The sequence below is a fragment of the Streptomyces sp. DvalAA-43 genome (genome assembly GCF_900091725.1).
GTDB lineage: Bacteria > Actinomycetota > Actinomycetes > Streptomycetales > Streptomycetaceae > Streptomyces > Streptomyces pulveraceus.
Genome location: NZ_FMBW01000044.1, coordinates 1 through 57,671, shown reverse-complemented (window position 1 = coordinate 57,671; position 57,671 = coordinate 1). Strand labels below are relative to the sequence as shown.

Sequence of the window (57,671 nt, the reverse complement as noted above, 5' to 3'; positions counted from 1 at the left end):
CGGGCGGTACGGGCGGTGCCCGCGTGGCGCCGCTCGCTGCGGCCGTATCTGCTGATCGTGCCCGCGCTGCTGCTGACCGGCGGCATCCTCTACCCGTTCGGGCTCGGCCTCTACTACACGGTGTTCGACTTCGCGGCGAGCAAGCCGCAGCCGGACCTGGTGGGCCTCGGGAACTACCGGCGGATCCTCACCCAGCCCGCGTTCTGGGACTCGGCGCGGGTGACGGTGGCGTACGCGGTCGGCGCGGCGGCGGTCGAGACGGTGCTCGGGGTGGCCGTGGCGCTGCTGCTGCACCGGTCGAGCCTGGTCGGGCGGGTGCTGGAGAAGATCCTGATCCTTCCGCTGATGATCGCGCCGGTGATCGCCGCGATCATGTGGAAGCTGATGCTCCAGCCGTCGGTCGGGGTCATCAACCACCTCCTGGAGCCGTTCGGCCTCGGCGGTGTGCAGTGGACGGACACCCCGACGGGCGCGCTGCTCTCGTCGATCACCGTGGACATGTGGGTCTACACCCCGTTCGTCGCGATCCTGGCGCTGGCCGGTCTGCGCTCGCTGCCCGCCTCGCCGTTCGAGGCGGCGGCCGTCGACGGGGCGGGCTGGTGGTTCACCTTCCGGCGCCTGACCCTGCCGATGCTCTGGCCGTACGTCCTGGTGGCCGTGATCTTCCGGTTCATGGACTCGCTGAAGGTCTTCGACATCATCTACGCGCTGACCGAGGGCGGGCCCGGCGACTCGACGATGGTGCTCCAGATCCGGGCCTATCTGGAGGCGATCCGCTTCCAGCGCTACTCGTTCGGGATCAGCTACATGATCGTGCTGTGGGCCGTGGTCTACCTGGTCACGATGGTGCTGGTGCGCTATCTGGGCCGGATCCAGAACCGGGCGGCGGAGGTGCCCCGATGAAGCGCAAACTGCTCTCCGCCGCCGCCGACCTGGCGCTGATCGCCTATTTCGTCTTCGCGCTGTTCCCGGTCGTCTGGATGGTGATCCTGTCGCTGAAGCCGACGAACGAGCTGTTCAGCACGTACTTCTCGTTCACCCCGACCCTCGACTCGTACCGCACGGTGCTGGGTGCCGGGGACGACCAGGGGGTGCCGTTCGTCCGGTTCTTCGTGAACAGCCTCGTCGTGTCGCTGGGGGCCGTCGCGCTGTCGCTGGTGATCGGGCTGCCCGCCGCGTACGCCGCCGCGCGGTGGCGGTTCTGCGGCTCGGAGAACCTGATGTTCACCCTGCTCTCGTTCCGCTTCGCCCCCGAACTCACCGTGATCATCCCGCTGTTCGTGCTCTACCAGAAGCTCGGGCTCTTCGACACCTACGTCGGCGTGGTGTGGGTGCTGCAACTGGTGACGCTCCCGCTGATCGTCTGGATCATGCGGTCGTACTTCTCCGATCTCTCCCCCGAGCTGGAGCAGGCGGCGCTGCTGGACGGCTACACCCGTAAACAGGCCTTCTTCAGGGTCGCGCTGCCGCTGGTGAAGCCGGGGATCGCGGCCGTCTCGCTGCTGGCGTTCATCTTCGCGTGGAACAACTTCGTCTTCCCGCTGATCCTCACCTCGTCGAACGCGCAGACGGTGACGGTCGGCGCGCTGTCCTTCCTCGGTGGCGACCGGCCCAAGTACAACCTGACGGCCGCGGCGGCCCTGGTCTCGGTGGTCCCGCCGCTGCTGCTGGCGCTCACCATCCAGCGGTATCTGGTGCGCGGCCTGTCGTTCGGGGCGGTGAAGTCATGACCGCCCAGGCGGCCATCGCGCTGCGCGGGGTCAGCAAGCGGTACGGGAGGAACACCGCGCTCGACGGCCTGGACCTGGAGGTGGCGGAGGGCGAGTTCTTCTGTCTGCTCGGCCCGTCCGGCGCCGGGAAGACGACCACGCTCAAGACGATCGCGGGCCTGGAGCAGCCGCAGGCCGGGACGGTCGAGCTGGGCGGGGCGGACATGGCGGGCGTGGAGCCCTACGACCGGGGCGTGGCCATGTGTTTCGAGTCGTACGCGCTCTACCCGCACCGCACCGCGTACGACAATCTCGCCTCCCCGCTCCGCTCGCCGCGCCACCGCCTCCCCGCGGACCAGGCGCGCGAGCGGATCGGGGAGATCGCCGAGCTCCTCGGTATCGGCGCCCTGCTGGACCGTCCGGTGGGCCGGCTCTCCAACGGCCAGCGGCAGCGGGTGGCGCTCGGCCGGGTGCTGGTGCGGCCGGCCAGGGCGTTCCTGCTGGACGAGCCGCTGTCGCACCTGGACGCGAAGCTGCGGCAGGCGATGCGCGCGGAGCTGCGGGCGATCGGTGCGGTGCGGCGCACGACCACGCTGTACGTCACCCATGACTCGGTGGAGGCGCTGGCGCTCGGCGACCGGATCGGGGTGATCAGGGACGGCCGGATGGTGCAGACCGGGACCCGCGAGGAGCTGTGGCACCGCCCGTACGACACCTTCGTCGCCCGGTCGTTCGGCCGGCCGCGGATCAATCTGCTGCCGGGCACGGTGACGCCCGAGGGGCACTTCCGGTCGCCGGACGGGGCGTACGAGCTGCCGCTGGCGGTGCCCGCGGCGCCCGGCACCGCCGTCCAACTGGGCGTACGGCCCCGGGACATCGGGATCGGTGGGCCGGGTCGTACCGGCGGCGGGCCCCCGGCCCCGGAGCGGACCGGCGGCGGACCCGGCCCGGAGCGGACCGGTGGTGGGGCCCCCGGCCTGGAGCTGACGGGCGCCGTCCATGTCACCGAGCTGCTGGGCCGGGCCACCGAGGTCACCGTCCGGATCGGCGGGCAGCAGCTGTCCCTCGTCGCCCCGCGCGCCGAGGCGGCCGGTCTCGGGCCCGACCATCCGGTACGGCTCTCGTTGCGGCCTGAGAGTCTGCTGCTGTTCGAGGCCGACCGGCCGGCACGTCCAGGACGAAGGATCAGCACGTGAGCAACGTTCCGCAGCGGGGCCCCGCCCCGCGCCAGGCATCCATATCCGAGTACGTCCTCGCCCAGGGCGAGGTGAGCGCCGCCGAACTGGCGGAGCGCTTCGATGTCAGCCTGATGACCATCCACCGCGATCTGGACGAGCTGGAACGGCAGGGCATCGTCCGCAAGTTCCGCGGCGGCGTCACCGCCCAGCCGTCCGGCGTCTTCGAGTCGAACGTCTCCTACCGGCTGAAGTCGATGCGGGCCGAGAAGGCGGCCGTCGCCGAACGGGCCCTGAAGCTCATAGAGCCGGGGATGGCGGTGATGCTCGACGACTCGACGTCCACGCTGGAGATAGCGCGCCGGCTGCGCTCCATCACCCCGCTGACCGTCGTCACCAACTTCCTGGAGGCGATCAATCTGCTGTCCCAGGAACGCGGCATCCATCTGATGGGCCTGGGCGGGGACTTCGACCCGCTGCACTCCTCCTTCCTCGGCGTCTCGTGCGTGGAGGCGGTGCAGTCGCTCCAGGTCGACATCTGCTTCACCTCCACCTCCGCCGTGTCCGGCGGCTTCGCCTACCACCAGGAGCAGCACATCATCTCCGTGAAGCGGGCGATGCTCGACTCGGCGAGCCGCAATGTGCTGCTCCTGGACCACTCGAAGCTGGGCCGGGTCGCCCTGCACCGGCTCGCCCCGCTCTCCCGCTTCGATCTGCTGCTGGTCGACGACGGGGCATCCCCGCAGGCGCTGCGCGAGCTCGACGAACACAAGGTGCCCTACGAGGTGTGCGGCACCGGCCGGGACTCCGGAGCGGAGGACCGCGATGACGGGTGACTGCGATGACGGGTGAGCGCGATGCGGCGGTGGCGGGTGAGTCCGATGACGGGTGAGCGCGAGGCGGCGATCACGGATGACTGAACTGGCCCTGCGCGCTCTGCGCAAGACCTACGCCGGGCGGGGCCGGGCCGCCGTCGAGGCCGTCCGGTCCCTCGACGTCGAGCTGCGCTCCGGCGAGCTGCTGGGGCTGCTCGGCCCGTCCGGCTGCGGCAAGTCCACGACCCTGCGGATGATCGCCGGGCTGGAGACGGTCACCGGCGGCGACATCCTGATCGGCGGCTCGTCGGTGGTCGCGCTCCCGGCCCGGCGGCGCAACATCGGGGTGGCGTTCGAGAACTACGCGCTGTATCCGCCGCTGACGGTCGCGGAGAACCTCGGCTTCGGACTCGCCGCCCGGGGCGGGTGCGGCCGGGCCGAGATCCGCCGCCGGGTCGCCCGGATGGCCGAACGCATCGGGATCACCGGCCTCCTGGACGCCCGCCCGGCCGGGCTCTCCAGCGGCCAGAAGCAGCGCGTCGCCCTGGCCCGCGCCCTGATCCGCTCCCCCGACGTCCTCCTCCTCGACGAGCCGCTCTCCCATCTCGACGCCGCCCAGCGGGACACCACCCGGCGCGAGTTGAAACGCATCCAGCGCGACAGCGGACACACCGCCATCCTCGTCACGCACGACCAGGAGGAGGCGCTGTCGCTCGCCGACCGGATCGCGGTGATGCGGGACGGCGGGATCCAGCAGCTCGGCACGCCCGAGGAGATCTACGACGCCCCGGCGAACCTGTTCGTCGCCGACTTCGTCGGGGAGCCGGCCATCAACCTGCTGCCGGGCACGGCCGACGGACCTGGCGTGGTGCGCCTCTCGGACTCCGTACGCATCCCCGTACCGCACCGGATCGCGGCGGGACGCGCGGTGGTGCTCGGGATCCGCCCGGAGGACCTCCGCCTGGACGACACTGGTGCACGGGCCCGGGTCGCCGCCCACGAACCCCTGCTGGAATCCGGCATCGCCACGCTGTCGCTCGACGGGGTGGCGGAGCCGCTGGTCGTCGTGACCGGTCCGGAGGTACGGCTCGACCGGGGCGACACCGTACGCATCACCGCCGGTCCCCGGCACATCCATGTCTTCGACGCCCAGACAGGAGACGCTCTGCGATGACCCGCCCCGAGACGGTCCGCCCCGAGAGCAACCGCCCCGCGACGAGGATTCTGCTCGCCGGTGACCACTTCGTCCGCAACTCCCTGCTCGCCGACGCCCTGCACCGGGCGCTGGACCCGCTCGGCACGGAGCCGCAGCTCGGCGAACTCACCCTGCCCTGGCCCCTGGAACCCTTCGGCAAGGTCGCCGAGGTCGACGAGGCGAGCGATGTCGAGGACGCGCTGATCGCCGCCCTGGACGGGGTGGAGGTGTGCGTGACGCAGATGGGCCCGTTCACGGAGCGGGTGCTGGCCGCCGCCCCCGATCTGCGGCTGATCGTGGTCTGCCGGGGCGGCCCGGTCAATGTGAACGCCGCCGCGGCACGCGCCCGGGGCGTACGGGTGTGCTTCGCGCCGGGGCGCAACGCGGCGGCCACCGCCGAGTTCACCGTCGGGCTGATCCTCTCCGCGCTGCGCCGCATCCCCGAGGCACACCGCTCCCTCGCCGTGGACGGCCGCTGGGACGCCTCCCACTACACCTACGAGAACTGCGGCCTGGAGCTGGAGGACACCCCGGTCGGGCTGATCGGCTACGGCGCGGTGGGCAGCCGGGTGGCGCGGGTGCTCTCCGCGTTCGGCGCCGAGGTCGAGGTGTACGACCCGTATGTGCGCGGCGACGTCCACGGCATGCGGGCCGGCTCGCTGGAGGCGCTGCTGGCCCGCTCGCGCGTCCTCACCCTGCACGCCAGGCTCACCCCGGAGTCCCGGCATCTCATCGGCGCCCGTGAACTGGCGCTGCTGCCGCGCGGTGCGGTGCTGGTGAACGCGGCCCGGGGCGGGCTGCTGGACACGGAGGCGCTCTGCGACGCGCTGGACTCGGGGCAGCTGCGGGCCGCGGCGCTCGACACGTACGAGCAGGAGCCGCCCCCGCCCGGCTCGCGGCTCTTCCGTACCCCGCACCTTCTGATGACCCCGCATGTGGCGGGGGCCAGCCGGGCCGTCGCGCAGAAGGCGGCCCGGATCGCGGCCGCCGAGGTGGCGCGCTATGTGCGGGGCGAACCGCTCGCCCACGCCCTCTGAGAGGAGCCGTGACGATGACCGGAAGCGGAAGCGAGCCGCGCTACATCGGCGTCGACGTCGGCACGTCCGTGGTGAAGGCGGCGGCCTTCGACCCGCTGGGCCGCACGCTGGCGGTCGAGTCCCGCCCGGTGGGGCTGGCGATCCACGGCGGCTGCGTGGAGCAGGACATGGACGAGGTGTACGGGGCGGTCGGCGAGGTGCTGGCCGCGCTCGGCTCCGACGGGGTGGCGTTCGTCGGCCTCACCGGCCAGGGCGACGGCGTCTGGCTGGTCGACGCGGCGGGCCGGCCGGTCCGCAAGGCGATCTCCTGGATGGACGGCCGGGCCCATGAGCTGGTCGACGCCTGGCTGGCGTCCGGGGTCTTCGAGTCCGTCTACCGGCGCACCGGCAGCGCGATGTTCCCGGGCTGTCCGGGCCCGGTACTGGCCTGGCTCGACCGGCACGAACCTGCCTCGCTCGACGCCGCGACGACCGCCCTGTACTGCAAGGACATGGTGTTCCAGCGACTGACGGGGGTCCGGGCCACGGATGTCTCCGACGCGTCGACGCCGTTCCTGGACCCGATGACCCGCGCGTACGCCCCGGACATCGTGGCCGCGCTCGGCCTCACCCACCGGTCCTCGCTCCTCGCCCCGGTCAGCGACCCGGTCGCCACCGCCGAGCTCCCCTCCGGATTACCGATCTCCAACGGCCCGTACGACCTGCCGGCCTGCGCGCTCGGCGCGGGCGTCACCCGCCCCGGCGACGGACTCCTGATCGTCGGCACCTGCCTGGCCGCGCTGGTGGCCACGGAACGGCTCGCCCTGGACGGCGAACCGGCGGGGCTGCACATCTCCACCGACCGCCCCGGCCACTGGCTGCGCGCCATGCCCGCGATGGTCGGCACCGCCGCCCTGGACTGGGTCCTGACCACCACCGGCGTACGCCACACGGAGGTCGACGCGCTGCTCGCCACCACCCCGCCCGGCGCGAACGGGGTCCGGGTGCTCCCCTACTTCGCCCCGTCCGGCGAACGCGCCCCGTTCGTCGAACCCCGGCTGCGCGCCGAGTTCACCGGCGTGTCCCTGGAGACGACCCCCGCCGATCTGATCCGCGCCGTCTGCGAGGGCATCGGCTTCGCCGCCCGGCACTGCCTGGAGGCCGCGGGCCTCACCGGCACCCTCGCCCTGTGCGGCGGCGGCACCCGTTCCCCCGCCTGGATGCGGCTGTTCGCCGATGTGCTGGGCCGCCCGGTCCGGATCATGGAGGGCGAGGTCGGCGCACGCGGCGCGGTGCTGGCGGCGGCCCAACGCTTCGGCACGGAGCTGGACACGGCGGTGTGGACGGCCCCGACCTCGATCGTCGAACCGGACCCGGCGCGCGCGGCGCACTACACGAAGACGTACGAGGACCACCTGAACCGACTCGCCGACGCCCGCACACGCGCCCGCGCCTGACCTCCCGTTCCAGGCAGGGCTCCGGTCCTACGTCGAAGGGCTGATCACCATCGCCCCCTCCTGCTGTTAGCCTGCTCTTGCATAGAGGTTGCAATAACAACAGGACAGCAGCTGGAGGGTTCGACCACATGGCCACGTACACGCTCCCGGAACTCCCGTACGACTACGCGGCGCTCGAACCGGTCATCAATCCGCAGATCATCGAGCTCCACCACGACAAGCACCACGCCGCCTACGTGAAGGGCGCGAACGACACCCTGGAACAGCTGGCGGAGGCGCGCGACAAGGAGGCCTGGGGAGCGATCAACGGGCTTCAGAAGAGCCTCGCGTTCCACCTCTCCGGTCACATCCTGCACTCGATCTACTGGCACAACATGACCGGTGACGGCGGCGGCGAGCCGCTCGCGGCGGACGGTGTCGGCGATCTGGCGGACGCGATCACCGAGTCGTTCGGCTCCTTCGCCGGTTTCAAGGCCCAGCTGACGAAGGCCGCGGCCACCACGCAGGGCTCCGGCTGGGGCGTCCTGGCGTACGAGCCGGTCAGCGGCAAGCTGATCGTCGAGCAGGTCTACGACCACCAGGGCAATGTCGGCCAGGGCTCCGTCCCGGTCCTGGTCTTCGACGCCTGGGAGCACGCCTTCTACCTCCAGTACAAGAACCAGAAGGTCGACTTCATCGAGGCGATGTGGGCCGTCGTCAACTGGCAGGACGTGGCGAAGCGTTACGCGGCCGCCAAGGAGCGCGCCGACGTGCTGCTGCTCGCCCCCTGACCGGGAGGCGCAGATACGTCCTGCCTCGTGATCGTCTTCTCAACCTTCACCCGGCAGGCGGATGAAGGGAGGGCCCCCGCCTGGACGTGCAGGCGGGGGCCCTTCTGTGCCGCCGAACGGCTCAGCGTTTCAGCAGCTCAACGGCCCGCGACACGCCCCAGCAACGTGCTCAGCACCTGCTCGGAGTGTGTCCAGAGCACCGCCCCGCCGACCCCCGGCACCAGGTGCCGCACCGCGTCCGGGATGCGCGAGGTGAGCCGAACCCCCTGGTCGGGCGAGTGGCCGGTGTCCTTCTCCCCGTACCAGAGGTCGACGGGTACGGCGATGCCGGACAGCCCGATCCCCCAGCGCCCCATGGCCAGGGCGGTGTCCCGGGCGTATCCGGCCGCCCCCTGCGCGAAGGCCTCGTCGAGGGCCCGGCGGTAGGCGGCGGCGAACGCGGGCTGTTGGTACACGGCGAGGTCGCACTCCGGGCTGCCGGACATGACCATGTCCCACATCCCCTGCGAGTTGAACCCGGCGAAGACCTGCTCGGCGGCGGCCGGGTCGGCCACGGCCAGGTCGACGAGGCGCCGCAGCTCCTCCGGCAGCGCGTCGGCGAAGCCGGGCTCGGCGACCTCGTCCGCACCGGAGACCACCGCGAGCGCCCGGACCGCCCCGGCGGCGGCGCACGCCAGCGCGAACGGCGCCCCCTGCGAGTTGCCGACCATGAGGGGCCGCCCCAGCCCGCGCCGCCCGGCGAACGCGCGGACATCGTCGACGAAGTCACCGAACGTACGCCCCGGCAGCGGTGAGGAGGCCCCCAGCCCCGGGCGGTCGACGGAGATCAGCCGCACCCCGAACCCGTCCAGCACATCGGCACCGAACCCGAGATGCCTGCTGGTGGCCGCACCGGGCGACAGCAGCACCGGCACCCCGTTCCCCGGCCCCCACTCGGCCCAGCCCAGCAGCCGCCCTCCGGGGAGCCGCTCCGTACCGATACGAACCGGGTCGATCACATGCAAATCCATGCACCCGATCATGGCCGGATCCCTCGCATCCGTCGAACACATTTCCCGTCGGCGGTCGGCGGTCGGCGGTCGGCGGTCGGCGGTCGGCGGTCGAACGCCGTCCAGTCCGCGGCACGCACGTCCGGAGCGCCTCGTCCGACCCTCGGTCACTCGAAGATCGCGTCCAGCCCCTTCACCGCTTCGGCGCTCACGATGTCCGCACGGCTGGGCGGCTTCACCCGCACCGGCTCGTCGTAGTCGCCGAGTTCGAGCAGTACCGGGGCATCACCGAGACTGAAATCGATGCCCCGGGGCACGGACCCGCCCTTCTCCGGTACGTGCACCGACACCTCATCGCCGCCGGAACCATGCGTGAGCTGAACGGTTCGCTCACCACTCTTGGTGCGCGGATTGCCCTTCTTCTCCGCACTGCTCACCGTTCCGGGCACCTTCGCGAACGCCCGGCCGGGATCGCACAGGATCAGACCCGGGTACCGCAACATCTCACGGGCCGGGTACTCGACGTACTTTCCACGAGCCTTCTCGACCGCTTCCTCGACGACGGCGAGCTTGTCCGGCACGTAGGTCTTCGCGAAGGAGCGCGTGTTCTCCAGCATCTTGTCGCCGTACCGCAGCCAGCCGCGGTCGCCGATGACGACCACGTCGGTGGTCGTGTCCAACTCCACGTACGTACCGACGCAGTTGCCGTGCCGGTCGGCGTGCAGGTCGACCGTCCTCAAGGACTCGCCCCTGAATTCGCCCTTCAGCCCGAGGGAGCGGTAGCCCTTGAGCAGGGTGAGCGATTCGCTCATCCTGCGGGCATCACTCACGGGGGCCGAGGCGGACGGTCCGCCGTCCGCCTCGGCCCCGCTGTCGTTCCCCGCACACCCCGTCAGCCCGCCGATCACCGCGACGGCGAACAGCGCCGCCAACTTCCTTCTCCCGATCCCCACCCTGGGCACTCCCCACCCCTTTGACTGCTCGTCATGATCGCTACAAGCATCTCAGAGGAGCCACAGCGGGCCACGGCCAGTGACCAGCGCAATCATCAGCACGGCTCAGGGAGTGGCAGCGCCCGGCCAGGGGATGTCGGTCTCGACCGGCGCGGCATAGTCGACGCCGGGCACGGCGAATCCGTACAGGTGCTGCACTTCGGCGTGGAACCAGTCGAGGTCGGCGAGTTCGGTGATGTTCTCGGTGGTGGCGGTGTTCCACCGCTCGGTGACGGCCGCCTGGACGGCAGGGGCGAGTTCCCAGGTGTCCAGGCGCACCCGTCCCTCCTCGTCGAGGTCGAGCGGACGGATGCCGGTGAGCTGGTCCCACAGGTCGGTGAGCTGCCCGATCGGCGGGACCATGGTGTGGCCGAGAACGCCTCGGAGCAGCCCGACGTACAGGGCGATGCCGGGGATCGCGGTCGAGGACTGGGTGACGGCGGCCGCGTTGACCGAGGTGACCGCGCGCCCGCCGACCAGCTTGCCGAGCCGCTCGTCGAGGGTGCGGGCGGTCTGTTCGAGGTGGGATTTGGCGGCGCCGATGGTGCCCTGCCGGTAGATCGCGGCCGTCAGGGCGGAGCCGATGTAGGAGAGGGCGGCGGTGGTGAATCCATCGGCGAGCAGTCCGCGATCGGCGAGGTGGTCGATCCACCGCTCCCAGTCGGTACCGCCCATGACGGCGACGGTCTGCTCGATGTCGTCGCCTTCGGCCGGCTGCGTCCCGACCTCCCGCACCTCGCCGGTGCCCCCGTCGTCGAAGACGAGGGTCTTGGTGCTGTACGCCTCGCCGATGGGCTTGAGGACGGACGCGTAGGTGGTCCCGGTGTCGGGGTCGGTGCGGCGCGGGGCGGCCACCGAGTAGATCAGGTAGTCCAGACGGCCCCCGAACCGCTCCTCCAGCACCTGCGCGACCTGGTTCTTCATCTCGTCGGAGAACGCGTCCCCGTTGAGGAACACCATGTCGTGACCGTGCCGACGGGCGAGTTCGGCGGTCGCGGCCGTGCGGTACCAGCCGGCTGTACCCGTGCGCCGTCCGGGGGCCTTCTCGAAGCAGACCCCGATGCCACGGATCCCGGCACGGGCGAGACCGGCGATCGTCGCGGCCAGCCCGTACCCGGCGGAGGAGCCGATGACCAGCGCCACGGGTGCCCGGCCGGGCGCGCGGGACGGGGCGGGGACGGCCTGCCACATGTCCTCCACCAGCCGCTCGCAGCCCGCCGGGTGGGAGTCGAGGAAGAGGAAGCCGCGGTTCTTGGGGGCGATGACGCGTTCGCTCACGTACTCGGGTCCTTACGGTTCGTCACGGACGGGGAAGCGGCGACCGCGAGGGCATGCACCGCGCCCTGCAAGTCTGCGACCGTACGGAGACGGGTGGTCACCCCGTCGGTGACAGTAATGCTCGGCAGCTCTTGGAGGCTTTCCACTGCCGGCTCTTCGCTGGAGGCCTTCCACTGGCGGCCCTCCACTGGCGGCGTTCCGCTGGACGCTCTTCGCTGGAGGCCTTCCACCACGTCGGCCGGGACCGGGACGCCGACGCAGCTAGTCCGGAGTGCCGAGAACGTCCCTGGCTGCCGAGCGGAAGCTCTTCACCGCCTGGTAGAGGGCGTGCTCCCGCTCGGTGGCAAGGGCGGTGTCCGCCGCCTTGTGGGAGCCGTCTCCCGCGTGAGCGTTCTTCACCATCCGCCGCATCACGTCGGAGAGCTCGCCGGATGCTCGGGCTATGCGGTCCGCTGCCGTCACCATGGCAAGTGGCCCTTCGATGATGACGACTTCGGCCACGCGGTGCACCTCGCGCGCCAGGGCGACGAAGCGTTGCGCCTCCTCGTCGGTCTTCCGCAGGTCAGGACGGTCCGGCCGGAGTGCGTCGAAGACGGCGTCCATGGCCAGGTCGCGGCCGTGCAGAGCGCTGAGGTAGTCCGCGTAGGCATCCCTGCGGTGCTGCCTGCGCCACTGGGCGTACTGCGAGCGCGCCACGGCACGCCCGTTCACGATCGCCGCGCCAAGGGTGGCGAGCGAGCCGACGGCGGCACCGAGCAGCGCGGCGAGTCCAGCGTCCATGAACGCATTCCGCCTTCGCTCCACCGCAGTCCGGCGCCCCACCCGTCGCCTCGGCGCGCAGGCCGCCCCGCTCGGCCCCGCGCACCACCCCGGCCGATATCGGCGGACGTGTCAGCCGACGTGTCAGCCGGTGACGAGCGCCATCATCAGCCCGTCGTACCCCTTGCTGCCCACCGTTTGCAGCGCGGTCGCGGTCAACGTCGGCTCGGCCGCGACGAGTTCGGTGAACCGGCGTACGCCCTGCACCTTCGGGTCGTCGCTGGTGCCGTCGACCACCTCGCCGTCGCGTACGACGTTGTCGGCGATGATCAGGCTGCCGGGCCGGGTCAGCTTCAGGGACCAGGCCAGGTAGTCCGGGTTGCTCGGCTTGTCGGCGTCGATGAACACGACGTCGAACGGGCCGTGCCCCTCCGCCGCGAGCTCCGGCAGCGTGTCCAGGGCGCGGCCGACCCGGATCTCGACGACGTCCGCGAACCCCGCCCGCTCGATGTTGGCCCGCGCGACCTCCGCGTACGCCGGATCGGCCTCCAGCGTGACGACCCTGCCGCCCTCGGGCAGCGCACGGGCCAGCCAGATGGTGCTGTAGCCGCCCAGGGTGCCGATCTCCAGCACGGTGCGCGCCCCCTGGAGCCTGGCCAGCAGGTTCAGCAGCTTGCCCTGGTTGGCGGCGACCTGGATCGCCGGGAGCCCTGCCGCGTCACTGTTCTCCACGGCCGCGTCCAGTGCCTCGTCCGGGCCCACCAGCAGCCCGTTGAAGTAGTCGTCGACCTCGGTCCATCGCGCCAGCGTCACGGCATGTTCCTCTCGATCCGGAGTGAGTTCCTAAAAGGAACTTACCTCATGCGGTCGAATGCGATGATGAACAGCATGACTCCAGTCCCCGCCGACCCCACCGTTCTGCACCCGATGCCGGGCCAGCCCCGGGTCGTCCTGCTGAAGCCCCTGGTGAAGTCCGAACTGATCGAGGTCGGGGACTTCTCGTACTACGACGACCCGGACGACGCGACCGCGTTCGAGACCCGCAACGTGCTGTACCACTACGGCCCGGAGAAGCTCGTCATCGGGAAGTTCTGCGCGCTCGGGACCGGGGTGCGGTTCATCATGAACGGCGCCAACCACCGGATGGACGGCCCGTCCACGTTCCCGTTCCCCTCCATGGGCGGCTCCTGGTCCGAGCACTTCGACCTGCTGACCGGGCTGCCGGGCCGGGGCGACACGGTCGTCGGCAACGACGTCTGGTTCGGCTACGGCGCGATGGTGATGCCGGGCGTACGGATCGGGCACGGCGCGATCATCGGCGCCGGCTCCGTCGTCACCTCCGACGTGCCCGACTACGGCATCGTCGGCGGCAACCCGGCCCGGCTGATCCGTACCCGGTACGACGAGGAGACCGTGGCCCGGCTCCTCGCCGTCGCCTGGTGGGACTGGCCCGTGGAGCACCTCACCCGACACATCCGCACCATCATGTCCGGCAGCGTCGACGCCCTCGAAGCGGCCGCCCCGGAGGGGACACCATGACGATCACCGTCCGTGAGCTGGCCTACTACCCGGTCAAGGGCTGCGCCGGGACCACGGTCGACTCCGCGCAGGTCCTCGGCACCGGCCTCGAACACGACCGCACGTTCATGGTGGTGGACGCGGCGGACGGCGCCTTCCGCAGCCAGCGCACGCACCCCGCGATGGCCGCGATCAGCGTCGAGGTCCTGGACGGCGGCGCGAGCCTGGCCCTGACCACCCCGGGGATCGAGCCGCTGCGCCTCGACGCCGACCGGGACGGCCCACGCCTCGACGTCAGCATGTTCGACCGCCCGCTCGGCGCGGCCGTCGACCAGGGCGACGCGGTCGCGGAGTGGTTCTCCGACGCGCTCGGGGTGAAGTCCCGCCTGGTACGGGTGGCCCCCGGCTTCGACCGGGACGGCTGGGGCGAGACCCCCGGCAAGGTCAACTTCGCCGACGCGCACGCGGTGCTGGTCGCCTCGACGGCCTCCCTGGACGACCTCAACGCCCGCATCACCGCCCGGGGCGACGCCAAGCCCGTCCCCATGAACCGCTTCCGCCCCAACATCGTCCTGACCGGCCACGACGAGCCCCACTTCGAGGACCGGGTACGCCGGATGACCATCGGCTCCGTCGAACTCGCCCACTCGGTACGGGCGACGCGGTGCGCCGTCCCCATGGTCGACCAGGCCACCGGCCACCGCGTGGGCCCGGAACCGATCCGCACCCTGTCGACGTACCGGCGCGAGCCGGAGTACGGGAACAGGGTCAGCTTCGGCGCGAAGAACGCGGTGGTCTGCGAGGGCGTGCTGAACGTCGGGGACGTGGTCGAGGTCGCGGAGTGGCTCGGCGCGTGACGGCCCCGCCGAGGCCCGCCAACCCGCGCCCTGGGGTGAGTTGTTCCGTCCGGATCATCCGGCGGACCGGGGTCCGGGCGCCGCGCTCGTTCCCCGGGCGCGTCAGCCCCCGAAGGCCCCGCCCTTCACCCCGTCGAGGAACGCGGACCACCCCTCGGGGGCGTAGAACTGAAGCCCGCCGTCCCGGTTCTTGCTGTCCCGGACAGCCCGGCCACCGTCGGCGGTGTGGGCGACCTCGACGCACTCGTTGGCCGACCCGCCACCGGAGAACGACGACTTCACGAATGGGCTGACGACTTCCTGGCTACTCACGATTCCTCGTTCTCCGCGATGATGCCGTTCATGGTCTTCCGGATGAAAGTGAGACTCCGATCCGGAGTGAGAGCTGCGGACCGGAGCGTGTCGAAGGCGTGGACGTAGCCCGCCATGTCTTCATGATCTTCCAGAATGACGCTGTTGACCAGCGTGTCCTGGACGATTGCCTCCGGCGAGGCTTCGTGTGCGTAGGAAAGTGCGACGAAGGCCGGTGCGACGCGTGCTGCCGCCCACTCGGCGTGGGGCAGCACTTGGAGTGTCACATTCGGCTGTTTGGCCATCTTGATGAGGTGCGCCAGCTGATCGCGATGAACGTTCGCCGAGGGCATCGGGCCGGATATGGCCGGCTCCCAGATGACTGCGGCAAACCGCGCGCCCGACTCCTCGAATACCCGGCGTCGCTCCTGCCGCACCTTCACGATCTCGTCGGCCGCTGCGCTGCTGAGGACTTCGGGGTTGGCCTCGGTCAATGCCCGGGTGTAGTCCGGCGTCTGGAGCAGGCCAGGGATGAAGACCGGCTGCCAGGCGCGAATGTATGTGGCGTCCGTCTCCAGCGAGAGGAAGTCGCCCAGCCTGTCGAGCGCGGGCGACTGAAACGGAAAGTTCAGCCACCAGCCACGCTTGTTGCTGTCCCGAGCCAGCTTCTCCAGCCTCTTGCGCTCCGCCGCATCGTCGACCTCGTACAGATCGAGCAGCACACGGACATCACCCACTCGTGCGCTGACCGTCCCGGACTCGATCCGGCTGATCTTGGCCGTTGAGCATGCCACCGCCTCGGCGGCATGCTCCTGGTCCAGGAGCGCGTTCAAGCGCAGGCGCTTCAGCGCCGCCCCCAACCGACGACTGCGCACCGTGGGCTTTCCGCCTGCGGGCATACGTCCCCCCTCACCTCTCCAAGCCAGTGTGCCCACTAACTGTTCGCAGGCGCTAGCGACTTGACCCTCGCGAGTGAATGCAAGCTTGCACCTGCGACTCGCTTGCCTTTCGTCAGAACCTACCTCTAGCGTGGCTTGCGTCACACCGTGCTGCTGAAGCGGCGCACTCCGTGACCATGAATCCGCCTGCCCACCCACGACCTTGGGGGACCCATGTCCGGGCGCACGCACACCAAGAGATTCCGGGCACGCAGGGACTCCGTCCCCGCCGCCCGACGCCACGTCGAGAGCGTCCTGACCGAGTGGAAACTCGGCGGACTCATCGACGAAACCACCCTCCTCGCCAGCGAGTTGAGCACCAACGCCGTGATCCACGCCAAAGGGACCGGCGACTACTTCGAGCTCGCCTTACGCCGTCGCGGCGGCACACTCGCGCTGGAGGTCTCCGACTCGTACCAGTGGCGGATGCCCGAACTCCGCACCCCCACGCTGGACGACCTCTCCGGCCGGGGACTGGTCATCGTGGACGCGGTCGCGGCGAAGTGGGGCGTACGGCCGCGCGACCCCGGCAAGACCGTCTGGGTCCATCTGGCCATCGGTCAAGCGGAGTTGACGTGAGGCGGCCTCTCCGGACCGCCTGGCGGTGCGAGGTCACGGTCGACGGGCTGCTCGTACGGGCCGAGCCCGCCACCACTCCCACGCAGGCACTGATCTGGATGCGGGTCTCCGTACGGACCCTGCTCTACGGGTTCGACGCGGAGGACCGCGACCGTACCTTCCGCTGGCTCGACCACGGTCAGTGGGAGGCGGTCATACGGCTCAGGGCCGGCGAGCCGTACGCCTACACCGCACGCGCGGGCGGACGGGTCGTGGACTGGTACGCGCGGCCCGTGCGGGCCCTGCCCGTGGCCACCGTCACCGCGATTCCGTGTCGAGGGAATCCCCGATGTGGGACAGGACGGACCAGATGATCGCCTTCCGGCAGTTGCTCAGGCCCTTGCCCTCGATGTACAGGGTGTTGTCCCCGCCGACCCGGTAGTTCTTCCGGCGGCCGTCCGCCCTCAGATTGAGGCCCTCCATGCGGCGCCGCAGATGGGGAACGGTGATGGCGACCTGGTCGTCGTCCACGGTCAGTCGGGTCACCTCGTCCCACGGGATCTCGTCGGCCGCGCCCTTGACGTGCAGGTACGTACCGCCGATCTCGAAGGGGTCGTACCGGAGCCTGCCGCCCTCGGTGGCCAGTTCGCGCAGATCGTGCCGTACGCGCGCCTCGACGACGCGGTCGATGATGCCGCCGAACATCGGTGTCAGGCTGCCCGGGGAACGCAGGAACGTGCGCAGGAGGCCCGCGCCGGTGTCGGTCAGGAAGTAGTTGCCGGACAGTACGCGGGCGCCCTGGCCGGTCGCCGTCCAGAGCCGCGCGACGATCTTGTCCGAGACCGGCCGGGATGACCCGCCGACGTACGTGACCTCGCGGGAGAGGACGACGTCCTCGAAGTCCTGCCAGCGGTGCGCCCACCGCACCTTGCGTCGCCCCCGGTAGACGATTCCGTCCTCGTGCAGGACCAGCCAGGAGGCGAGCGAGTGGGTCAGCTCGTACACGCCCCAGACGAACAGCAGGAGGCATATGACGTCGAATATGAGGTGCCCGGTGCCCGGCACGGCGTCGGGTACGCCGCCGAAGAGCAGGAAGGCGACGACCGGGAGGACGGTCAGGCCGAGTTTGCCCATGGTCGGGCGTTCCCGGTAGCGCGCGAGGACGGACCCCAGCTCGGCCGGATCGACCGATCGCCGCCGTTCGTCGTTCCCGTTGCCCGGATCCGCCATGGCCCCCATCCCGTTCTCCCGTCGAATCCCACTGCTTCCAGGGCGAGTTCGGGTTCCCTTTGGCACACGCCCCTTCGGCGCCGTGCCGCAGCCTAGCCCCGCCCGGCCGAGGCTTCGGGATCAGGCCACGGCTAGGCGCCGCTCACCACGTCCCGGACCGCCGCGAGGAACTCCTCTGTCCGTGGATGCGTGGAGTGGGCGGGGCGGGCCAGGTAGACCGTGGAGGCAGGGGCGTCGGCGACCGGGACGAAGCGGACGCCCGGGTGGCCGTGGCTCTCCGCCGTGCCCGCCGCGCCCAGGCCGAACGCACCGCCTGCGGCGATGAGGTTCAGCCACTCGTCCACGTTGCCCACCTCGACCGTCCGGGCCGGGCGCTGGCCCGAGGGCCACAGGTCCGGCGAGGCGGTGCCGGTGTCCGGCCACAGGGCCAGCGGGAGATCCTGGTCGGCGGTGAGTTCGGCCAGCAGCACCCGGTCCCTGCCCGCGAGCGGGTGGTCGTCGGGCAGGGTCGCGACCCGGTCCTCCGTGTAGAGGGCCTCGGTACGGATGCGCGGGTCCGCGGGAACCGTACGAAGCACCGCCACATCGGTGTCCCCGGTGGCGAGGCCCGCGGTGCTGTTGTCCTGCCGGACCACCTCAAGTGCGGTGTGCGGATGCGTACGACGCCAGGTCCGGAGCAGCGGGACGGTCTGCTGCCCGAGCACCGCGCAGGTGTAGCCGAGTCGCAGAGGGCGGGAAACCGTCCGGGTGTCCGCGAGGGCCGCGTCCAGGTGGGCGAGGATCGCCCGCCCGTGGCCGAGCAAGGTCGTCCCGGCTGCCGTGAGGGCGAGGTGCCGGGTGGAACGATCGACGAGCCGGACACCGACGCGGGCTTCCAGCTGGACGAGCGTGCGGGAGAGTGCGGGCTGTGTCATGTGCAGCCGGGCCGCCGCGGCGGTGATGGTGCCCGCCTCGGCCACCGCGCTCAGCGCTCTGAGGTGGCGCAGTTCCACATCATCCATGCCTGTGGAGCATAGCCCCTGACCAAGTGGCATTTCCGGGCATGCGGGCATGGTCCGTAGCGTCGTGGGTGCCCGGGTGGTCCCCGGGAGTTCCCGATAGGTGATGGATGGTGTGTTGTGAGGATTCTTCTGGTCGGCGCGGGCGGAACGCTCGGCGGTGCGGTACGCCAGGCGCTCGCGGCCCGCGGGCACGAGGTGATCGGCGTGGGCCGTACGGGCGGAGACCTGGTGGCCGATGTCACCGACCCGGAGGCGGTGGCCCGGCTGTACACGGAATCCGGTCCGCTGGACGCGGTCGCGGTCGCGGCGGGCGACGCCGTGTTCAAGCCGCTGCGTGAGCTGACCACCGACGACTTCGCGGCGACGTTCCGCGGCAAGGCGCTGAGCCAGGTGGAGTTGGTCCGTCAGGGCGCCCGGCACGTAGCCACGACCGGCTCGTTCACTCTGGTCAGCGGGGTCCTCACCGAGGAGCCCATCGTGGCGGGAGCGGCCGCGTCCGCGGCGAACGGTGCGGTCGAGGCGTTCGTACGGGCCGCCGCGATCGAACTCCCGCCCCAGCGGATCAACGCGGTCAGCCCGACGGTGGCCGAGGAGTCCCTGCCCTCCTACGGGCCGTTCTTCTCCGGCATGGAGGCGGTCCCGGCGGCCCGTGTGGCAACGGCGTACGTCCGCTCGATCGAGGGCGCGCAGACGGGGCAGATCTACAGGGTCCGCTAGCCGGTCGAGGTCGTCGCCGTACGCCGACCGCCCGGGGCAGCGGGACGCGAGGATGGGTGCTCATCCGTTGAACGCACGAGCACAGGAGGAGTGGCCCATGCTTGCTGTCACGGTGGGAGTGATCGTTGCGGGCTTCGGGGTCTGCCTCTCGGCGAACCTGTGGAACCTCGCAGATCGACTCTTTCCCTACTATTCCTCTCGCGGTGCAATGAGAGGCGCTACAGCTGGGACGTTTCGTCTGGTAGGGGGCGGCGCCGTTCTGGTCGGGCTTTTCTGGATCGCGACGGCACCGTCCGAAGCGCTTTAGGCCGTCGCCTGCGTGGCGAGACGGCGAGGGCGGCCGAGAACGGTGGCAGAGCCGACCAGGGTACGGAAGTGTTCGGCTCTGCAAGCCCCTCAGCCGCCTCGCTCCGCCCCCACCAGCACATCCCCCGCCTCCGTGCGGAAGTACAGGACCGAGCGGCCTGATCGGCGGCGGTCCGCCAGGCCCGCGTCGAGGAGGATCTTGAGGTGGCGGCCGACCGAGCCGAGGGCCTGGCCGGTCAGGGCGACCAGTTGGGTGGTGCTCTTCGGGCCGGCGAGGAGGACCAGAACCGATGCCCGTCCCGGGCCGAGGAGGCGGGACAGACTGTCCGGGACCCGGGTCCGGTCCGCGTCGGCCAGGGTGCCGGAGCAGGGGTAGACGACCGCGTACCGCTGGGCCTCGTCGTCCCAGGAGACCCAGCCCGAGCGCTGGGTGACCGGGACGAACAGCAGCCGTACGCCGGAGAGTCGCTTCGGGGGGTAGTCGTGCGCGTTGATCTGGAGGCGGCTCCCGCCCAGCCACCGCATCCCCGGGCGCAGACCGCTCAGGGCGGCCGCCCAGCCGCCCTGGCTCAGCTGTCCGGTCCGCGCGACGATGTCCGCCTCGATGATCCGGCGGCGGCGCGGCCAGTCCGGCAGCACGGTGTGCCGCCAGACCCAGTCCAGGACGTCGGCGGCGTGCTGTGCCAGGTCGTCGCGGTCCAGGAGCGGGGGGAGGGGGCTGCCGCCGAGCGAGACCGCCAGGTCCGAGCGGGCACGCTCCGGGGTGGTCGACCGGATGGGGGCCAGCTCCTCCTCGAAGGCCGGGGTGCCCTCGCCCGTGGGCGTCGGGGTGATGAAGTCCGCGTTCCAGCTGCCGCCGAGCGCCGCCGGTACGAGAAGGGCCGCGACCGGGTCGGCGGTCTGCCGGGCGCGGTAGGCGGGCAGATGGGTGTCGAGCCAGGTCCGTTCGCCGGGGTGCTCGGGGCGGGCCCGCTCCAGGGCGTTCAGGGCGGAGATGGTCTCGGCGAGCGGCGAGACGACGAACCGGCTCCCGGCCAGCGTGTCCGCGTTGATCTGCCACGTACCCATGAGGTTTCGCCTCCGCGCGAAACTTTAACGGTTCTCCCGAACCGCCGCCGAGACTCCCCGCATGCGCACCTACCGAGAACTCTTCCGTACGCCGCAGTTCGGGCCGCTCTTCGCGACCAGTGCCGTTCAGGTGGCCGGATCGACGATGAGCGGGCTGGCCCTCGGCACCCTCGTCTACGCCGCGACCGACTCGCCGCTGCTCGCCGCCCTGTCCATGTTCGGCTCCTCGCTCGCCCAGGTGCTCGGGGCGACCGTGCTGATGTCGGCGGCGGACCGGCTGCCGCCGAGGGCCGCGACGACCGGTCTGGCGCTCGCCTTCGGACTGGCCACCGCCGCCCTCGCCGTTCCCGGGCTCCCGCTGCCGGTGGTCTTCGCGATCATCCTGGCCGAGGGGGTGGTCGCGGCCGTGGGCGGCGGTGTGCGGTACGGGCTGCTCAATGAGGTGCTGCCCAAGGACGGTTATCTGCTGGGGCGTTCCGTACTGAACATGTGCTCCGGCCTGATGCAGATCGGCGGGTTCGCGCTCGGCGGGCTCCTGGTGGCGACGCTGTCCGCGCGCGGCACGCTGCTGGTCGCCGCCGGGCTGTACCTGACGGGCGCGGTGGTCGCCCGGTTCGGGCTGGTGCGCCGGCCGCCACGCGCCGCCGGGCGGCCGTCGGCCGCCGAGACCTGGCGGATCAACGCCGTGCTGTGGTCGTCGGGTCCGCGCCGCCGGGTCTATCTGGCGCTCTGGGTGCCGAACGGGCTGATCGTCGGCTGCGAGTCGCTCTTCGTCCCGTACTCCCCCGAGCACGCCGGGCTTCTCTTCGGCTTCGCGGCGCTGGGGATGCTCATCGGGGACACGGTGGCGGGCCGGTTCGTCGCACGGCACCGGCGGGGGCGGCTGGCCACGCCGCTCCAGCTGCTCCTGGCCATCCCGTATCTGCTCTTCGCCGCGCGCCCGGCGCTGCCTCTGGCGTACGCCCTGGCGGTGCTCGCCTCGGTCGGGTTCTCGGCGAGCCTGCTGTACCAGGAGCGGCTGATGGCCCTGACCCCGGACGAGTACACCGGTCAGGCGCTCGGCCTGCACTCCTCGGGGATGCTCACCATGCAGGGCGTCGCGGCGACGCTGGCGGGCGCCATCGCCCAGCGGACCTCCCCGGCGGCGGCGATGACCGTGATGGCGGCGGCCTCGGTCGCGGTCACCCTGGCCCTGACAGCGGCCGGGCGCCGGGCAGCGGGGGCGGTGGAAGCCGCGGGGGCCACGGAAGCGGTGGATAGCCTTGCGCCGCATGGGACTTCGGAAGCGGTGGACAGCCTTGCGGTCCCGAGGGCTTCGGGCGCGGAGGACGGTGCGGGTCCCGTCGGCTGACGGGGCCCGCACCGCGGTCCCGCAGGTCAGTCGAAGATCGGGCCCTGGGTCCGGGTCCGCTTGATCTCGTAGAAGCCGGGGATCGACGCCACCAGCAGCGTGCCGTCCCACAGCTTCGCCGCCTCCTCGCCCTTCGGGGCGGGGGTGACGACCGGGCCGAAGAAGGCGATCTGCTCGCCGTCCGGGCCCGGCACGGCGATGACCGGGGTGCCGACGTCCTGGCCGACCTTGTCGATGCCCTCCTTGTGGGAGGCGCGCAGCTCGGTGTCGTACGCGTCCGAGTCCGCGAAGTCCGCCAGCTCGACGGGCAGGCCGACGTCCTGGAGCGCGCCCACGACCGCCTCGCGGGTGGCGCCCTCGCCCTTGTTGTGGAAGCGGGTGCCGAGCGCGGTGTAGAGGGGGCCGACGACGTCGTCGCCGTGCTTCTGCTGGGCGGCCACGACGACACGGACCGGGCCCCAGCCCTTCTCCAGCAGCTCGCGGTACTCCTCGGGGAGCTCGTCGAGTTTGTCCTCGTTGAGGACGGAAAGGCTCATCACGTGCCAGCGGACCTCGACGTCGCGGACCTTCTCCACCTCCAGCATCCAGCGGGAGGTCATCCAGGCCCAGGGACAGAGCGGGTCGAACCAGAAATCGACAGGGGTCTTGCCGGTCGCCGTGCTGTTGTCGGACATGTCTCTCCTCGTAAGAGCGCTCGCATCTGTGCGCAGAACGTTCCCGGGCGCCCCGGCCATTCCCGCATGCCGGGCCGAGTGGTGGCATGGGAGGATCAAACTATTCGAACGTGACACAAAGGAGTGTGCCCGTGCCCGGTGAGAACCTGTCGCGCGACGAGGCCCGCGCAAGGGCCGAGCTGCTGACCGTCGACGGTTACGAGGTCGAACTCGATCTTCGTTCCGCCGTCGGTGGGCCCGACGGGGACGGGGACGCCGCCGCCGGTCCACGGACCTTCCGCTCGGTGACGACGATCCGGTTCCGCAACGCGCGGGCGGGGGCGTCGACCTTCGCGGATCTGGTGGCACCGGCCGTGACCGCGGTGACGCTGAACGGCCGGCCGCTCGACCCCGCCGCCGTATTCGACGGCACGCGGGTGGCGCTGGACGCGCTGCCGGAGGGCGAGAACGTCCTGGTGGTCGACGCGCAGTGCGCGTACAGCCGGACCGGCGAGGGCATGCACCGCTTCGTCGACCCGGAGGACGGCGAGGTCTACCTCTACACGCAGTACGAGCCGGCCGACTCGCGGCGCGTCTTCACCAACTTCGAGCAGCCCGATCTGAAGGCCCCCTTCCGCTTCCAGGTGACGGCGCCCGAGGGCTGGACGGTCTGGAGCAACGGGGCGGAGGAGTCCCGGGACGGCGGGGTCTGGCGGTTCGCCGAGACGAAGCCGATCTCCACGTACATCACGGCGGTCGTCGCCGGTCCGTACCACTACGTGACGGACTCCTACAGCCGTACGTTCGAGGACGGCACGACGCTGGAGATCCCGCTCGGCGCGATGTGCCGCAAGGGGCTCGCCCGGCACTTCGACGCGGACGACCTCTTCCTGATCACCAAGCAGGGCCTGGACTTCTTCCACGACAACTTCGACTACCCGTACCCGTTCGGCAAGTACGACCAGGCGTTCGTGCCCGAGTACAACCTCGGCGCGATGGAGAACCCGGGCTGTGTCACGTTCCGCGAGGAGTACATCTTCCGCGGCAAGGTGACGCAGGCCGCCTACGAGAGCCGTGCCAACGTCATCCTGCACGAGATGGCGCACATGTGGTTCGGCGACCTCGTCACCATGCAGTGGTGGGACGACCTGTGGCTGAAGGAGTCCTTCGCCGACTTCATGGGTGTCTTCGCGATGGTCGAGTCGACCCGGTTCGAGGACGGCTGGATCACCTTCGCCAACAACCGCAAGGCCTGGGCGTACCGCGCCGACCAGCTGCCGTCCACACACCCGGTCACGGCCGACATCCGTGACCTGGAGGACGCCAAGCTCAACTTCGACGGCATCACCTACGCCAAGGGCGCCTCGGTCCTGAAGCAGCTGGTGGCGTACGCGGGACGGGAGGCGTTCCTGGAGGGCGCCCGGCGCTACTTCAAGAAGCACGCCTACGGCAATACGCAGCTGGGCGATCTGCTGTCCGTGCTGGCCGAGACGTCCGGGCGCGACATGACCGCCTGGTCGCGGTCGTGGCTGCAGACCGCGGGCGTCAACTCGCTGACGCCGGTCGTGACGTACGACGCGGCGGACCGGATCACGGAGCTGGCGGTCCTCCAGGAGGCGGCCGAGTCCTACCCGGAGCTGCGGCCGCACCGGGTCGCGGTCGGCCTGTACCGGCGCACCCCCGACGGAGACCTGGTGCGCTACGCGCGCGCCGAGGCGGACGTGGCGGGGCCGCGCACGGTGATCGAGGAGCTGGCGGGGGCCGAGCGGCCCGAGCTGATCCTGGTCAACGACGACGACCTCACGTACTGCAAGGTCCGCTTCGACGAGGTGTCGCTGGCCACGCTGCGGGCCCACCTCGGCGACATCACGGACCCGCTCGCCCGTGCGCTGTGCTGGTCGGCGCTGTGGAGCCTGACCCGGGACGGGCTGATGCCGGCCCGCGACTTCGTCTCCCTCTTCCTGGACTTCGCGGGCCGGGAGACCGAGATCGGCGTGCTGCAGATGCTGCACACCTGGGTCCAGATCGCGCTCGTGCAGTACGCGGCGCCCGAGTGGCGCAAGGAGGGCGGCCGGGCACTGTCCGAGGGCGCGCTGCGGGAGCTGCGGGTCGCCGAGCCGGGCGGCGAGCACCAGCTGGCGTGGGCGCGGTTCTTCGCGGCGGTGGCCGATGCGGACACGGACTTCCAGCTGCTGTCCGGGCTGCTGGACGGCACGGCCCGGATCGACGGGCTCGATGTCGACCAGGAGCTGCGGTGGGCGTTCCTGTCCCCGCTGGCCTCGCACGGCGTGGCCGACGAGTCGGTGATCGACGCCGAGCTGGCCCGCGACGACACGGCGTCCGGCAAGCGGCACCAGGTGCGGTGCCTGGCCTCGCGGCCCTCCGCCGCGGTGAAGGCGCAGGCCTGGGCGGGCGTCGTGGAGTCGGAGGCGCTGTCCAACGCCCTGGTGGAGGCGACGATCGCGGGCTTCGCCCAGTCGTCGCAGCGGGAGCTGCTGGCGCCGTACACGGACACGTACTTCGAGGCGATCGAGCGGGTCTGGGCCGAGCGGTCGATCCAGATCGGGATGGCCGTGGTGCGGGGCCTGTTCCCGGCCCTTCAGGACGACCCGTCGACGCTGGCCGCGACGGACGCGTGGCTGACCGCCCACGAGGACGCGGCGCCGGCGCTGCGCAGGCTGGTGCTGGAGGCCCGGGACGAACTGGCGCGGGCGCTGCGGGCGCAGACGTGCGACGCGGGCGCGGGCGCGGCGGAGGCCGCGGCCGGGATCTGACACGGGCGCGGGGCGGGGACAGGGACGGAGGAGGGAGCGGTGGCGGTGGCCGGGGCCGGTGGTCCCGGCGCCGCCTCCGCGTCGTCCCTGCACCGCCTCCGCGCTGTCCCCGCCTCGTCCCTGCGCTGCCCCCGCGCCGTTCCCGCCCCCACGCCGCCCCGGCTCGTTCGGCCTTGGCGGAAGGTGGCGGAGACGGGCCTTTTCGGTCGTCGAACGTGCGTACTTTAGGACGGCGTTGTCCTGAATTGTCGACGAGCGTGTAACAAGGGTTAGCTCCGCGACGGCATGCGGGATACCCCGGAACATGACCCAGAACACCCCGCTCTCCCCGCCCTCCCCCTGCCACCCCCGTCTCACCGGCGACATCCGTCAACGCGTGCTGTCCACCGCACAGTTGAGGGCGCGGGGCGTGTCCGCCGCGGCGGCCGCCGCGCACTGCCGGGCCGGGGGGCCGTGGCAGCAGCCGCTGCCCGGTGTGTACGTCCTGCACCCGGAGCCGCCGACCGGTGAGGAGCGGCTGCGCTCCGCCCTGCTGTACGCCGGCCGGGCACCGGCCTCCGGCCGCCGGGGCGTGCCGGCCCAGCCGGAACGGGAGACCGGCCCGGAGTCCGGGTACGGCGAGGCCATGATCACCGGGCTCTCCGCGCTCGCCCTGTACGGGTTCGCCGCCGCGCCGCCCACGTCGGCGGCCGGCATCGACGTACTGGTGCCGCGCACCCGGCGACTGCGCTCGGTCGGGTACGTCCGGCTGGTGCGCTCCCCCGGAACGCCCCGCGCCGAGCAGGTGGACGGCCTGCCGGTGGCCCCCGTGGAGCGGGCGCTCGCGGACGCGGTCGCCGGGCTCACGGACCCCCTGGCCGTACGCGGGCTGCTCATCGAGGCGGTGCGCGGCGGGTACTGCGAACCGGCCACCGTCGTACGCGAGTTGAGCCGCGCCAAGCTGCTGGGCCTGCCACAGGTGGTGCGGGCCGTCGATTCGTTCCTCGCCGAGGGGCGGGCGGTGGCGGAGGGCCGGCTGTACGACATGGTGCGGACGTACGGCCTGCCGGAGCCGCTGTGGAACGTGGATCTGAGGCTGCCCGGCGGTCCCTGCCTCGGCGGCGTGGACGCCTACTGGCCCGAGCAGGCGGTGGCCGTGGAGCTCGACGCCAGGGCGCCGCTGCACGGCGGGCCCGACGGCGGCGGGCGCCGGGAGGAGCACGAGGCCGGGCGGCCCGGGTACGCCGCGGAGCGGGAGCATCTGGAGCGGCTCGGTGTCACCGTCGTCCGCCTCGCGCCGAGGGGGCTCCGCGACGCGAGCGAGCAGCAGGCGGTCGTGGTGCGTACGGCGCTGATGGCGGCGGCCGACCGCGAACCGGCGGCGTATGTGACGGTCCTGCCCCGCTGAGAGCGACGGATCCGGCCACGGACGTCATGGACCTCACGGATGCCCGTGGGACTCACGGGCCTCACGGGCGCCATGAACGTCACGGACATCACGGATATCACGGGCGTCATGAACGTCACGGGCGTCACTTATCCTCCGCTTCATCCCCGGTGGCACATCGCCCCCGGTGGCGGAAGTCCGCCATGTCCACATCCAGTCCCCTTCAACTCTCCACAAACCCCTGTCATTTACGAAAGGGTGAGCGGTCATCCGGTACCGAATTCCGGACTCTCTCTTTCATATCCAGGGATGCTGATGACCACCGAGTCCTCCAGTTCCATACCCGGGGCGAGACGCGCGGCCCGGGTCGCGGCTGCCGCCGGCCTGGTGGCCGCGCTGGCCGCCACCGGCGCCGCCCCCGTCTTCGCCGACGACACTCCTGCCCCGGCTCCGGTCAAGTCCACCGCCAAGGACGCCACGGCCGACAAGCTCGGCACCAACGACGAGCAGCTTCTGGCCAAGGCCCAGGCCGAGGGCGAGAAGAACATCACGATGATGGTCGCCACCGCTCCCGGTGCGACCGCGCAGGTCACCAAGCAGCTGAGCGCCGTCAAGGGCTCGGTGCTGGGACGTGCGTACGACAAGCTCGGCTACGTACGGGCCACCGTGCCCACCGCGACCGCCGAGGCGACCATCAAGGCGGCCTCCAGGCTGTCGTCCGTCCACGGCATCGATCTCAAGCAGGAGATCAAGCTGGACGACCCGACGCCCGCCGCCGACCGGGCGGCCGGTGCCAAGACCAAGGCCAGGTCGACCGGCTCCTACCCGGCGCCCGGCAAGAAGACCCCGGCGAAGAACCCGTACAACCCGTCCTTCGAGACGGGCGCGGTCGACTTCGTCCAGCAGCACCCGAAGGCCGACGGCCGCGGGGTGACCATCGGCATCCTCGACTCGGGTGTCGACCTCGGCCACCCGGCGCTGCAGAAGACCTCCACCGGCGCCCGCAAGATCGTCGACTGGGTGACCGCGACCGACCCGGTCAGTGACGGCGACGGCACCTGGCTGCGGATGACGGACGCCGTGACCGGCCCGACGTTCACGTACAAGGGCCGAACGTACAAGGCGCCCAAGGGCGACTACCGGATCAAGCTGTTCGCCGAGGCCGCCACCAAGGGCGGCGACATGAAGGGCGACCTGAACCGGGACGGCGACACCACCGATGTGTGGGCCGTGCTCTACGACCCGGTCACCGGAGCCGTCCGCGTCGACCTGAACGACGACGCCGACTTCACCAACGACACCGCCCTGAAGCCGTACAAGGAGAAGCACCAGGTCTCCTACTTCGGCAAGGACGACCCGCGGACCGACGTCGCCGAGCGCATCCCGTTCACCGTCGAGTCGCGCAAGAACGTCGTCTACAACGCCGCCGGTGACACCTCCGACTACGTCAACATCGGCGTCATCGAGAGCGAGCACGGCACCCACGTCGCGGGCATCACCGCCGCGAACGGCCTGTTCGGCGGCAAGATGAACGGCGCCGCGCCCGGCGCCAAGATCGTCTCCTCGCGTGCCTGCACCTGGGACGGCGGCTGCACCAACATCGCGCTCACCGAGGGCATGATCGACCTCGTCGTGAACCGCGGCGTCGATGTCGTCAACATGTCGATCGGCGGCCTGCCGCCGCTGAACGACGGCAACAACGCCCGTTCCGAGCTCTACAAGCGGCTCATCGACATCTACGGCGTCCAGCTGGTCATCTCGGCCGGCAACGACGGCCCGGGTGTCAACACCATCGGTGACCCCGGCCTCGCCGACCACGTCATCTCCGTCGGCGCGTCGATCTCCAAGGAGACCTGGGCCGCCAACTACGGCTCGAACGTCACCAAGAAGTACGACATGCTGCCCTTCTCCTCGCGCGGTCCGCGTGAGGACGGCGGCTTCGCGCCGATCCTGACGGCCCCGGGTGCGGCCATCAACACCACCCAGACCTGGCTGCCGGGCGGCCCGGTCAAGGAGTCCGGCTACGACCTGCCGGCCGGCTACTCCATGCTCCAGGGCACCTCGATGGCCTCTCCGCAGGCCGCGGGCGCGACCGCGCTGCTGCTGTCGGCCGCGAAGCAGAAGCACATCGAGCTGCCGCCCGCCGATCTGCGCACCGCACTGACCAGCACCGCCACCCACATCAAGGACGTGCCCGCGCACGCCCAGGGCTCCGGTCTGATCGACATCGTCGGCGCCTGGAAGCAGATCGAGAAGCAGGGCGCCCCGGCGCACGAGTACTCGGTGAAGGCCCCGGTCGACACCGCGATCGACTTCGCGCTGAAGACCCCCGGCTTCGGCACCGGCCTGTACGACCGCGAGGGCGGTCTCAAGGCCGGCCAGACGAAGACGTACGACGTCACGGTCACCCGCACCACGGGCCCGGACAAGGCCGTCAAGCACAAGCTGTCGTGGAAGAACAACGACGGCACCTTCAAGCTGGTCGGCCCGGCCACCGTCGCCCTGCCGCTGGACAAGCCCGTGACCGTCAAGGTCCAGGCGAAGCCGGGCAGCGCGGGTGTGCACAGCGCGATCCTGAAGGTGGACGACAGCAAGACCTCCGGTGTGGACCAGCAGATCCTCACCACGGTCGTCGTCTCCACGAAGCTGGTGAAGCCCGCCTACGCGTTCAAGGCGTCCGACTCGGTGCAGCGCAACAGCAGCAAGTCGTACTTCCTGACCGTCCCGGAGGGCGCCAAGACCCTTGAGGTCGCGATGAGCGCGCTGCGCTCGGGCAGCCAGACCCGCTTCATCTCGATCCACCCGTACGGGGTGCAGATGGAGGACAGCTCCACGATCTTCTGCTACCCGAACTACGAGAACCCGACCAACACCTGCCGCCCCGACGTGCGCTCCTACAAGGACCCGCAGCCGGGCGTCTGGGAGATCGAGGTCGAGGCACGCCGTACGTCGCCGCTGCTGGACAACCCGTACAAGCTGGATGTCTCGCTGCTCGGCGCCACCTTCGACCCGGCGGTGCAGACCATCGCCGAGGCGAAGATCGGCACCCCCGCGTCGGTGACCTGGAAGGCCACCAACAACGCCGGTGACCTGGCCGGCTCGCTCAAGGGCGGCTCGCTGGGCTCGGCCAAGGTCGACAAGCCGTCGATCAAGACGGGCGACGAGCAGCAGTACACGGTCACCATCGGTGAGGGCGTCGAGAAGCTGGACGTCGCGATCGGCGGTACGTCGGACGCCAACGCCGACCTGGACCTGTACGTCTACCGGGGCGACGCCGAGGTGGGCAAGTCCACCACGGCCGGTTCCGAGGAGTCGGTCAGCCTGGCGAAGCCCGCCGCCGGTACGTACACCGTCGTGATCGACGGCTACGACGTCCCGGCCGGGACCACCACGTACGACTACCGCGACGTGTACTACGCACCGTCGCTCGGCACGATCAAGGTCGACGAGTCGAAGGCCGTGAACCTGGCCAACGGCGCCTCCGCCCAGATCACCGCCGCGGTCTCGGTCGCCGGGGCGGCCCCCGAGGGCCGGCAGTTCTTCGGCGAGGTGCACCTGGTGAACGGCCGCGGCACCGCCGCGGGCACCGGCAGCGTCGTGATCGAGAAGGTCACGCCGTAACGGCCACCATGTGATCCGTACGACAGGTACGGCGGTGGGGCGGGCGCTCGACGGAGCTCCCGCCCCACCGCCATGTGTCCGGCCGGGCGGGCACTGTCCGTACCGCGGACAATGGATTGGACAAGAAAGCCGTGGACATACGCATCATGGAGCGGCAACCGTCTCAGTTCGTACTGTTCGAAGGAGTCCCTGTGAAGGTCGGAATCGTCGGCGCCACCGGTCAGGTCGGCACAGTCATGCGCAGCATCCTGGCCGAGCGGAAGTTCCCGGCCGACGAGCTGCGGCTGTTCGCCTCCGCGCGCTCCGCGGGCTCGACGATCGAGTGGCAGGGCCGGGAGATCACCGTCGAGGACGCCTCGACGGCCGACTACACCGGGCTGGACATCGTGCTGTTCTCGGCCGGTGGCGCGACGTCGAAGGCGCTCGCCGAGAAGGTCGCCTCGCAGGGCGCCGTCGTGATCGACAACTCCTCCGCCTGGCGCAGGGACCCCGAGGTCCCGCTCGTCGTCTCCGAGGTCAACCCGCACGCGATCGCCGACCGGCCCAAGGGCATCATCGCCAACCCGAACTGCACCACGATGGCCGCCATGCCCGTGCTGCGCCCGCTGCACGACGAGGCCGGGCTCGAAGCCCTGGTCGTCGCCAGCTACCAGGCGGTGTCCGGCTCCGGACTGGCCGGTGTCGCCGAGCTGCACGGCCAGGCGTCCAAGGTCGTCGCCGACGCCGACAAGCTCACCCACGACGGCGGGGCCGTCGAGTTCCCCGAGCCGGGCGTCTACAAGCGTCCGATCGCCTTCAACGTGCTGCCGCTGGCCGGTTCGATCGTGGACGACGGCTCCTTCGAGACCGACGAGGAGCAGAAGCTCCGCAACGAGTCCCGCAAGATCCTGGAGATCCCGGAGCTGAAGGTGTCCGGCACCTGCGTCCGGGTGCCGGTCTTCACCGGTCACTCGCTCCAGATCAACGCCCGTTTCGCCCGCCCGCTCGGCGTCGAGCGCGCTTACGAGCTGCTGAAGGACGCGCCCGGCGTCGAGATCTCCGAGATCCCCACGCCGCTCCAGGCGGCGGGCGAGGACGTCTCGTTCGTCGGCCGGATCCGGGCCGACGAGACCGTGGAGAACGGCCTCGCGCTCTTCGTCTCCGGCGACAACCTGCGCAAGGGCGCGGCGCTGAACGCGGTGCAGATCGCGGAGCTGGTCGCGGCGGAGCTGAACGGCTGACGCCGGACGGACACGGAAACGGAAAGGGCGGCCACCGGGGTGCGGTGGCCGCCCTTTCGTACGCTTCCGGCCACCGCCGCCCGGGACCCCCGCCGGAGCGGATGACGTGGAAGGATGACCGGAAAACATCGCATACCAAGGAGATGACCGCGTGCCTGGCACGAATCTGACCCGCGAAGAGGCACAGGAGCGGGCGCGCCTGCTGACCGTGGACGCGTACGAGATCGATCTCGACCTCTCCGGAGCGCAGGAGGGCGGCACCTACCGGTCCGTGACCACCGTGCGCTTCGACTCCGCCGAAGCCGGTGCGGAGACCTTCATCGACCTGATCGCCCCCGCCGTGCACGAGGTCGAGCTGAACGGCAAGGCGCTGGACGTCGCGGCCGTCTTCCGCGACTCGCGCATCGCGCTCCCGCACCTGGTCGCGGGCTCCAACGAGCTGAAGGTCGTCGCCGACTGCGCGTACACCAACACGGGCGAGGGCCTGCACCGCTTCGTCGACCCGGTCGACCAGCAGGCGTACCTCTACACCCAGTTCGAGGTGCCGGACGCGCGCCGGGTCTTCGCCAGCTTCGAGCAGCCGGACCTGAAGGCGACGTTCCGGTTCACCGTGAAGGCGCCGGCGGGCTGGACGGTCATCTCGAACTCGCCGACGCCCGAGCCCCGGGACGACGTCTGGTCCTTCGAGCCGACGCCCCGCATCTCGTCGTACATCACGGCCCTGATCGTCGGCCCGTACCACTCGGTGCACAGCAGCTACGAGAAGGACGGCCAGTCCGTCCCGCTCGGCATCTACTGCCGTCCGTCGCTGGCCGAGTTCCTCGACGCGGACGCGATCTTCGACGTCACCCGGCAGGGCTTCGACTGGTTCCAGGAGAAGTTCGACTACGACTACCCGTTCGCCAAGTACGACCAGCTGTTCGTCCCGGAGTTCAACGCCGGTGCGATGGAGAACGCGGGCGCGGTCACCATCCGCGACCAGTACGTGTTCCGCTCGAAGGTGACGGACGCGGCGTACGAGCGGCGTGCGGAGACCATCCTGCACGAGCTGGCGCACATGTGGTTCGGCGACCTCGTCACCATGGAGTGGTGGAACGACCTGTGGCTGAACGAGTCGTTCGCCACGTACACCTCGGTCGCCTGCCAGGCGTACGCCGAGGGCTCGAAGTGGCCGAACTCCTGGACCACGTTCGCCAACGTCGAGAAGACCTGGGCCTACCGCCAGGACCAGCTGCCGTCCACGCACCCGATCATGGCGGACATCCGTGATCTGGACGACGTGCTGGTCAACTTCGACGGGATCACCTACGCCAAGGGCGCCTCGGTCCTGAAGCAGCTGGTGGCGTACGTCGGCATGGACGCGTTCTTCAAGGGCGTCCAGGCGTACTTCAAGGCGCACGCGTTCGGCAACACCCGGCTGTCCGACCTGCTGGGCGCCCTGGAGGAGACCTCCGGCCGCGATCTGAAGACCTGGTCGAAGGCGTGGCTGGAGACGGCCGGCATCAACATCCTGCGCCCGGAGATCGAGACGGACGGGAACGGCCACGTCACCTCGTTCACCGTGCTCCAGGAGGCCCCGGCCCTCCCCGCCGGTGCGAAGGGCGAACCGACGCTGCGGCCGCACCGCATCGCGATCGGCTGCTACGACCTCGACACGGCCGGCAAGCTGGTCCGTACGGACCGCATCGAGCTGGACGTCGACGGCACGCACACGACCGTGCCGTTCCCGGCCGGTACCGCCCGCCCCGCCGTGATCCTGCTCAACGACGACGACCTCTCGTACGCGAAGGTCCGGCTCGACGAGGAGTCGCTGCGCGTCGTCACCGAGCACCTCGGCGACTTCACGGAGTCCCTCCCCCGCGCCCTGTGCTGGGCCTCGGCCTGGGACATGACCCGCGACGGCGAGCTGGCGGCCCGCGACTACCTCGCCCTGGTGCTCGCCGGCATCGGCAAGGAGACGGACATCGGCGTCGTCCAGTCGCTGCACCACCAGGTGAAGCTGGCGCTCGACCTGTACGCGGCGCCGGAGTGGCGCGAGGCCGGGCTGACCCAGTGGACCGAGGCCACCCTCGCGCACCTGCGCGCGGCGGAGCCGGGCAGCGACCACCAGCTGGCCTGGGCCCGCGCCTTCGCGGCGACGGCCCGCACCCCGCAGCAGACGGACCTGCTCCAGTCGCTGCTCGACGGCAAGGAGACGGTCGAGGGCCTGGCCGTCGACACGGAGCTGCGCTGGGCGTTCGTCGAGCGGCTCGCCGCCGCCGGTCTCCTCGAGGAGGACGAGATCGCCGCCGAGTACGAGCGCGACAGGACGGCGGCGGGCGAGCGCCACGCGGCGACCGCGCGGGCGGCCCGCCCCACCGAGGAGGCGAAGGCGGAGGCGTGGGCCTCGGTCGTCGAGTCCGACACGCTGCCGAACTCCCTCCAGGAGGCGGTCATCTCCGGCTTCGTCCAGACCGACCAGCGCGAACTGCTGGCCCCGTACGCGGAGAAGTTCTTCGCCGCGGTCAGGGGTGTCTGGGACTCGCGCAGCCACGAGATGGCGCAGCAGGTCGCGATCGGCCTCTACCCGACCCTCCAGGTCTCGCAGGCCACGCTGGACGCCACGGACGCCTGGCTGTCGGCGGCGGAGCCGGGCGCGGCCCTGCGCCGGCTGGTGTCGGAGTCCCGTTCGGGTGTCGAGCGCGCCCTGAAGGCCCAGGCCGCGGACGCGGCGGCGGCCACGGTGTGACGCACTGACCGGTGCGACAGGAAGGGGCGCCTCCCCCGGGGGCGCCCCTTCCCGTATGCGTGTGCCGGACGGCCCGAGCGCTGGAGACCCGCCCGTCGGGCGGGCGCGGACGCGCAGCCGTCCGACGGGCGGGAGCGGGGAGGGCCCGGGGTCCGGTCAGGCGCCGGACTCCTCGTAGCGGCGGGCCAGCTCGGCGGCGCCGGTCTCGGTCAGGCTGCCGTGCAGGCGCATACGGGCGACGCCGCCGTCCGGGAAGGCGTCGAGGCGGACGTGGGTGACGATCGCCTGGGCGCGGAGCGGGAAGCGGTGCGGGGTGTCCGGCTGGAGCCTGGTGCGGGGGATGATCTCGAACCACTCGCCGGTCTCGCCGTTGCGGCCCTGGAGGGCGATCCAGCCGGCCGCGTTGCCCTTGAGGTAGGCGGTGTCGATCTCGACCGCGCGGACCGCGCCCTGGGCGGGGAGGCGGAAGCGGACCCAGTCGTTGGTGTCGCGGACCCGGCGGCGGCGGTTCTCCCAGCCGTCGTCCATCTTGCGGGAGGTGCCGGGCAGGATGATCTGGGTCGGCGAGGAGTAGAAGCGGTCCGAGGCGTCCTCGTAGCTGCCGCCGTTCAGCACCGAGATCAGGTCGAACGTGCCGAGCGTGGCGAGCCAGGACGGGTCGGGGAGGACCTCGCCGTGGACGCGGAGGCGGGCGATGCCGCCGTCGGGGTGCTGGCACAGGCGTACGTGGGTGTAGCGGCGGCCGCCGGTGATCTCGAAGCCGTTGGCGGCGTGGCCGCGTACGGGGGTCGGCGGGATGATCTCCTCCCACTTCACGTCGTCGGCGAGGAGGTCGGCGGGGCTGGGCGAGCCCTGGACGGCGGTGGCCTGGATCGAGACGCGCTGCGGGTAGTTGCCGCGGAAGTGGGCCGTGTCGACGACGATGCCGCGGATGATGCCGGGGGCGCCGAGCCGGATCAGGGCCCAGTCGTGCTCGTCGGGGGCCGGGAAGGGGTGTTCGGCGTCGGCGCCGCGCCGACGGCGGGTCTCCCAGCCGTCCATGATCTTGCCCTTGTGGCCGAAGTGCTCGGGGTCGAAGGCCGCGCGCTCCCGGACCAGGAGGTTCTCGCGCTGGGCGAAGAACTCGTCGTTGGCGGCGATCACGCCCGCGCCGAGGCGGCGGTCGGCGAGGTCGACGAGCTCGGTGAAGGGCAGGTCGGTGGTGCGGTAGTCGGCGTACGGGTCACCACCGCCGTACGGGGCCGCGTCGTTGGCGTGGGGGTCCTCGTGGTGGTTCTCATTCTGGTCGAAGGTCATGCACCCACTGTCACGGTCCATGACCCATCAGGTCCATCGAAAGTTTTCGCACGGTTTATTCAGTTGAAGTGAACGATTCGGCCGTCGCGGTGAGCGCCGCGAGGACCCTGGCCACCGCGGGGCCCCGCTCGGCGCCCTGCCGTACCGCCGCCACCACATGGCGGCGCGGCTGGTCGGCGTCGAGGACGCGCATCACCACGCCGCCCCGGCCGCTCCGTTCCGCCGACGCCATGCGCGGGATCAGCGCCACCCCCATGCCCGCCTCGACCATGGCCAGGATCGCCGTCCAGCCGGAGGCGCTGTGCGCCTGCTCGGGCACGAATCCGGCGGCCTCGCACGCCGCCGTGGTGATCTGCGACCAGGGACCGGAGCCGCCGAAGATCCACCGGTCGCCGGAGAGGTCGGCCAGGCGGAGGGCGGGCGCGGCGGCGAGGCGGTGGTCCGTGGGCAGGGCGACGTCCAGCGGGTCCGCGAGCAGGGGCAGCACCACGAACCGGGGGTCGCGGGCGGTCGGGGCGTGCGCGGCGAGGGAGAGGGCGAGGTCGACGTCACCGGTGACCAGGAGTTCGTACGCCTGCGCGGCCTCCGCCTCCCGCACCCGCACATCGGGTCCCGGGCGGTCCTCGGCGCGCAGCCGCTGGATCGCCGGTACGACGAGGGCGGGTACGGCCGTGGAGAACGCCGCGATCCGCACCTCGCCGGCCTCGCCGCGCAGATAGCCGGTCAGCTCGGCGTCGGCGCGCTCCAGTTGGGCGAAGACGGCCTCGGCGTGGCGCAGCACGAGGTGCGCGGCGTCGGTGAGCCGGACGCGCCGGCCCTGGGCCTCCAGGAGCGGCACCCCGAGCTGTCGGGAGAGGCTGGAGAGCTGCTGCGAGACCGCGGAGGGCGTCATCAGCAGGGCCTGCGCGGTCGCGGTGACCGTGCCCCGGTCGCGCAGGGTGCGCAGGATGCGGAGCTTCTTGACGTCCCACTCGATCATGGCCGCAACCTACCCGGCGCCGGGGGCGGGGCGCCCGGTCGCGGACATGCGTGTGCGCCGCGCGGTACTCGGGGAGTACCTGCGGCGCACCCGGGACGAGCGTGCGGGTCCTGGACCTGCTTCTCGGACCTGTCGGGTCCCAGAGGCCTGCTTCTCGGACCCGTTGGGGCCTAGGCCTGCTTCTTGGACTTGTCCAGGACCATGACCAGGCCCGCGATGACCAGGAACAGGACGATGGGTGCCACGACGTAGAGGCCGATGGTCTCCATCGCGCTCAGGCCGGGCCCCGGGTCGTCACCGTCGTCGCGGGTGAGCGCGAGCGCGGGGGACGACATGAGCAGCATCATCAGCGTCGTTCCGGCCGCGACGGCGCCGGCGCGCATAGCGTTCTTCTTGTCCACGGTGCAAACGTAGCGAACGCCCGCGAGGGGCGCGCGCCCGGGGGTGCCGTACGGGGTCGGGGCGGGATCACGGGTGGGCGTGCGGGTGGTCGTGCGGAGGGGTTCCGGGGTCTGGTTCCGGGTGGTCCCCGGGCGGCCGGAAGACCTCCATCAGCCGGTGCAGGCGGGGTGCGGCGGTCAGTTCCTCCAGGGTGACCGGGTGGCCCTCCGCGTCGGCGACGGGCAGGCGCCAGTTGGGGTACTGGTCCCAGGTGCCGGGGAGGTTCTGCGGGCGGCGGTCGCCCAGCGCGTCGGGCAGCCAGACGCCGGTCAGGCGGGCGGGGGTGCGCAGCAGGAAGCGGTGCGCGGCGCGGACGGCGCCCTCCTCGTCGCCCTCGCCCTCGGGGAGCAGCCCGAGCCTGGCGAGATACCCCAGCCACTCGGCGGTGTCGGCGGCGTCGGCCGTCAGCTCCTGGTCGAGGGGGCGGGTGAGCAGGCCGAGGCGGTGGCGGAGCGTCACATGATCGCCGGTCAGCCGGGCGGCGGTGGACGGCAGATCGTGTGTGGTGACGGTGGCGAGGCAGCCCTCGCGCCACTCCTCGGGGGCCAGGGGGCGGCCGGTGCCGGACCAGTCCCGCTCGAACCAGAGGACGGAGGTGCCGAGCACACCGCGCCGGGCCAGCGCCTCGCGGACCCCCGGCTCGACCGTGCCGAGGTCCTCCCCCATGACGACCGCGCCGGCCCGGTGCGCCTCCAGGACGAGGACGGCGAGCATCGCCTCGGCGTCGTGGGTGACATAGGTGCCCTCGGTGGGCGGGCGCCCCTCGGGCACCCACCAGAGCCGGAACAGGCCCATGACGTGGTCGATGCGCAGGGCGCCCGCGTGGGCGAGGAGCCCGCGCAGCAGTCCGCGGTACGGGGCGTAGCCGGAGGCGGCGAGGACGTCCGGGCGCCACGGGGGCAGGCCCCAGTCCTGGCCGCGGGCGTTGAAGGCGTCCGGGGGCGCCCCGACGGACATGCCGTGCGCGAAGGCGTCCTGCTGGGCCCAGGCGTCGGCGCCGCCGGGGTGCACGCCGACGGCGAGGTCGTGGACGATGCCGACGGCCATGCCCGCGTCGAGGGCGGCGCGCTGGGCGGCGGCGAGCTGGCCGTCGGTCAGCCAGGCGAGCCGGCAGTGGAGGTCGACCCGGTCCAGCAGCGCGCCGCGGGCGCGGGCGGTCTCCTCGGAGCGGGGGTCGCGCAGCCCGGCGGGCCAGGAGTGCCAGTCGGAGCCGTGCACCTCGGCGAGGGCGCACCACAGGGCGTGGTCCTCCAGGGCCTGCCCCTGCTCGGCCAGGAAGTCGCAGTAGGCGGCGCGGCGGCCGGGGGTGAGGGGGACCTGCCGGACCAGTTCGAGCGCCTGGCGCTTGAGGTCCCAGACGGCGTCGCGGTCGATCAGGGCGCCCTTGTTGAGAACGGTGTCGCTGAGCGTCGCGGCGTCCTGCCGCAGGTCGTCGAGGGTGCCCCGGTCCGGCACGTGCCCGTACTCGGGGATGGACTCGATGTGCAGATGCACGGGGTCGGGGAAGCGGCGCGACGAGGGGCGGTACGGGGACGGGTCGGTGGGGCGGCCGGGCACGGCGGCGTGCAGCGGGTTGACCTGGACGAATCCGGCGCCGAGGGTGCGCCCGGACCAGGCGGCGAGGTCGGCGAGGTCCCCGAGGTCGCCCATGCCCCAGGAGCGGGCGGAGAGCAGGGAGTAGAGCTGGACGAGGAAGCCGTGGGCGCGGGCGGGCGGCCGGGGTGCCCGGGGCGGGGCGACGACGAGCGTGCCGGTCGCGGTCCGGCCGCCGGGCGCCCGTACGGCCAGCCGGTGCACCCCGAGCGGCGGCTCGGCCCACCAGGCGGGGAGCGGGGGCGCTCCCGCCCCCTCCGCGTCCGCCGGGTCCGTCCGCCCGGCGGCGCCCCAGGGCGAAACGGCCGGATCCGGCCGGTCGACAGGAACGCGCATCCGTGGGGGCGGGGCCTGAGCGGGGTCTTCGAGGGCGATCTCCAGCGTGGTGCCGGGCGGCAGGGCGGTCAGGGGCGCGGGCAGCGGCTCACCGGTCCACACCACCAGCGTCGGCGGGAGCAGCCGGGAGCGGGCCGCGGACTCGGCGGCGGCGAGCGATTCCCGTACCGCTTCGGGCGTGGTGGCGTCCACCCCGAGCGCGCCGAGCACGGCGACGACCGTGTCGTCGGGGACGGTCACCGTCACCTCGGCGGACGGGGAGTAGGAGGTGGCGACGCCGTGCAGTGCGGCGAGCCGGGACAAGCCCATTCAGACTCCTGGGAACTCCATGCCCCATGTGCCGCCGGACGCGGCCGGCTCGCTGGTCAGCGGGGCGTGTACGGCGAGCGGGGGTTCGCTGGTCAGGGGGGTGGCGTCGGCGAGCGGCGGCTCGCTGGTGAGGGGTATCGCGTCGGCGAGCGGCTGCTCGCTCGTCAGCGGGCCGGGCACGAGGGCCGGGAGCGCGTCGAACGGCGGGGCGGCGGGACCGGACGTCTGCTCGGGGAGGACGGGGAGCAGAAGCTTCGCGGCAGCGTGCATGGCGGCCTCCTGGCCGTGGGGAATCAGGACACAGCACGCCTACCCGGCGGGCTCGGCCACAGACATCGGCGTCATCACAACGAATTGAACGTGCCGAGGGTCACATTCCGTTCCCTCTGGGCCCGTTCTCCGTAAGTTGTCCGCTGATTTCGGCCATCCGGCGTCATCCTTGCCGTCCACCGCCCGGCCCACCGGCCCCCGCCCCGCCCGCGCCCTCGGGCATTTCCGGCACACCACCCGCGTGCATTGACACCCTCGCGCCCGGGTGGTGGGCTCGGAGCCCATCGGCGGTGACGAGGGAGACGAACGGTGCGGCTCAGGCGCGGAAAGCAGGCAACGGCCCTCGCGGTCGCCGTGCTCGGCGGGCTGCTCTCCGCGGGAGCGCCGGCCGCCGTCGCGGCCCCTTCGGACCCCGGCTCTCCCGCCCTCAGCACCCCCGACCGCACGGACGAGGCCGCGCCGCCCGCCGTATGGCCCCGCCCGCAGTCCATCGAGGCCGCCGGGGCGTCCGTACCGCTCTCCGCCGACGCCACCCTCGTCGCCGGTCCCGACGCCGATCCGTACACGGTCGAGGCGCTCCGGCGGATCCTGCGGGACGCGGGCGTGCGCACCGTCCACGGCGCCCTGCCCGGCCGCGGCCCGGTCATCACGCTCGGCGGCGACGGCGCCCGGGACGCGCTGCGCGCGCTGCGCGCCCCCGGGCGCGGCGATCTGCCGTCGGGGGGCTACCGGATCGCGGTCGGCCGGGTCGCGGGCCGGGACACCGTCGCGGTGGACGGCGTCGGCGAGGACGGCCTCTTCCACGGCGTGCAGACACTGCGTCAGCTGATCCGGGACGGGGGCGTCGCGGGCGTCGCCGTCAGGGACTGGCCGGGCGCCGCCGTGCGCGGGATGACCGAGGGTTTCTACGGGCAGCCGTGGACCCGCCAGGAGCGGCTGGCCCAGATCGGCTTCATGGGGCGCACCAAGCAGAACAGGTATCTGTACGCGGCGGGCGACGATCCCTACCGCCAGGCCCGCTGGCGCGAGCCGTATCCGGCCGGACGGCGCGCCGATTTCCGGGCGCTGGCCGAGCGGGCCCGCGCCGAGCACGTGACCCTCGGCTGGGCCGTCGCCCCCGGCCAGGCCATGTGCATGTCCTCGGCCGACGACGTGAAGGCGCTGACGGAGAAGCTCGACGCGATGTGGGCACTGGGCGTGCGGGCCTTCCAGTTGCAGTTCCAGGACGTCAGCTACAGCGAATGGCACTGCGACGCCGACGCCGACACCTTCGGCAGCGGCCCGCGGGCGGCGGCCCGCGCTCAGGCGCGGGTGGCCGGTGCGGTGGCGCGGCATCTCGCGGACCGGTATCCGGGCGCCCGGCCGCTGTCGGTGATGCCGACGGAGTTCTACCAGGACGGGTCCACCGACTACCGCACGGCGCTCGCCGGGGAGCTGGACGACCGGGTCCAGATCGCCTGGAGCGGTGTCGGGGTCGTGCCGAGGACCATCACCGGCGGGGAGCTGGCCGGTGCCCGCGCCGCGTTCGGGCACCCGCTGGTCACGATGGACAACTACCCGGTCAACGACTACGCCCGGGACCGGATCTTCCTCGGCCCGTACACCGGCCGGGACCCCGCGGTGGCCACGGGTTCCGCGGCGCTGCTCGCCAATGCGATGGAGCAGCCGTCCGCGTCCCGCGTTCCGCTCTTCACCGCCGCCGACTTCGCCTGGAACCCGAAGGGGTACCGGCCGCAGGAGTCCTGGCGGGCGGCGACCGACGATCTGGCGGGTGGTGACGCGCGCACCCGGGACGCGCTGCGCGCGCTGGCCGGGAACAGCACGGCGTCCGTGCTGGGCGGTGCCGAGTCCGGCTATCTGCGGCCGCTGCTGGCGGCGTTCTGGAAGTCCCGCGCGGCGCACGACGTCTCCGCGCGGGACGACGCGGCGCGCAGGCTGCGGGCGGCGTTCACCGTGATGCGGGAGACCCCGCAGCGGCTGAAGGGCCCGGCGGGCGGGCGTCTGGACGACGAAGTGCGGCCGTGGACCGAGCAGTTGTCCCGGTACGGCCGGGCGGGCGAGCTGGCCGTCGATCTGCTCCAGGCGCAGTCGCGCGGGGACGGCGACGCCGCCTGGCGGGCGTCACTGGCCCTGGAGCCGGTGCGCGGGGCCGCGAAGGCGGACGGCGCGACGGTCGGCAAGGGGGTCCTCGGCCCGTTCCTGGACCGGGTGCGCAAGGAGGCGGACGCCTGGACGGGCGCGGACCGCGGCGCCGGTTCGGTGACGAAGGCCCCGGGCAGCTACACCGTCCGGCTGGACCGGGCCCGCCCGGTGGAGACCGTGACGGCGATGACCCTGCCCGGTGGTGGCACGGTGGCCGGTGCGGCGCTGGAGGCCCATGTGCCGGGCGAGGGCTGGCGCCGCCTGGGCGCGTTGTCGGGCACCGGCTGGACCCAGACGGCGGCGAAGGGGCTGCGGGCCGACGCGATCCGGATCAGCTGGCCCACCGGCGGCCCGTCGATGCCCCCGGTCGTCACGGGCCCGGTGGCGCCGATGGCCCCGGGCGGCAGCGCCGCCCCGCACGCCCCGGTCCCGGCGCCCCGGGTGCACGCGCTGGTGCCCTGGTTCGGCGACGAGCCCGCGGCCCGGCTCGATCTCGCCCGCGGCGAGACGGACGCCGAGATCGGCGGCGGCCCGCAGCGGGTCGAGGCGCGCCTCGCCGCCCGCCGCCCCGCCGAGGTGCGGGGCACGCTCACCGCGAAGGCGCCCAAGGGCATCGAGGTGGACGTCCCGAAGCGGACGAGGGTGGCGCGCGGTTCCCGTACCGACGTCCCCGTCGAGATCACGGTCCCGGCGGGCACCCCGGCCGGGGAGTACGAGGTGCCGTTCAGCTTCGGCGACGAGCGCAGCACGCTCACCGTCCGGGCGTTCCCGCGCACCGCGGGCCCCGATCTGCTGCGCACCGCCACCGCGTCCTCGTCCGGCGACGAGACCCCGGACTTCCCGGCGGCGGCCGCCTCCGACGGCGATCCGGGCACCCGCTGGTCCTCCCCGGTCGAGGACGGCGCCTGGTGGCAGGCGGAGCTGCCGCGCACCGCCCGGATCGGCCAGGTGGTGCTGCGCTGGCAGGACGCGTACGCCGCGCGCTACCGCGTCCAGGTCTCCTCGGACGGCCGCGCCTGGCGCACGGCGGCGACCGTGCGGGAGGGCCGGGGCGGGCGCGAGTCGGTCCGGATGGACGCGAAGGACGTCCGCTTCCTGAGGGTCCGGGGCGAGGCCCGGGGCACCGGGTTCGGCTACTCGCTCTGGTCGGTGGAGGCGTACGCCGTCGCCGGGACGGAGTAACGGTCCGGGCCTTTTCCGCCACCGGGACGACGAAGGCCCGGATCTCTCAGGCTGAGATGCCGTCGATCCGGGCCATGGCGTCGTCCGCGCCGAACGGTTGCAAGTACGGCAGCCAGCGCGGGTCTCGGTGTCCCGTGCCGATGATCCGCCAGGCCAGGCCCGTCGGCGGGGCGGGTTGCTGGTGCAGCCGCCAGCCGAGCTCCGGCAGGTGCCGGTCCGCCTTGACGTGGTTGCAGCGGCGGCAGGCCGCCACCACGTTGTCCCAGGCGTGCTGTCCGCCGCGGCTGCGCGGAATCACGTGGTCGACGCTGGTCGCGGCGGCGCCGCAGTACATGCAGCGGCCCCCGTCCCGGGCGAACAGCGCCCTGCGGGTCAGCGGTACGGGTCCCCGGTAGGGAACGCGCACGAACCGCTTCAGGCGGACGACGCTGGGGGCCGGGACGGCCCGGGTGGCACTGTGCATGAAGGCGCCGGACTCCTCTAGGCAGATGGCCTTGTTTTCGAGGACGAGGACGAGCGCGCGGCGGAGCGGTACGACGCCGAGTGGCTCGTACGACGCGTTGAGAACCAGGACATGCGGCACGGCGGATGCCTCCTTGTACGCCGGCGGCGCGTGGCTCGCGCCGGGACGATCCGCTCTCAGTCTCTCCTCCTGCCTGGTCGAAGCGCCACCACGTGCGGGTAACGGGCCGGGAGGATTTTCTTCCCGGCGGGCGCCTCCCGGCCTTCGCGGCGGCGGCCGGGACCGCTGTGCGATCGGCCACAGGCGGCCGCCGACGACGCCGTCGCTCCACGGGTTCCCGCCCCCGGTACCCCTCCGTGAGGCGTGTCTCTCCTCGCGGTCGGAGCAACGGGGCACTCCCGCTGCCCCGTTAGTGTGGTTGGGCTGTCGTCGCCCATCTGGAGGTCCCGCCGTGTCCCTGTCCGCCCTGTTGGCCGCAGCCCCGTCACCCGAGCCCGGCAGCTCGTTCGACGAAGCCGCCAAGCAGGCCGGCGACGCCGCGGGCTGGGTGGAGGAGAACTGGTCCACCTGGCTGAACACCGGTCTGCGCATCATCCTCATCGCCGCGATCGCGATCGTGTTGCGCATAGCGATCCGGCGTGCTCTCACCAAACTCATAGAACGGATGAACCGCAGCGCCCAGGCGGTGGAGGGCACCGCGCTCGGCGGGCTGCTGGTCAACGCGGAACGCCGCCGCCAGCGCTCGGAGGCGATCGGTTCGGTCCTCCGCTCGGTCGCGTCGTTCCTGATCCTCGGCACGGCCGCGCTGATGATCCTGGGCGCGTTCCAGATCAACCTGGCCCCGCTGCTGGCCTCCGCCGGGGTGGCCGGGGTGGCGCTCGGTTTCGGCGCGCGCAACCTGGTCACCGACTTCCTCTCCGGCGTCTTCATGATCCTGGAGGACCAGTACGGCGTGGGCGACACCGTGGACGCGGGCGTCGCCTCCGGCGAGGTCATCGAGGTCGGCCTGCGGGTCACGAAGCTGCGCGGCGACAACGGGGAGATCTGGTACGTCCGCAACGGCGAGGTGAAGCGGATCGGCAACCTCAGCCAGGGCTGGTCGACGGCGGGCGTCGATGTGACGGTGCGCCCCACGGAGGACCTCGAAACGGTCCGTACGGTGATCGCCGAGGCCGCCGCCGCGATGGCCAAGGAGGACCCCTGGAACGAGCGGCTGTGGGGCCCGGTGGAGGTCCTGGGCCTGGACGCCGTGCTGCTGGACTCGATGACGGTCCGGCTGAGCGCGAAGACGATGCCGGGCAAGGCGCTGGGCGTGGAACGCGAGCTGCGCTGGCGGATCAAGCAGGCCTTCGACGAGGCGGGCATCCGCATCGTCGGCGGTGTCCCGGCCCAGGCGGACGAGCCCTCCAAGGCCGACCCCGCGGCCGGCATGGCCGCCCCTTCCGCCTACGCCTCGGCCACCTCGCCCCAGTCCCTGGCCACCGCCCCGATCACCCCGCCGAACATAGCGAAGTAGCACCCGCCGTACGCGCGTCCGGCGGGCCGGCGCGGACCCAACTCGGTTCGCCGGTGAACCGGTTGGGCATGCGTCACCATGGACCCGGATATTCCGGAAGTGTGCCAGGTAACGCTTTGGTTGCCACCGCGGCGCTGCCCATTGACGGCCAGGTGACGCGCGCATACGGTCCTCTCACCGAATAGGAAACTTTCCTAACAGAGGGCAGGTGCAGCGCTCATGGCCGGAACCACACCGGGTACGCCCCGCGTCCTGCGCGCCATGAACGACCGGGCCGCCCTCGATCTGCTGCTGGAGCACGGCCCCCTCTCGCGGACCAGGATCGGAAAGCTGACCGGGCTCTCCAAGCCCACCGCCTCCCAGCTGCTGGCACGGCTGGAGGCGGCCGGGCTGGTCGTCGCGACCGGGACCGTGGCCGGCCGGCCGGGGCCCAACGCCCAGCTGTACGGGGTGAACGCGCGCGCCGCCCATGTCGCGGGACTCGATGTGAACGCCCGCCGGATCGTCGCCGCCGTCGCCGATGTGACCGGGGAGACGGTCGGGCACTTCGAGCTGCGCACCCCCGGACGGCGTGCCGACAGCGTGGTGCGGCAGGTGGCGGAGGCGCTGGACGGGGCGGTGAAGGACGCCGGGCTCACCCGTTCCGATGTGCACCGGGTCGTCATCGGCACCCCGGGCGCCTTCGACCCCGGCACCGGACGGCTGCGGTACGCCTCGCACCTGCCGGGCTGGCACTCCCCCACGCTGCTGGAGGAGCTGGCCGCCTTCCTGCCGATGCCGGTGGAGTACGAGAACGACGTGAACCTGGTCGCGGTGGCCGAGCAGCGGGCGGGCGCGGCGCGCGGGCACGAGGACTTCGTCCTGCTGTGGAACGAGGAGGGGCTCGGTGCCGCCCTCGTCATCAACGGACGGCTGCACCGCGGCTTCACCGGTGGCGCGGGCGAGGTCGGTTTCCTGCCGGTGCCGGGCGCCCCGCTGGTCCGTCAGGTCACCAAGGTGAACGCGGGCGGCTTCCAGGAGCTGGCGGGTGCGCAGGTGCTGTCCCGGCTGGGCCGGAAGCTCGGCATCGACGACGAGCTGATCCGTTCCCCCGGTACCCACCACGAGGTCGCCGCCCGGCTGCTCGCCCGCGCCGCCGAGGCCGCCCAGGCGGGCGAGGACGGCCCGTACCCCCGGCTCCTCGATCTCTTCGCCACCGGCCTCGCGACCGGTCTCGCCTCCATGATCGCCGTGCTCGACCCGGAAGTCGTCGTGCTGTCCGGCGAGGTGATCGCGGCCGGCGGGGAGCCGCTGCGCTGCCGGGTGGCGTCCGAGCTCACCGAACTGGCGGCCTCCCGGCCCCGGCTGATCGCCGGGGAAGTGAAGCACCGCCCCGTACTGCGCGGCGCGTTGGAGAGCGCCCTCGCCACCACCCGTGACGAGGTCTTCGACACGTCCCGCTGACCCTTCTCGGCCCGCCCTCTTCCCTCCGTACCCCCGCCCCCATCCTTCACCGGGAGACCGCCATGTCCGGAAACCGCCGGAAGACGGCCGCCGCGTTCGCCGCGACCGCCGCCCTATCTCTGCTCGCCTCGGCCTGTACCGGCCAGAGCGACTCCGGTTCCAGTGATGACCCGTCCAAGGAGACGACCATCACGTTCTGGCACGGCTGGAACTCCCCGACCGAGGTCGCGGGCATCCAGGCGTCGGTGGACGCCTTCCAGAAGGCGCACCCCAACATCCATGTGAAGGTCGTCGGCGACATGACCGACGACAAGGTCAACCAGGCGCTGCGGGCGGGCGGTTCGAACGCCCCGGACGTCGTCTCGTCGTTCACCACGAACAACGTCGGCAAGTTCTGTTCGTCGAAGGCGTTCACCGACCTCAACCCCTTCCTGAAGAAGGACGGGATCGACCCGGACAAGACCTTCCCGAAGGCGATGAACGAGTACACCCAGTTCAACGGGGTGCGCTGCACCGTGCCGCTGCTCGGTGACGCGTACGGCCTCTACTACAACAAGGACGCCTTCGAGAAGGCCGGGATCACGAGGCCGCCGAGGACCTGGTCGGAGCTGGCCGAGGACGCCAAGAAGCTGACGAAGACCAAGGGCGACTCGTACGAGCGGCTCGGTTTCATGCCGAACTACCACGGCTACGAGACGACGACCGAGCACTACCTCGGCGCCTGGGACCCGAAGTACTTCGACGCGGACGGCAAGTCGAACATCGCCAAGGACCCCTCGTTCGCCGCCATGCTCACGACCCAGAAGAAGCTGGTCGACGACCTGGGCGGCTACGAGAAGCTGGAGAAGTACCGCACGTCCTTCGGTGACGAGTGGGGTGCCAAGCACCCGTTCCACACCGGCCAGGTGGCGATGCAGCTGGACGGCGAGTGGCGGCTCGGGATGGCCGAGGCGACCAAGCCGAAGTTCGAGATCGGCGTCGCCCCGATGCCCGTCGCCGACGACGAGGCCGACACCTGGGGCAAGGGCTATCTGACCGGCACCATCGCCGGTATCGCCGCCACCTCGAAGAAGCAGAACGCGGCCTGGGAGCTGGTGAAGTTCATGACGACCGACACCGACGCCGTGGTGAACTTCGCCAACGCCATCCACAACGTGCCGTCCACCCTGGCGGCGCTGAAGTCGCCGAAGCTGAAGTACGACCCGCGGTTCAAGACCTTCCTGGACATCGCCGCGAACCCGAAGAGCACCACCACCCCGCCCTCGGTGAACGGCGGCGCCTACCTGACCTCCCTGCAGAACCTCGGATTCGACATCGAGAAGGGCAAGCAGAAGGACGTCAAGGCGGGCCTGGAGAACACCGCCAAGGAAATCGACGCGGCGATCGCACAGGCGAAGTAGAACCGCGATGACCACCTACACACTCCGTGCGAAGCGCCGCCGGTCGGCGCTGCGGACAGCGGCCTTCATGTCACCGTGGCTGATCGGGTTCTGCGTCTTCTTCGCCTACCCGCTGATCTCCACCGTCTACTTCTCCTTCACCTCGTACGACGGTTTCACGGCTCCCGAGTTCAGCGGGCTGAAGAACTGGGCGTTCGTCTTCAACGACTACCCGCTGTTCTGGCCGGCGCTGCGCAACACGCTCTGGCTGGTCGTGGTCATGGTCACCTGCCGGGTGGTGTTCGGCCTCGGTGTCGGGCTGCTGATCACCCGCATCAAGACGGGCGCCGGGGTCTTCCGCACCCTGTTCTACCTGCCGTACCTGGCCCCGCCGGTCGCGGCGACGCTCGGCTTCGTCTTCCTGCTCAACCCCGGGACCGGGCCGGTCAATTCGATCCTCGGCGAGCTGGGGCTCCCCACGCCCGGCTGGTTCACCGACGCCGCCTGGTCCAAGCCGGCCCTGACCGCGCTCGCGGTGTGGGGGGTGGGCGACCTGATGGTGATCTTCATGGCCGCCCTGCTGGACGTGCCGAAGGAACAGTACGAGGCGGCGGAACTGGACGGGGCGACCGCGTTCCAGCGGTTCCGCTTCGTCACCCTGCCGAACATCTCGCCGATCATCATGTTCGCGGTGGTCACCGGGATCATCCAGACGATGCAGTACTACACCCAGCCATTCGTGGCCGGGAAGGTCGCCTCGGGTGTGATGGGCGGCTCCGGGCAGCAGTTCGAACCGGGCTATCCCGACAAGTCGACACTGACGCTTCCGCAGGTCGTCTACAACCTCGGCTTCCAGCGCTTCGACTACGGCTCCGCCTGCGTGGTCGCGCTCGTTCTCTTCGTACTCGCCATGGCGTTCACCACACTGCTGATGCGACGCCGCAGCGGACTGATCCAGGCAGGTGAGTGACGTGGCGCAGGTACTCGACGCCGTCAAGGAAGCCGACCCCGCGACCGGCGCGGTCACCCCGGCCGAACGCACGGCGCGCCGCAAGTCGCTGCTGAACTGGATCGCCGTGCACTCACTCGGGGTCGCCGCCGCGCTCTTCTTCGTGCTGCCGTTCGTCTTCCTGGTGCTCACCTCGCTGATGAACGGCCAGCAGGCGCTGACCCGCGATCTGTGGCCGCACCCCTTCGAGTGGAGCAACTACCAGCGGGTCTTCGACACCGACGGCTTTCTGACCTGGTGGAAGAACACCCTGCTGTACGCGGGGCTCGGCACCGTCCTCACGGTCGTCTCCTCGCTGCCCGTGGCGTACGCGCTCGCCAAGTTCCGCTTCCGCGGCCGGCATCTGTCGCTGATGCTGGTTATCTCGATGATGATGCTGCCGCCGCAGGTCGTCGTCATCCCGATGTACCTGTTCTGGGCGAAGCAGCTGGACCTGTCCGGCACGCTCTGGCCGCTGATCATCCCGATGGCCTTCGGCGACGCGTTCTCCATCTTCCTGCTGCGGCAGTTCCTGCTGACCATCCCGAACGAGTACCTCGACGCGGCGAAGGTCGACGGCTGCGGCGAGCTGCGCACCCTGCTCAAGGTCGTCGTGCCGATGGCCAAGCCGGGCATCGCCGCCGTGGCCCTCTTCCAGTTCTTCTACGCCTGGAACGACTACTTCGGCCCGCAGATCTACGCCTCGGAGAACCCGGCCGCCTGGACGCTCAGCTACGGCCTGGAGTCCTTCAAGAGCGCACACCACACCGACTGGAACCTGACCATGGCCGCGACCGTACTGGTCATGGCCCCCGTGATCCTCGTCTTCTTCTTCGCCCAGAAGGCGTTCGTCGAGGGCGTCACACTGACCGGAGTAAAGGGCTGACCTATGAAGCTGGCAGTAGTTGGTGGCGGGTCCACCTACACACCTGAACTGATCGACGGCTTCGCCCGGCTGCGGGACACGCTGCCCATCGAGGAGCTGGTGCTCGTCGACCCGGCGGCCGACCGCCTGGAGCTCGTCGGCGGCCTCGCCCGGCGGATCTTCGCCAAGCAGGGCCACCCGGGGCGGATCGTCACCACCTCGGACCTCGACGCGGGCGTCGCCGACGCCGACGCCGTCCTGCTGCAGCTGCGCGTCGGCGGCCAGGCCGCCCGCAACCAGGACGAGACCTGGCCGCTGGAGTGCGGCTGCATCGGCCAGGAGACCACCGGCGCCGGCGGCCTCGCCAAGGCGATGCGCACCGTGCCGGTCGTCCTGGACATCGCCGAGCGGGTCCGCCGGACCAACCCGGACGCCTGGATCATCGACTTCACCAACCCGGTGGGCATCGTCACCCGGGCACTGCTCCAGGCCGGCCACAAGGCCGTCGGCCTGTGCAACGTGGCGATCGGCTTCCAGCGGAAGTTCGCCCGGCTGCTCGACGTCACCCCGGCCGAGGTCCACCTCGACCACGTCGGGCTCAACCACCTGACCTGGGAACTCGGGGTACGTCTCGGCGGCCCGGACGGCGAGAACGTCCTGCCGAAGCTGCTCGCCGAGCACGGCGACGCGATCGCGGACGACCTGCGCATGCCCCGGGCCATCACCGACCGCCTCGGCGTCGTCCCCTCGTACTACCTGCGTTACTTCTACGCGCACGACGCGGTCGTGCGGGAGCTCGGCACCAAGCCGTCCCGGGCGTCCGAGGTCGCCGCGATGGAGCGGGAACTCCTCGCCATGTACGGCGATCCGGCGCTGGACGAGAAGCCCGCGCTGCTCGCCAAGCGCGGCGGCGCCTTCTACTCGGAGGCGGCCGTGGACCTGGCGTCCTCGCTGCTCGGCTCGGGCGGCTCCGCGGTGCAGGTGGTCAACACGTACAACAAGGGCACGCTGCCGTTCCTGCCGGACGACGCGGTGATCGAGGTGCAGGCCCGGGTCGACGGCACGGGTGCGACGCCGCTCGCCGTTCCCGCGCTGGACCCGCTGTACGCCGGTCTGATCGCCAACGTGACGGCGTACGAGGACCTCGCCCTGGAGGCCGCGCTCCGCGGGGGGCGCGACCGGGTGTTCAAGGCGCTGCTCGCGCACCCGCTGATCGGCCAGTTCGAGTACGCCGAGGCGCTCACCGACAAGCTGATCGCGCACAACCGGGAGCACCTGGCGTGGGCGTGAACGCTTCGGTCCTCGCGATCGACGCGGGGAACAGCAAGACCGACGTGGCACTGATCGGTGCGGACGGGACGGTGCTCTCGACGGCCCGCGGCGGTGGCTTCCAGCCGCCGGCCGTGGGTGTCGAGACGGCCGTCGACGTCCTGGGCGCGGCCGTCGACCGGGCGCTGGAGCTCGCCGGCGGGGCGGCCGGTCCGGTCGCGCACGTGTCCGCCTGTCTCGCCAACGCCGACCTCCCGGTGGAGGAGGAGCAATTGGCCGCGGCGCTGCGCGCGCGGGGCTGGGGCGACACCGTCGAGGTGCGCAACGACACCTTCGCGATACTGCGCGCGGGGGTGGACGAGCCGCGTGGTGTGGCCGTGGTCTGCGGTGCGGGGATCAACTGTGTCGGCATGGTGCCGGACGGGCGGACCGCGCGGTTCCCCGCCATAGGCCGGATATCCGGTGACTGGGGCGGCGGCGCCGGGCTGGCCGAGGAGGCCATGTGGTTCGCCGCGCGGGCGGAGGACGGCCGCGGCGGTCCGACCGAGCTGGCCCGCACGCTGCCCGCGCACTTCGGGCTGGGCTCGATGTACGCGCTGATCGAGGCGCTGCACCTGGGCCGGATCGAGTTCGAGCGGCGCCACGAGCTGGCTCCGGTGCTCTTCGCGACCGCGGCGGCCGGGGACCCGGTGGCGGGCTCTCTGGTGGAGCGGCTGGCGGAGGAGGTCGTCGCGATGGCGTCGGTCGCGCTGGGCAGGCTGGACCTGCTGGACGAGGAGGCGCCGGTGGTGCTGGGCGGCAGTGTGCTGGCGGCCCGTCACCCGCAGCTGGACGCGGAACTCACCGGGCGCCTCGCGGCACGTGCCCCGAAGGCGGTGCTCCGGGTGGTGACCCAGCCGCCGGTGCTGGGGGCCGCGCTGCTCGGCCTGGACCGCACGGGCGCGCCCGCCGCGGTCCATGAGAGGCTGCGCGCGCAGTACAACTGACATGCCGTGATCCGCCGGGGCTGTCCGGCGGGATCGGGGCCGGACCGGTCCGAGGGGCGTTCCACGGCGATTTCGCGCCGTGGGACGCCCCTCGCGCACGGGAACCGTTCAGTTGTCCCGGACGTGTTCATGAGTGGGGAGATCGGCCCGCTCCGGGTACTGGTCCGCCGATCGGCTTGATCGGCGGCGCATGCCTTGATCGAATGCGTGTGAGGGCATCCGCGGGCCGGTGCAGGATCCGGACGTTCACGGTGTGGATGTCGGTCCCTGCGGCCATACTTCATGGCCGGGCACCAGTCCCCGATCGGCCGGGGGCCGGGCCACCGTCAGTGACCGAGGGGGAGGTCGAGTGACATACCCGCCGAATGTGCGCACGGCGCCGGAACACGAGCGGGCACAGCCGCCCGTGCCCACGGCCGTACCCGCTCCGCCGCAGCGCGGCGCGCTGTCCGTGACGGCCGACAAGGTGCGGGCCGCGGCCACCACCGAGCCGGGCCGCCTCCAGATCATCGGGGCCGTACTGGCCCTGCTCGTCGTGGCGTTCGGGGCCGTGACGGCGTTCGAGATCGCCGACCGGGCGTCCGCCGCCGACGACGTGGTGGGCCGCAGCCAGCCGCTGAGCGCCGACGCGGCGGCCGTCTACCGCTCGCTGGCGGACGCCGACACCGCGGCGGCGAGCGGCTTCCTGGCCGGGGCGCAGGAGCCGCGTGACATCCACGACCGGTACGAGAAGGACATCCGGGAGGCGTCCCGCCTCCTGGTGAAGGCCGCCGCCAACACGGACGCGTCGACGGAGTCCGGCCACGAGATCACCACGCTCAACGAGGAACTCCCCCGGTACACCGGCCTGATCGAGCGGGCCCGCGCCAACAACCGGCAGGGCCTGCCGCTGGGCGGCGCCTACATCCGGTACGCCAACCAGCGGATGAGCAAGGTGCTGCTGCCGGCCGCCGAGCGGCTGTACGCGGCGGAGACCGGCCGGCTCGGCGAGGACAGTGACGCGGCGCGGGCCCGGCCGTTCTTCTCGCTCGCGCTCGGAGTCGTGGCGCTGGCCGCGCTGTTCTGGGCGCAGCGGCGCAACTACCGCAGGACGAACCGGGTGTTCAACCACGGGCTGCTCGTAGCGACCGCGGCCTCCACCGTGGTGCTGCTGTGGCTGGCCGTGGGACACACGGTGGCCCGGTCCGAGCTGCATGGTGCCGATGTGAACGGGCAGCAGTCCCTCGATGTCCTCAACCACGCGCGGATCGACTCGCTGAAGGCGCGCGCCAATGAGAACCTCACCCTGGTCGCCCGCGGCGCCGTGCTCACCGCGGACGGCAGGAACGACAAGTACGAGACCGACTACAACGCGGACATGAAGGCCCTCGGCGAAGAGCTGAAGAAGGCCGGGCGGCTGGCCGACGACACCCCCGGGAGCGACCCGGTGGCGAAGGCCGTCGACGCCGTCTCCGAGTGGCAGGGCCGCCACCGGACCGCACGCACGGCCGACGACGGCGGCGACTACGAGGGTGCGCGGGCGCAGATCATCGGGCCGGAGGACTCGACGGGTGAGTCCTTCGAGCGGGTGGACGACGCGCTGGAGCGGGCGCTCGCCCATGAGCAGGACGAGTTCACCCGGGCCGCGAAGGACGGGCGCGGGGCGCTGGGCGGGCTGCCGATCGGGGCCGCCGCGCTGGCCGCGCTGGGCGCCGTGGCCGCGATCGTAGGAGTCAACCGCAGGCTCTCGGAGTACCGGTGAGAGGAGGAGCGATGATCAGGAAGCGCATGGGCGCGAGGGCCGGTGCGGGCCCCGGGTCCATTCGCCGCGGGCTGCGCGGCTGGGGCGGGGTGACGGGCATGGCCGTGGCCTGTGCGGTGACGGCGGCGGTCGCCCTGCTGCCGCTCTCCCACAACGGCACCGAGGTCCTCGGCCAGGGCGCCTCAAGGCCTGGTGCGGCCCAGGCGGTGCAGACCAGGGCCGACGGCTGCACGGACCCGGAGGCGAGTCTCCCGCCGTCGTCCGGCAGCGGGCCGAACATCGAGAAGATCAAGCGGCGCGGAAAGCTGATCGCGGGCGTCGACCAGAACAGCTTCAGCTGGGGATACCGCAATCCGGCGGCCGGCCGGGGCAAGGACGGGCTCGAAGGGTTCGACATCGATCTGGTGCGGGCCATCGCCGAGAACATCCTGGGCGACCGCGACGCGGTGATCTTCCGGGCCATCCCCACCAACCAGCGGATCGCCGCCCTGGAGAACGACAAGGTCGACGTCGTCGTCCGGACGATGACCATCAACTGCGCCCGGCTGAAGCAGGTCTCGTTCTCCACCGCCTACTTCCAGGCCGGGCAGCAGGTCCTCGCGCCGAAGGACTCGACGATCACCGGGTACGACAGGTCCCTGGCCGGCAAGCGGGTCTGCACCGCCGAGGGCTCCACCGCCTACGAGGCGCTGGAGAAGCGGTCGTACGGCGCGGTCTTCAAGGACCCGCACGACGGCACCGAGGCGGACGAGGACCAGCTCACCGTCCCCAACCAGCTGGACTGCCTGGTGCGGCTCCAGCTGGACGAGGTCGACGCGGTGGTCACGGACAACGCGCTGGCGGCCGGTCAGGCGGCCCAGGACCCGGCGGTCGAGCTCAAGGGCGACAAGCCGTTCACCACCGAGTACTACGGCGTGGCGGCGAAGCTCGGTGCCGACGACCTGGTGGCCCGGGTCAACCAGGTGCTGGCCGACTACCGCAGCGGTGGCGCGAACAGCCGCTGGATGCAGTCGTACAAGCACTGGCTGGAGGCCGGTCTGCCGGGGATCAAGGCACCGCCGGCCCCCAAGTACCGGAGCGACTGACAAGCCGGGCCGGCCAGGGGCGCGACGGAGCGGACCCGGCCGGAGAGAGACAGTGGTACTGATCCTGCCGGGGCCCGTCCCGGCAGGAAGAGCGGAGAGGTGATCGATGGGCGTCGCGGGCCCCTTCCCCGGCCAGGCGGCCGGGCCCCCCGTCCCGGTCATGGACCGGGACGAGGCGGACCGTGCGCTGGCCCGGCTCGGCGCGGAGCACGAGGCGATCGAGACCTCGCTCCTCGCCCTCCAGGACCACGCCGGCCGCCGACTCCTGGAGGGCGCCGGGCTGACCGGCCTCACCAGGGAGCGCTGGGCATCGACCGACCAGTCGATCACCCTGCTGTGGGGGTATTTCGACGCCTATACGGGGGCGCTCGCCCAGGCCCGTACGGTGCGGGCCCGCCGCCGCTATCCCAACCGGGACGATCTGGTGGCCCTCACCGAGCTGCTGCGCGGCCAGGGGGTCACCGTGGCGCACGCCGCGGCCCGCCCCGATCCGTCGATCACCGGTCCCGCCAAGCTCTCCGAGCGGTTCACGCTGGAGGAGCTGGTCGCCCGGATGAACGAGCTGTACGCCCGCTCGCTGGACATGGTCGTCGCCTCCGACTCCGTATGGTCCGCGCTGCCCGCCCGGATAGACCTGCTCGCCGCCGAGCTGCAACGCACCCGCTCGCTGGCGCGCTCCGTGGGGGTGCGGCCCGGTGAGCACCCGTCCGGCGACGACCTGGAGGCGATCACCCACGAACTGGCCACGCTGCGCGTGCAGGTGATCTCCGATCCGCTCGCGTTCTGGCTGCCGGGACCGGGCAGTTCGGCGCCCGGCGGCGGCCGCCCCGACACGGCGCGCTACGACCGGGCGGCCCGCGCCCTGGAAGAGGTGCGCCGCGAGATCGAGGCGGTGCTCGCCGTCCGGCAGGACGCCGAGCAGCGTCTGGTCCAGCTGCGCGACGTGCTCTCCCGGGCGGACCGCACCCTGACCGAGGCCCGGTCGGCGCGCGGCGAGGTGCTGGCGAAGATCGCGGCCTCCGAGGTGCCCGCGGTCAGCGGCCCGGCGACCGTGCTCCAGGAGCGGCTGGCCGCCGCCTCGGAGTACCGCAGGCATGCCCAGTGGCACCGGCTGTCCCCGCTCCTGGAGACGCTGGAGCGGGAGGCCGAGGAGGAACTGCTGCGGGCCCGCGAGTCGTTGACCGCGGTCACGGCCCCGCTGGCGGTGCGGGCGGAGCTGCGCGGCAGGCTCGACGCGTACAAGGCGAAGGTCGCCCGGCACGGTCTGGCCGAGGACCCGCTGCTGATCGAGCGGTACGACGCGGCGCGCCGGATGCTGTGGAGTGCGCCGTGCGATCTGCGGGTCGCCGGACAGGCGGTGCTGCGCTACCAGGAGGCGGCGGCCGAACTGCTCTCCCAGCTCCGGACACCGGGGCCGGAGGACCGGCGATGATCACAGGGGTACGCAAGGTGGAAGGGCCGCTGCGGCGGCGGGGCGACCAGGGGGACCGACCATGAGTACGCAGTGCCAGCGCCCCGCGTGCGAGGGCAGTTACGAGGACATGGGCGGCGGTGAGCTCTACTGCGACACCTGCGGTCTGGCCCCGGTCGTGTCGCCGAACGGCTTGGTGAGCTCGCCGCCCACCGGGATCGCGGGCGGCGGCGCGAACAGCCGGGGCAGCACGAGCGGTTCGGGTTCCTCGTCCCGGGCCTCCTCGCGTTCGTCCCGCTCGTCGCGCTCGTCGACCTCCCGGCGTTCGGTGTCGGGGCGGCTCTCGCGTTCGCTGTCCGGCACCTCCACCTCCCCCTCGGTCTCGGTGCGTTCCTCCGGTTCGTCCTCGGGCGCCTCCGCCCGGGGCAGGCTGGGCGTGGGCCTGGTGCAGGTGCCGGACGTGCCGCGTCCCGACCCGCGCTCGGCGGTGATGGAGAACCCGGAGGTGCCGGAGCGGAAGCGATTCTGTTCGCGTTCCGACTGCGGGGCCCCGGTCGGCCGCTCCCGCGGTGAACGGCTGGGCCGCACGGAGGGGTTCTGCACCAAGTGCGGCCACCCCTACTCGTTCGTGCCCAAGCTCCACGCGGGCGACATCGTGCACGGCCAGTACGAGGTCGCCGGATGTCTGGCGCACGGCGGGCTCGGCTGGGTCTATCTCGCGGTCGACCGCGCGGTCTCCGACCGCTGGGTGGTGCTCAAGGGCCTGCTCGACACCGGTGACCAGGACGCCATGGCGGCCGCGATCTCCGAGCGCCGCTTCCTCGCCGAGATCGAGCACTCCAACATCGTCCGGATCTACAACTTCGTCGAGCACCTCGACCAGCGCACCGGCTCGCTCGACGGCTACATAGTCATGGAGTACGTCGGGGGCAAGGCGCTCAAGGACATCGCCAACGAGCGCCGCACCGCCGCCGGGAAGCGCGACCCGCTGCCGGTCGAGCAGGCGTGCGCGTACGGCATCGAGGCGCTGGAGGCGCTCGGCCATCTGCACAGCCGCAACCTGCTGTACTGCGACTTCAAGGTCGACAACGCGATCCAGACCGAGGACCAGCTGAAGCTGATCGACATGGGCGCCGTCCGCAGGATGGACGACGACGAGTCGGCCATCTACGGCACGGTGGGGTACCAGGCGCCGGAGGTCGCGGAGGTCGGTCCTTCGGTCGCCTCCGACCTGTACACGGTCGCGCGGACGCTCGCGGTGCTCACCTTCGACTTCCAGGGCTACACCAACGTCTTCGTGGACTCGCTGCCGGACCCGGACAACATCGAGGTGTTCCGGACCTACGAGTCGTTCTACCGGCTGCTGGTGCGGGCCACCGACCCGGATCCGGCGCGGCGGTTCGCCTCGGCGGCGGAGATGGCGGAGCAGCTGACGGGTGTGCTGCGCGAGGTGGTGTCGTTGCAGACGGGGCGGCCGCGCCCGGCGCTGTCGACGCTGTTCGGCACCGAGATCCGGGTCACGGACACGCAGCTGTTCCCCGAGCTGGTGGGCGATGTGTCGCGGCTGGGGGCCCGGCCCACCACCCCGGTGCCGTCCGGCCGCTTCGGGCGGCGGCGCGGCGGGG

Annotated in this window: 48 protein-coding genes (1 of these 48 running past the window's edge); 31 read left to right on the top strand and 17 right to left on the bottom strand. The window is 71.8% G+C overall.

All coding sequences use genetic code 11. From position 1 onward, the window contains the following. The 8 genes from GA0115234_RS44135 to GA0115234_RS16985 all read left to right on the top strand — a co-directional run. Positions 1 to 903 carry the 3' portion of a carbohydrate ABC transporter permease gene (locus GA0115234_RS44135; RefSeq protein ID WP_305123101.1) on the top strand. Its footprint begins 75 nt before the window's first position, so the window shows 903 of its 978 coding nt (coding positions 76-978); its start codon lies beyond the left edge, outside the window; its stop codon occupies positions 901 to 903. After that, complete coding sequence (locus GA0115234_RS17015) at positions 900 to 1,730, top strand: carbohydrate ABC transporter permease (RefSeq protein ID WP_093542527.1); 831 nt, start codon at positions 900 to 902, stop codon at positions 1,728 to 1,730. The genes GA0115234_RS44135 and GA0115234_RS17015 overlap by 4 nt, the downstream gene beginning before the upstream one ends. After that, positions 1,727 to 2,905, top strand: coding sequence for an ABC transporter ATP-binding protein (locus GA0115234_RS17010; protein ID WP_093542525.1), 1,179 nt, complete (start codon positions 1,727 to 1,729; stop codon positions 2,903 to 2,905). Before GA0115234_RS17015 ends, GA0115234_RS17010 begins: the two co-directional genes overlap by 4 nt. Continuing rightward, the gene (locus GA0115234_RS17005; RefSeq protein WP_256088741.1) at positions 2,902 to 3,720 is read left to right on the top strand and encodes a DeoR/GlpR family DNA-binding transcription regulator; all 819 of its coding nucleotides are present in this window, start codon (positions 2,902 to 2,904) and stop codon (positions 3,718 to 3,720) included. Before GA0115234_RS17010 ends, GA0115234_RS17005 begins: the two co-directional genes overlap by 4 nt. A gap of 76 nt (positions 3,721 to 3,796) precedes the next feature. Next, on the top strand, positions 3,797 to 4,873 hold the full coding sequence (locus tag GA0115234_RS17000; RefSeq protein ID WP_093542523.1) for an ABC transporter ATP-binding protein: 1,077 nt from the start codon (positions 3,797 to 3,799) through the stop codon (positions 4,871 to 4,873). After that, positions 4,870 to 5,931, top strand: coding sequence for an NAD(P)-dependent oxidoreductase (locus GA0115234_RS16995; RefSeq protein ID WP_093542521.1), 1,062 nt, complete (start codon positions 4,870 to 4,872; stop codon positions 5,929 to 5,931). The genes GA0115234_RS17000 and GA0115234_RS16995 overlap by 4 nt, the downstream gene beginning before the upstream one ends. Before the next feature lie 14 nt (positions 5,932 to 5,945). Beyond that, positions 5,946 to 7,367: an FGGY-family carbohydrate kinase gene (locus GA0115234_RS16990; RefSeq protein WP_093542519.1), complete on the top strand. Its 1,422-nt coding sequence runs from the start codon at positions 5,946 to 5,948 to the stop codon at positions 7,365 to 7,367. Between the two features lie 128 nt (positions 7,368 to 7,495). Continuing rightward, the gene (locus tag GA0115234_RS16985) at positions 7,496 to 8,137 is read left to right on the top strand and encodes a superoxide dismutase (protein WP_093542517.1); all 642 of its coding nucleotides are present in this window, start codon (positions 7,496 to 7,498) and stop codon (positions 8,135 to 8,137) included. Between the two features lie 137 nt (positions 8,138 to 8,274). Here GA0115234_RS16985 and GA0115234_RS16980 read toward each other — a convergent pair whose 3' ends face one another. From GA0115234_RS16980 to GA0115234_RS16955, 5 genes are all read right to left on the bottom strand, one after another. Continuing rightward, positions 8,275 to 9,147 carry an alpha/beta fold hydrolase gene (locus GA0115234_RS16980; protein WP_202553810.1) on the bottom strand — a complete coding sequence of 291 codons (873 nt, stop codon included), beginning with the start codon at positions 9,145 to 9,147 and terminating at the stop codon, positions 8,275 to 8,277. A gap of 146 nt (positions 9,148 to 9,293) precedes the next feature. After that, positions 9,294 to 10,079 (bottom strand): hypothetical protein, encoded by a 786-nt coding sequence (locus GA0115234_RS16975; protein WP_141718431.1) that lies wholly within the window; start codon positions 10,077 to 10,079, stop codon positions 9,294 to 9,296. A 105-nt stretch (positions 10,080 to 10,184) separates the two neighbouring features. Beyond that, the gene (gene fabV, locus GA0115234_RS16970) at positions 10,185 to 11,396 is read right to left on the bottom strand and encodes an enoyl-[acyl-carrier-protein] reductase FabV (protein ID WP_093542513.1); all 1,212 of its coding nucleotides are present in this window, start codon (positions 11,394 to 11,396) and stop codon (positions 10,185 to 10,187) included. A 261-nt stretch (positions 11,397 to 11,657) separates the two neighbouring features. Next, positions 11,658 to 12,176, bottom strand: a complete 519-nt coding sequence (locus GA0115234_RS16960) for a proline dehydrogenase (protein ID WP_093542509.1) — start codon at positions 12,174 to 12,176, stop codon at positions 11,658 to 11,660. Between the two features lie 123 nt (positions 12,177 to 12,299). Next, positions 12,300 to 12,968, bottom strand: coding sequence for an O-methyltransferase (locus GA0115234_RS16955; protein ID WP_093542507.1), 669 nt, complete (start codon positions 12,966 to 12,968; stop codon positions 12,300 to 12,302). A 75-nt stretch (positions 12,969 to 13,043) separates the two neighbouring features. Here GA0115234_RS16955 and GA0115234_RS16950 point away from each other — a divergent pair, with 75 nt between their 5' ends. Both GA0115234_RS16950 and GA0115234_RS16945 read left to right on the top strand, forming a co-directional pair. Beyond that, positions 13,044 to 13,694: a CatB-related O-acetyltransferase gene (locus GA0115234_RS16950; RefSeq protein WP_093543336.1), complete on the top strand. Its 651-nt coding sequence runs from the start codon at positions 13,044 to 13,046 to the stop codon at positions 13,692 to 13,694. After that, positions 13,691 to 14,530, top strand: coding sequence for an MOSC domain-containing protein (locus GA0115234_RS16945; protein ID WP_093542505.1), 840 nt, complete (start codon positions 13,691 to 13,693; stop codon positions 14,528 to 14,530). Before GA0115234_RS16950 ends, GA0115234_RS16945 begins: the two co-directional genes overlap by 4 nt. Positions 14,531 to 14,632: 102 nt before the next feature. Here GA0115234_RS16945 and GA0115234_RS16940 read toward each other — a convergent pair whose 3' ends face one another. Both GA0115234_RS16940 and GA0115234_RS16935 read right to left on the bottom strand, forming a co-directional pair. After that, positions 14,633 to 14,842: a DUF397 domain-containing protein gene (locus GA0115234_RS16940; protein ID WP_093542503.1), complete on the bottom strand. Its 210-nt coding sequence runs from the start codon at positions 14,840 to 14,842 to the stop codon at positions 14,633 to 14,635. Continuing rightward, positions 14,839 to 15,720 (bottom strand): helix-turn-helix domain-containing protein, encoded by an 882-nt coding sequence (locus GA0115234_RS16935; protein WP_093542501.1) that lies wholly within the window; start codon positions 15,718 to 15,720, stop codon positions 14,839 to 14,841. Before GA0115234_RS16935 ends, GA0115234_RS16940 begins: the two co-directional genes overlap by 4 nt. Before the next feature lie 213 nt (positions 15,721 to 15,933). On the opposite strand from GA0115234_RS16935, the gene GA0115234_RS16930 reads away from it, so the two are divergent. Continuing rightward, entirely contained in the window at positions 15,934 to 16,338 is a 405-nt protein-coding gene (locus tag GA0115234_RS16930) for an ATP-binding protein (RefSeq protein WP_093542499.1), read from the top strand. Further along, complete coding sequence (locus GA0115234_RS41840) at positions 16,335 to 16,691, top strand: hypothetical protein (protein WP_141718430.1); 357 nt, start codon at positions 16,335 to 16,337, stop codon at positions 16,689 to 16,691. The genes GA0115234_RS16930 and GA0115234_RS41840 overlap by 4 nt, the downstream gene beginning before the upstream one ends. On the opposite strand, the gene GA0115234_RS16925 is transcribed toward GA0115234_RS41840, so the two are convergent. Both GA0115234_RS16925 and GA0115234_RS16920 read right to left on the bottom strand, forming a co-directional pair. After that, entirely contained in the window at positions 16,636 to 17,556 is a 921-nt protein-coding gene (locus GA0115234_RS16925; protein WP_093542497.1) for a hypothetical protein, read from the bottom strand. The two genes, GA0115234_RS41840 and GA0115234_RS16925, sit on opposite strands and share 56 nt — an antisense overlap. Before the next feature lie 122 nt (positions 17,557 to 17,678). Then, on the bottom strand, positions 17,679 to 18,548 hold the full coding sequence (locus GA0115234_RS16920; protein WP_093542494.1) for a LysR family transcriptional regulator: 870 nt from the start codon (positions 18,546 to 18,548) through the stop codon (positions 17,679 to 17,681). Between the two features lie 117 nt (positions 18,549 to 18,665). On the opposite strand from GA0115234_RS16920, the gene GA0115234_RS16915 reads away from it, so the two are divergent. After that, complete coding sequence (locus tag GA0115234_RS16915; protein ID WP_093542492.1) at positions 18,666 to 19,265, top strand: short chain dehydrogenase; 600 nt, start codon at positions 18,666 to 18,668, stop codon at positions 19,263 to 19,265. A gap of 396 nt (positions 19,266 to 19,661) precedes the next feature. Here GA0115234_RS16915 and GA0115234_RS16910 read toward each other — a convergent pair whose 3' ends face one another. Beyond that, positions 19,662 to 20,639 carry an ArsR/SmtB family transcription factor gene (locus GA0115234_RS16910; protein WP_093542490.1) on the bottom strand — a complete coding sequence of 326 codons (978 nt, stop codon included), beginning with the start codon at positions 20,637 to 20,639 and terminating at the stop codon, positions 19,662 to 19,664. 61 nt (positions 20,640 to 20,700) lie between these two features. Between GA0115234_RS16910 and GA0115234_RS16905 the strand changes: the two genes are divergently transcribed. Continuing rightward, entirely contained in the window at positions 20,701 to 21,990 is a 1,290-nt protein-coding gene (locus tag GA0115234_RS16905; protein ID WP_107405788.1) for an MFS transporter, read from the top strand. Between the two features lie 26 nt (positions 21,991 to 22,016). On the opposite strand, the gene GA0115234_RS16900 is transcribed toward GA0115234_RS16905, so the two are convergent. Further along, on the bottom strand, positions 22,017 to 22,664 hold the full coding sequence (locus GA0115234_RS16900; protein ID WP_093542488.1) for a mycothiol-dependent nitroreductase Rv2466c family protein: 648 nt from the start codon (positions 22,662 to 22,664) through the stop codon (positions 22,017 to 22,019). A 131-nt stretch (positions 22,665 to 22,795) separates the two neighbouring features. On the opposite strand from GA0115234_RS16900, the gene pepN (GA0115234_RS16895) reads away from it, so the two are divergent. The 5 genes from pepN (GA0115234_RS16895) to pepN (GA0115234_RS16875) all read left to right on the top strand — a co-directional run bounded on the left by pepN (GA0115234_RS16895) (position 22,796) and on the right by pepN (GA0115234_RS16875) (position 34,352). Then, entirely contained in the window at positions 22,796 to 25,417 is a 2,622-nt protein-coding gene (gene pepN / locus GA0115234_RS16895; protein WP_093542486.1) for an aminopeptidase N, read from the top strand. Between the two features lie 304 nt (positions 25,418 to 25,721). Next, a complete protein-coding gene (locus GA0115234_RS16890; RefSeq protein WP_093542484.1) occupies positions 25,722 to 26,804 on the top strand; it encodes a hypothetical protein in 1,083 nt (360 codons plus the stop codon). Between the two features lie 288 nt (positions 26,805 to 27,092). Beyond that, on the top strand, positions 27,093 to 30,404 hold the full coding sequence (locus GA0115234_RS16885; protein ID WP_176729185.1) for a S8 family serine peptidase: 3,312 nt from the start codon (positions 27,093 to 27,095) through the stop codon (positions 30,402 to 30,404). Between the two features lie 191 nt (positions 30,405 to 30,595). Continuing rightward, positions 30,596 to 31,624, top strand: a complete 1,029-nt coding sequence (locus tag GA0115234_RS16880) for an aspartate-semialdehyde dehydrogenase (RefSeq protein WP_093542482.1) — start codon at positions 30,596 to 30,598, stop codon at positions 31,622 to 31,624. 151 nt (positions 31,625 to 31,775) lie between these two features. Continuing rightward, entirely contained in the window at positions 31,776 to 34,352 is a 2,577-nt protein-coding gene (gene pepN, locus GA0115234_RS16875) for an aminopeptidase N (protein ID WP_093542480.1), read from the top strand. Between the two features lie 156 nt (positions 34,353 to 34,508). On the opposite strand, the gene alc is transcribed toward pepN (GA0115234_RS16875), so the two are convergent. The 5 genes from alc to GA0115234_RS16850 form a co-directional block, all read right to left on the bottom strand. Further along, positions 34,509 to 35,648, bottom strand: a complete 1,140-nt coding sequence (alc, locus tag GA0115234_RS16870; RefSeq protein ID WP_093542478.1) for an allantoicase — start codon at positions 35,646 to 35,648, stop codon at positions 34,509 to 34,511. Between the two features lie 55 nt (positions 35,649 to 35,703). Then, on the bottom strand, positions 35,704 to 36,627 hold the full coding sequence (locus GA0115234_RS16865) for a LysR family transcriptional regulator (protein WP_093542476.1): 924 nt from the start codon (positions 36,625 to 36,627) through the stop codon (positions 35,704 to 35,706). Positions 36,628 to 36,797: 170 nt separating this feature from the next. Beyond that, positions 36,798 to 37,010 carry a hypothetical protein gene (locus GA0115234_RS16860; protein WP_093542474.1) on the bottom strand — a complete coding sequence of 71 codons (213 nt, stop codon included), beginning with the start codon at positions 37,008 to 37,010 and terminating at the stop codon, positions 36,798 to 36,800. Between the two features lie 85 nt (positions 37,011 to 37,095). After that, on the bottom strand, positions 37,096 to 39,306 hold the full coding sequence (gene malQ / locus GA0115234_RS16855) for a 4-alpha-glucanotransferase (protein ID WP_093542472.1): 2,211 nt from the start codon (positions 39,304 to 39,306) through the stop codon (positions 37,096 to 37,098). Next, positions 39,307 to 39,576, bottom strand: a complete 270-nt coding sequence (locus GA0115234_RS16850) for a hypothetical protein (RefSeq protein ID WP_093542470.1) — start codon at positions 39,574 to 39,576, stop codon at positions 39,307 to 39,309. Positions 39,577 to 39,885: 309 nt separating this feature from the next. Here GA0115234_RS16850 and GA0115234_RS16845 point away from each other — a divergent pair, with 309 nt between their 5' ends. Beyond that, positions 39,886 to 42,900, top strand: coding sequence for a beta-N-acetylglucosaminidase domain-containing protein (locus GA0115234_RS16845; protein ID WP_093542468.1), 3,015 nt, complete (start codon positions 39,886 to 39,888; stop codon positions 42,898 to 42,900). Between the two features lie 46 nt (positions 42,901 to 42,946). Here GA0115234_RS16845 and GA0115234_RS16840 read toward each other — a convergent pair whose 3' ends face one another. After that, positions 42,947 to 43,483 carry an HNH endonuclease gene (locus GA0115234_RS16840; protein WP_018552807.1) on the bottom strand — a complete coding sequence of 179 codons (537 nt, stop codon included), beginning with the start codon at positions 43,481 to 43,483 and terminating at the stop codon, positions 42,947 to 42,949. Positions 43,484 to 43,814: 331 nt separating this feature from the next. Here GA0115234_RS16840 and GA0115234_RS16835 point away from each other — a divergent pair, with 331 nt between their 5' ends. The 11 genes from GA0115234_RS16835 to GA0115234_RS16785 all read left to right on the top strand — a co-directional run. Continuing rightward, positions 43,815 to 44,879, top strand: a complete 1,065-nt coding sequence (locus tag GA0115234_RS16835) for a mechanosensitive ion channel family protein (protein ID WP_093542466.1) — start codon at positions 43,815 to 43,817, stop codon at positions 44,877 to 44,879. A 219-nt stretch (positions 44,880 to 45,098) separates the two neighbouring features. After that, entirely contained in the window at positions 45,099 to 46,322 is a 1,224-nt protein-coding gene (locus tag GA0115234_RS16830) for an ROK family transcriptional regulator (RefSeq protein WP_093542464.1), read from the top strand. A gap of 62 nt (positions 46,323 to 46,384) precedes the next feature. Beyond that, a complete protein-coding gene (locus GA0115234_RS16825; RefSeq protein ID WP_093542462.1) occupies positions 46,385 to 47,722 on the top strand; it encodes an ABC transporter substrate-binding protein in 1,338 nt (445 codons plus the stop codon). A gap of 7 nt (positions 47,723 to 47,729) precedes the next feature. Continuing rightward, positions 47,730 to 48,671, top strand: coding sequence for a carbohydrate ABC transporter permease (locus GA0115234_RS16820; protein WP_093542460.1), 942 nt, complete (start codon positions 47,730 to 47,732; stop codon positions 48,669 to 48,671). Between the two features lies 1 nt (position 48,672). Continuing rightward, positions 48,673 to 49,575 carry a carbohydrate ABC transporter permease gene (locus tag GA0115234_RS16815; protein ID WP_093542459.1) on the top strand — a complete coding sequence of 301 codons (903 nt, stop codon included), beginning with the start codon at positions 48,673 to 48,675 and terminating at the stop codon, positions 49,573 to 49,575. Between the two features lie 3 nt (positions 49,576 to 49,578). Then, positions 49,579 to 50,844, top strand: coding sequence for a 6-phospho-beta-glucosidase (locus GA0115234_RS16810; RefSeq protein WP_093542457.1), 1,266 nt, complete (start codon positions 49,579 to 49,581; stop codon positions 50,842 to 50,844). Further along, positions 50,835 to 51,809, top strand: a complete 975-nt coding sequence (locus GA0115234_RS16805; RefSeq protein ID WP_093542455.1) for an N-acetylglucosamine kinase — start codon at positions 50,835 to 50,837, stop codon at positions 51,807 to 51,809. Before GA0115234_RS16810 ends, GA0115234_RS16805 begins: the two co-directional genes overlap by 10 nt. Before the next feature lie 349 nt (positions 51,810 to 52,158). After that, a complete protein-coding gene (locus GA0115234_RS16800; protein ID WP_370804522.1) occupies positions 52,159 to 53,550 on the top strand; it encodes a hypothetical protein in 1,392 nt (463 codons plus the stop codon). Positions 53,551 to 53,561: 11 nt separating this feature from the next. Further along, complete coding sequence (locus GA0115234_RS16795; protein ID WP_237541487.1) at positions 53,562 to 54,635, top strand: glutamate ABC transporter substrate-binding protein; 1,074 nt, start codon at positions 53,562 to 53,564, stop codon at positions 54,633 to 54,635. Positions 54,636 to 54,741: 106 nt separating this feature from the next. Beyond that, positions 54,742 to 56,067: a hypothetical protein gene (locus tag GA0115234_RS16790; protein ID WP_093542453.1), complete on the top strand. Its 1,326-nt coding sequence runs from the start codon at positions 54,742 to 54,744 to the stop codon at positions 56,065 to 56,067. 61 nt (positions 56,068 to 56,128) lie between these two features. Further along, a partial coding sequence (locus GA0115234_RS16785) for a serine/threonine protein kinase (protein WP_161275606.1) occupies positions 56,129 to 57,671 on the top strand: 1,543 nt, incomplete at its 3' end.

What these genes read in the sequence shown, in the direction of transcription:
- GA0115234_RS16930 (WP_093542499.1), top strand. Translation starts at nt 15,934, where the DNA reads ATGTCCGGGCGCACGCACACCAAGAGATTCCGGGCACGCAGGGACTCC.
- GA0115234_RS16820 (WP_093542460.1), top strand. Translation starts at nt 47,730, where the DNA reads ATGACCACCTACACACTCCGTGCGAAGCGCCGCCGGTCGGCGCTGCGG.
- GA0115234_RS16950 (WP_093543336.1), top strand. Translation starts at nt 13,044, where the DNA reads ATGACTCCAGTCCCCGCCGACCCCACCGTTCTGCACCCGATGCCGGGC.
- GA0115234_RS16910 (WP_093542490.1), bottom strand. Translation starts at nt 20,639, where the DNA reads ATGGGTACGTGGCAGATCAACGCGGACACGCTGGCCGGGAGCCGGTTC.
- alc (WP_093542478.1), bottom strand. Translation starts at nt 35,648, where the DNA reads ATGACCTTCGACCAGAATGAGAACCACCACGAGGACCCCCACGCCAAC.
- GA0115234_RS16865 (WP_093542476.1), bottom strand. Translation starts at nt 36,627, where the DNA reads ATGATCGAGTGGGACGTCAAGAAGCTCCGCATCCTGCGCACCCTGCGC.
- GA0115234_RS16900 (WP_093542488.1), bottom strand. Translation starts at nt 22,664, where the DNA reads ATGTCCGACAACAGCACGGCGACCGGCAAGACCCCTGTCGATTTCTGG.
- GA0115234_RS16860 (WP_093542474.1), bottom strand. Translation starts at nt 37,010, where the DNA reads ATGCGCGCCGGCGCCGTCGCGGCCGGAACGACGCTGATGATGCTGCTC.
- GA0115234_RS16945 (WP_093542505.1), top strand. Translation starts at nt 13,691, where the DNA reads ATGACGATCACCGTCCGTGAGCTGGCCTACTACCCGGTCAAGGGCTGC.
- GA0115234_RS16905 (WP_107405788.1), top strand. Translation starts at nt 20,701, where the DNA reads ATGCGCACCTACCGAGAACTCTTCCGTACGCCGCAGTTCGGGCCGCTC.
- GA0115234_RS16990 (WP_093542519.1), top strand. Translation starts at nt 5,946, where the DNA reads ATGACCGGAAGCGGAAGCGAGCCGCGCTACATCGGCGTCGACGTCGGC.
- GA0115234_RS16825 (WP_093542462.1), top strand. Translation starts at nt 46,385, where the DNA reads ATGTCCGGAAACCGCCGGAAGACGGCCGCCGCGTTCGCCGCGACCGCC.
- GA0115234_RS17000 (WP_093542523.1), top strand. Translation starts at nt 3,797, where the DNA reads ATGACTGAACTGGCCCTGCGCGCTCTGCGCAAGACCTACGCCGGGCGG.
- GA0115234_RS16795 (WP_237541487.1), top strand. Translation starts at nt 53,562, where the DNA reads ATGATCAGGAAGCGCATGGGCGCGAGGGCCGGTGCGGGCCCCGGGTCC.
- GA0115234_RS16920 (WP_093542494.1), bottom strand. Translation starts at nt 18,548, where the DNA reads ATGGATGATGTGGAACTGCGCCACCTCAGAGCGCTGAGCGCGGTGGCC.
- malQ (WP_093542472.1), bottom strand. Translation starts at nt 39,306, where the DNA reads ATGGGCTTGTCCCGGCTCGCCGCACTGCACGGCGTCGCCACCTCCTAC.
- GA0115234_RS16985 (WP_093542517.1), top strand. Translation starts at nt 7,496, where the DNA reads ATGGCCACGTACACGCTCCCGGAACTCCCGTACGACTACGCGGCGCTC.
- GA0115234_RS16885 (WP_176729185.1), top strand. Translation starts at nt 27,093, where the DNA reads ATGCTGATGACCACCGAGTCCTCCAGTTCCATACCCGGGGCGAGACGC.
- GA0115234_RS16980 (WP_202553810.1), bottom strand. Translation starts at nt 9,147, where the DNA reads ATGGATTTGCATGTGATCGACCCGGTTCGTATCGGTACGGAGCGGCTC.
- GA0115234_RS16790 (WP_093542453.1), top strand. Translation starts at nt 54,742, where the DNA reads ATGGGCGTCGCGGGCCCCTTCCCCGGCCAGGCGGCCGGGCCCCCCGTC.
- GA0115234_RS16890 (WP_093542484.1), top strand. Translation starts at nt 25,722, where the DNA reads ATGACCCAGAACACCCCGCTCTCCCCGCCCTCCCCCTGCCACCCCCGT.
- GA0115234_RS17010 (WP_093542525.1), top strand. Translation starts at nt 1,727, where the DNA reads ATGACCGCCCAGGCGGCCATCGCGCTGCGCGGGGTCAGCAAGCGGTAC.
- GA0115234_RS16830 (WP_093542464.1), top strand. Translation starts at nt 45,099, where the DNA reads ATGGCCGGAACCACACCGGGTACGCCCCGCGTCCTGCGCGCCATGAAC.
- GA0115234_RS17015 (WP_093542527.1), top strand. Translation starts at nt 900, where the DNA reads ATGAAGCGCAAACTGCTCTCCGCCGCCGCCGACCTGGCGCTGATCGCC.
- GA0115234_RS16935 (WP_093542501.1), bottom strand. Translation starts at nt 15,720, where the DNA reads ATGCCCGCAGGCGGAAAGCCCACGGTGCGCAGTCGTCGGTTGGGGGCG.
- GA0115234_RS16995 (WP_093542521.1), top strand. Translation starts at nt 4,870, where the DNA reads ATGACCCGCCCCGAGACGGTCCGCCCCGAGAGCAACCGCCCCGCGACG.
- GA0115234_RS16850 (WP_093542470.1), bottom strand. Translation starts at nt 39,576, where the DNA reads ATGCACGCTGCCGCGAAGCTTCTGCTCCCCGTCCTCCCCGAGCAGACG.
- GA0115234_RS16810 (WP_093542457.1), top strand. Translation starts at nt 49,579, where the DNA reads ATGAAGCTGGCAGTAGTTGGTGGCGGGTCCACCTACACACCTGAACTG.
- GA0115234_RS16960 (WP_093542509.1), bottom strand. Translation starts at nt 12,176, where the DNA reads ATGGACGCTGGACTCGCCGCGCTGCTCGGTGCCGCCGTCGGCTCGCTC.
- GA0115234_RS16925 (WP_093542497.1), bottom strand. Translation starts at nt 17,556, where the DNA reads ATGGGGGCCATGGCGGATCCGGGCAACGGGAACGACGAACGGCGGCGA.